General features: G+C 48.4%; 50 protein-coding genes, 1 tRNA gene and 1 rRNA gene. 37 read left to right on the top strand and 15 right to left on the bottom strand.

Features of this window, described 5'->3' with window-relative positions; translation table 11 throughout:
• The 8 genes from CBW46_RS20570 to dnaA form a co-directional block, all read right to left on the bottom strand.
• Window positions 1-80, bottom strand: a 16S ribosomal RNA gene (locus tag CBW46_RS20570); the annotation flags it as partial.
• Between the two features lie 456 nt (window positions 81-536).
• A complete protein-coding gene (gene gyrA / locus CBW46_RS20565) occupies window positions 537-3020 on the bottom strand; it encodes a DNA gyrase subunit A (RefSeq protein WP_089201832.1) in 2484 nt (827 codons plus the stop codon).
• Window positions 3021-3459: 439 nt separating this feature from the next.
• The gene (gyrB, locus tag CBW46_RS20560) at window positions 3460-5373 is read right to left on the bottom strand and encodes a DNA topoisomerase (ATP-hydrolyzing) subunit B (RefSeq protein WP_089201831.1); all 1914 of its coding nucleotides are present in this window, start codon (window positions 5371-5373) and stop codon (window positions 3460-3462) included.
• 30 nt (window positions 5374-5403) lie between these two features.
• Window positions 5404-5652, bottom strand: coding sequence for an extracellular matrix regulator RemB (remB, locus tag CBW46_RS20555; RefSeq protein WP_089201830.1), 249 nt, complete (start codon window positions 5650-5652; stop codon window positions 5404-5406).
• Window positions 5653-5685: 33 nt separating this feature from the next.
• A complete protein-coding gene (recF, locus tag CBW46_RS20550) occupies window positions 5686-6792 on the bottom strand; it encodes a DNA replication/repair protein RecF (RefSeq protein WP_089201829.1) in 1107 nt (368 codons plus the stop codon).
• Between the two features lie 47 nt (window positions 6793-6839).
• Window positions 6840-7055, bottom strand: a complete 216-nt coding sequence (gene yaaA / locus CBW46_RS20545) for a S4 domain-containing protein YaaA (protein WP_089201828.1) — start codon at window positions 7053-7055, stop codon at window positions 6840-6842.
• A gap of 31 nt (window positions 7056-7086) precedes the next feature.
• Entirely contained in the window at window positions 7087-8229 is a 1143-nt protein-coding gene (dnaN, locus tag CBW46_RS20540) for a DNA polymerase III subunit beta (RefSeq protein ID WP_089201827.1), read from the bottom strand.
• A gap of 203 nt (window positions 8230-8432) precedes the next feature.
• On the bottom strand, window positions 8433-9797 hold the full coding sequence (gene dnaA, locus CBW46_RS20535) for a chromosomal replication initiator protein DnaA (protein WP_089201826.1): 1365 nt from the start codon (window positions 9795-9797) through the stop codon (window positions 8433-8435).
• A 499-nt stretch (window positions 9798-10296) separates the two neighbouring features.
• On the opposite strand from dnaA, the gene rpmH reads away from it, so the two are divergent.
• From rpmH to CBW46_RS20475, 12 genes are all read left to right on the top strand, one after another.
• Complete coding sequence (gene rpmH, locus CBW46_RS20530; protein ID WP_089201825.1) at window positions 10297-10431, top strand: 50S ribosomal protein L34; 135 nt, start codon at window positions 10297-10299, stop codon at window positions 10429-10431.
• 229 nt (window positions 10432-10660) lie between these two features.
• Entirely contained in the window at window positions 10661-11005 is a 345-nt protein-coding gene (gene rnpA / locus CBW46_RS20525) for a ribonuclease P protein component (protein WP_089201824.1), read from the top strand.
• A gap of 75 nt (window positions 11006-11080) precedes the next feature.
• A complete protein-coding gene (gene yidC / locus CBW46_RS20520; RefSeq protein WP_089201823.1) occupies window positions 11081-11797 on the top strand; it encodes a membrane protein insertase YidC in 717 nt (238 codons plus the stop codon).
• Window positions 11798-11812: 15 nt separating this feature from the next.
• Window positions 11813-12430 carry an RNA-binding cell elongation regulator Jag/EloR gene (gene jag / locus CBW46_RS20515; protein ID WP_089201822.1) on the top strand — a complete coding sequence of 206 codons (618 nt, stop codon included), beginning with the start codon at window positions 11813-11815 and terminating at the stop codon, window positions 12428-12430.
• Window positions 12431-12518: 88 nt separating this feature from the next.
• Window positions 12519-13895: a tRNA uridine-5-carboxymethylaminomethyl(34) synthesis GTPase MnmE gene (gene mnmE / locus CBW46_RS20510; protein ID WP_089201821.1), complete on the top strand. Its 1377-nt coding sequence runs from the start codon at window positions 12519-12521 to the stop codon at window positions 13893-13895.
• Window positions 13896-13923: 28 nt separating this feature from the next.
• Window positions 13924-15810: a tRNA uridine-5-carboxymethylaminomethyl(34) synthesis enzyme MnmG gene (gene mnmG / locus CBW46_RS20505; protein WP_089201820.1), complete on the top strand. Its 1887-nt coding sequence runs from the start codon at window positions 13924-13926 to the stop codon at window positions 15808-15810.
• 1 nt (window position 15811) lies between these two features.
• On the top strand, window positions 15812-16537 hold the full coding sequence (gene rsmG / locus CBW46_RS20500) for a 16S rRNA (guanine(527)-N(7))-methyltransferase RsmG (protein WP_089201819.1): 726 nt from the start codon (window positions 15812-15814) through the stop codon (window positions 16535-16537).
• Window positions 16538-16745: 208 nt separating this feature from the next.
• A complete protein-coding gene (gene noc, locus CBW46_RS20495; RefSeq protein ID WP_089201818.1) occupies window positions 16746-17561 on the top strand; it encodes a nucleoid occlusion protein in 816 nt (271 codons plus the stop codon).
• 166 nt (window positions 17562-17727) lie between these two features.
• Entirely contained in the window at window positions 17728-18486 is a 759-nt protein-coding gene (locus tag CBW46_RS20490; protein WP_089201817.1) for a ParA family protein, read from the top strand.
• Complete coding sequence (locus CBW46_RS20485; protein ID WP_089201816.1) at window positions 18483-19337, top strand: ParB/RepB/Spo0J family partition protein; 855 nt, start codon at window positions 18483-18485, stop codon at window positions 19335-19337. Before CBW46_RS20490 ends, CBW46_RS20485 begins: the two co-directional genes overlap by 4 nt.
• A 115-nt stretch (window positions 19338-19452) precedes the next feature.
• Window positions 19453-20607, top strand: a complete 1155-nt coding sequence (locus CBW46_RS20480; RefSeq protein WP_089201815.1) for an aminotransferase class V-fold PLP-dependent enzyme — start codon at window positions 19453-19455, stop codon at window positions 20605-20607.
• 69 nt (window positions 20608-20676) lie between these two features.
• The gene (locus tag CBW46_RS20475) at window positions 20677-21171 is read left to right on the top strand and encodes a DUF4446 family protein (protein WP_089201814.1); all 495 of its coding nucleotides are present in this window, start codon (window positions 20677-20679) and stop codon (window positions 21169-21171) included.
• Here CBW46_RS20475 and yyaC read toward each other — a convergent pair.
• Window positions 21146-21763 (bottom strand): spore protease YyaC, encoded by a 618-nt coding sequence (gene yyaC, locus CBW46_RS20470; protein ID WP_089201813.1) that lies wholly within the window; start codon window positions 21761-21763, stop codon window positions 21146-21148. The genes CBW46_RS20475 and yyaC overlap by 26 nt on opposite strands.
• A 108-nt stretch (window positions 21764-21871) precedes the next feature.
• On the opposite strand from yyaC, the gene CBW46_RS20465 reads away from it, so the two are divergent.
• The 4 genes from CBW46_RS20465 (at window position 21872) to CBW46_RS20450 (ending at window position 23416) form a co-directional block, all read left to right on the top strand.
• Complete coding sequence (locus tag CBW46_RS20465; RefSeq protein ID WP_089201812.1) at window positions 21872-22114, top strand: putative Se/S carrier protein; 243 nt, start codon at window positions 21872-21874, stop codon at window positions 22112-22114.
• 12 nt (window positions 22115-22126) lie between these two features.
• Complete coding sequence (locus CBW46_RS20460) at window positions 22127-23029, top strand: mechanosensitive ion channel family protein (RefSeq protein ID WP_243633416.1); 903 nt, start codon at window positions 22127-22129, stop codon at window positions 23027-23029.
• 12 nt (window positions 23030-23041) lie between these two features.
• Window positions 23042-23272, top strand: coding sequence for a DUF951 domain-containing protein (locus CBW46_RS20455; protein ID WP_089201811.1), 231 nt, complete (start codon window positions 23042-23044; stop codon window positions 23270-23272).
• A gap of 53 nt (window positions 23273-23325) precedes the next feature.
• Window positions 23326-23416: transfer RNA gene (locus tag CBW46_RS20450), tRNA-Ser, on the top strand.
• 287 nt (window positions 23417-23703) lie between these two features.
• Here CBW46_RS20450 and CBW46_RS20445 read toward each other — a convergent pair.
• Window positions 23704-23961: a hypothetical protein gene (locus CBW46_RS20445; RefSeq protein WP_243633415.1), complete on the bottom strand. Its 258-nt coding sequence runs from the start codon at window positions 23959-23961 to the stop codon at window positions 23704-23706.
• 684 nt (window positions 23962-24645) lie between these two features.
• Here CBW46_RS20445 and rpsF point away from each other — a divergent pair.
• From rpsF to CBW46_RS20395, 10 genes are all read left to right on the top strand, one after another.
• Window positions 24646-24930, top strand: coding sequence for a 30S ribosomal protein S6 (gene rpsF / locus CBW46_RS20440; protein WP_089201810.1), 285 nt, complete (start codon window positions 24646-24648; stop codon window positions 24928-24930).
• A 43-nt stretch (window positions 24931-24973) separates the two neighbouring features.
• Entirely contained in the window at window positions 24974-25429 is a 456-nt protein-coding gene (gene ssb, locus CBW46_RS20435; protein WP_089201809.1) for a single-stranded DNA-binding protein, read from the top strand.
• A 22-nt stretch (window positions 25430-25451) separates the two neighbouring features.
• Window positions 25452-25739, top strand: coding sequence for a 30S ribosomal protein S18 (gene rpsR / locus CBW46_RS20430; RefSeq protein ID WP_089201808.1), 288 nt, complete (start codon window positions 25452-25454; stop codon window positions 25737-25739).
• 335 nt (window positions 25740-26074) lie between these two features.
• Window positions 26075-26491 carry a CBS domain-containing protein gene (locus tag CBW46_RS20425; protein WP_089201807.1) on the top strand — a complete coding sequence of 139 codons (417 nt, stop codon included), beginning with the start codon at window positions 26075-26077 and terminating at the stop codon, window positions 26489-26491.
• A 56-nt stretch (window positions 26492-26547) separates the two neighbouring features.
• Window positions 26548-26850, top strand: a complete 303-nt coding sequence (locus CBW46_RS20420; protein ID WP_089201806.1) for a MazG-like family protein — start codon at window positions 26548-26550, stop codon at window positions 26848-26850.
• Between the two features lie 2 nt (window positions 26851-26852).
• Window positions 26853-27782, top strand: a complete 930-nt coding sequence (locus CBW46_RS20415) for a DUF2232 domain-containing protein (RefSeq protein WP_089201805.1) — start codon at window positions 26853-26855, stop codon at window positions 27780-27782.
• A 23-nt stretch (window positions 27783-27805) separates the two neighbouring features.
• Window positions 27806-29767 carry a DHH family phosphoesterase gene (locus tag CBW46_RS20410; protein WP_089201804.1) on the top strand — a complete coding sequence of 654 codons (1962 nt, stop codon included), beginning with the start codon at window positions 27806-27808 and terminating at the stop codon, window positions 29765-29767.
• On the top strand, window positions 29764-30210 hold the full coding sequence (gene rplI, locus CBW46_RS20405) for a 50S ribosomal protein L9 (RefSeq protein WP_089201803.1): 447 nt from the start codon (window positions 29764-29766) through the stop codon (window positions 30208-30210). The genes CBW46_RS20410 and rplI overlap by 4 nt, the downstream gene beginning before the upstream one ends.
• Before the next feature lie 47 nt (window positions 30211-30257).
• Window positions 30258-31613 carry a replicative DNA helicase gene (gene dnaB / locus CBW46_RS20400; protein WP_089201802.1) on the top strand — a complete coding sequence of 452 codons (1356 nt, stop codon included), beginning with the start codon at window positions 30258-30260 and terminating at the stop codon, window positions 31611-31613.
• 353 nt (window positions 31614-31966) lie between these two features.
• The gene (locus CBW46_RS20395; protein ID WP_089201801.1) at window positions 31967-33253 is read left to right on the top strand and encodes an adenylosuccinate synthase; all 1287 of its coding nucleotides are present in this window, start codon (window positions 31967-31969) and stop codon (window positions 33251-33253) included.
• A gap of 175 nt (window positions 33254-33428) precedes the next feature.
• On the opposite strand, the gene CBW46_RS20390 is transcribed toward CBW46_RS20395, so the two are convergent.
• Entirely contained in the window at window positions 33429-33671 is a 243-nt protein-coding gene (locus tag CBW46_RS20390) for an ATP-binding protein (RefSeq protein WP_243633417.1), read from the bottom strand.
• A gap of 383 nt (window positions 33672-34054) precedes the next feature.
• Between CBW46_RS20390 and CBW46_RS20385 the strand changes: the two genes are divergently transcribed.
• Window positions 34055-34954, top strand: coding sequence for a hypothetical protein (locus CBW46_RS20385; RefSeq protein ID WP_089201799.1), 900 nt, complete (start codon window positions 34055-34057; stop codon window positions 34952-34954).
• 4 nt (window positions 34955-34958) lie between these two features.
• Here the strand turns inward: CBW46_RS20385 and CBW46_RS20380 are convergent, their stop codons facing one another.
• Window positions 34959-35216, bottom strand: a complete 258-nt coding sequence (locus tag CBW46_RS20380) for a hypothetical protein (RefSeq protein WP_133254024.1) — start codon at window positions 35214-35216, stop codon at window positions 34959-34961.
• 180 nt (window positions 35217-35396) lie between these two features.
• Between CBW46_RS20380 and CBW46_RS20375 the strand changes: the two genes are divergently transcribed.
• The 6 genes from CBW46_RS20375 to CBW46_RS20350 all read left to right on the top strand — a co-directional run bounded on the left by CBW46_RS20375 (window position 35397) and on the right by CBW46_RS20350 (window position 42826).
• Window positions 35397-37178 (top strand): M23 family metallopeptidase, encoded by a 1782-nt coding sequence (locus CBW46_RS20375; RefSeq protein ID WP_089201797.1) that lies wholly within the window; start codon window positions 35397-35399, stop codon window positions 37176-37178.
• A 182-nt stretch (window positions 37179-37360) separates the two neighbouring features.
• On the top strand, window positions 37361-38077 hold the full coding sequence (gene yycF, locus CBW46_RS20370) for a response regulator YycF (protein ID WP_089201796.1): 717 nt from the start codon (window positions 37361-37363) through the stop codon (window positions 38075-38077).
• Window positions 38078-38080: 3 nt separating this feature from the next.
• Window positions 38081-39913, top strand: a complete 1833-nt coding sequence (gene walK, locus CBW46_RS20365) for a cell wall metabolism sensor histidine kinase WalK (RefSeq protein WP_089201795.1) — start codon at window positions 38081-38083, stop codon at window positions 39911-39913.
• Window positions 39910-41214 (top strand): YycH family regulatory protein, encoded by a 1305-nt coding sequence (locus CBW46_RS20360; protein WP_089201794.1) that lies wholly within the window; start codon window positions 39910-39912, stop codon window positions 41212-41214. The genes walK and CBW46_RS20360 overlap by 4 nt, the downstream gene beginning before the upstream one ends.
• Before the next feature lie 30 nt (window positions 41215-41244).
• Window positions 41245-41988, top strand: coding sequence for a two-component system regulatory protein YycI (yycI, locus tag CBW46_RS20355; protein WP_089201793.1), 744 nt, complete (start codon window positions 41245-41247; stop codon window positions 41986-41988).
• Between the two features lie 34 nt (window positions 41989-42022).
• Entirely contained in the window at window positions 42023-42826 is an 804-nt protein-coding gene (locus CBW46_RS20350) for an MBL fold metallo-hydrolase (RefSeq protein ID WP_089201792.1), read from the top strand.
• A gap of 166 nt (window positions 42827-42992) precedes the next feature.
• Here the strand turns inward: CBW46_RS20350 and CBW46_RS20345 are convergent, their stop codons facing one another.
• Window positions 42993-43193: a hypothetical protein gene (locus CBW46_RS20345; RefSeq protein ID WP_089201791.1), complete on the bottom strand. Its 201-nt coding sequence runs from the start codon at window positions 43191-43193 to the stop codon at window positions 42993-42995.
• A 144-nt stretch (window positions 43194-43337) separates the two neighbouring features.
• On the opposite strand from CBW46_RS20345, the gene CBW46_RS20340 reads away from it, so the two are divergent.
• The 3 genes from CBW46_RS20340 to rlmH all read left to right on the top strand — a co-directional run bounded on the left by CBW46_RS20340 (window position 43338) and on the right by rlmH (window position 45792).
• The gene (locus CBW46_RS20340) at window positions 43338-44558 is read left to right on the top strand and encodes a S1C family serine protease (protein ID WP_089201790.1); all 1221 of its coding nucleotides are present in this window, start codon (window positions 43338-43340) and stop codon (window positions 44556-44558) included.
• Window positions 44559-44585: 27 nt separating this feature from the next.
• Window positions 44586-44753: a CxxH/CxxC protein gene (locus CBW46_RS20335; RefSeq protein ID WP_089201789.1), complete on the top strand. Its 168-nt coding sequence runs from the start codon at window positions 44586-44588 to the stop codon at window positions 44751-44753.
• A gap of 559 nt (window positions 44754-45312) precedes the next feature.
• Window positions 45313-45792: a 23S rRNA (pseudouridine(1915)-N(3))-methyltransferase RlmH gene (gene rlmH / locus CBW46_RS20330; protein ID WP_089201833.1), complete on the top strand. Its 480-nt coding sequence runs from the start codon at window positions 45313-45315 to the stop codon at window positions 45790-45792.
• A 120-nt stretch (window positions 45793-45912) separates the two neighbouring features.
• Here the strand turns inward: rlmH and CBW46_RS21555 are convergent, their stop codons facing one another.
• Window positions 45913-46128 (bottom strand): hypothetical protein, encoded by a 216-nt coding sequence (locus tag CBW46_RS21555; protein ID WP_207802348.1) that lies wholly within the window; start codon window positions 46126-46128, stop codon window positions 45913-45915.
• A gap of 140 nt (window positions 46129-46268) precedes the next feature.
• The gene (locus CBW46_RS22390) at window positions 46269-46379 is read right to left on the bottom strand and encodes a transposase (protein ID WP_207802349.1); all 111 of its coding nucleotides are present in this window, start codon (window positions 46377-46379) and stop codon (window positions 46269-46271) included.
• A 942-nt stretch (window positions 46380-47321) separates the two neighbouring features.
• Between CBW46_RS22390 and CBW46_RS20315 the strand changes: the two genes are divergently transcribed.
• Entirely contained in the window at window positions 47322-48593 is a 1272-nt protein-coding gene (locus tag CBW46_RS20315) for an IS110 family RNA-guided transposase (RefSeq protein WP_089201787.1), read from the top strand.
• Window positions 48594-48810 lie beyond the last annotated feature (217 nt).

The following is a 48810-nucleotide window of genomic DNA, read 5'->3' as shown; positions in this document are numbered from 1 at the left end:
GAAGGTGAGATCCGCTCGACTTGCATGTATTAGGCACGCCGCCAGCGTTCGTCCTGAGCCAGGATCAAACTCTCCAATAAAGTGCTGCGTAGCAGCGGTCTATCAGCTAAGCTTGTCTTAAGCTCAAAAGTAATGCTAGCGAGAATTTTTCATTCTCTTTATTTTACACTCACTCGTTGTTCAGTTTTCAAAGGGCAATTCCATTGATCAGCGTCAGCGCTCACTCGCAGACTGTTCTATATGGAAGTTCGCTCTGGTCACAGCGACCTTTATATATTATCATACCGCTCGATGCTATGCAAGATTTTTTTTCATTTAGCGTAACTATTACTTCATTATCTAGCGATAGATGTGAAAGCACTGAGTATTTTACTTTAGCATAAATACATTCATTTCGTCAAGTCTACAAAATGGCGCGTTGCAACTGCATTATTAAAAACTAGCTGTTACAATCCGAAATAGGGTAATACAAACAAAAAAATGGGGACCGCATGCGCGCCCCATTCTCAGTTCAACACACTAAACACACAATGTATTTATTCATCAGCGTCGTCTGGATTCGCCTGATCTTCAGCGTCCAAGTCGTCGTCCGGCTCTTCGCTTTTCTGCACTCGTGCTACGGTAGCCACTTCATCTTCATCACGAATGTTGATGAGTTTGACACCTTGGGTATTGCGGCCCATCATAGAGATTCCGGCCATGCTGGTACGAATGATTGTACCGAGCGCGGTAATAATCATGAGATCTTCGTCGTCATCGACAATCTTAAGTCCTACCACGGGACCGTTCTTAGGCGTGACGTTCAGAGTTTTGATCCCCTTGCCTCCTCTTGTTTGCAAACGGTATTCGGAGACAGGGGTACGTTTACCGAAACCTTTGGACGTGACGATTAGAACGCTGCTGTCTTCTCTAACCACATCCATATCGATCACCGCGTCGTCCTCGCCAATTGTGATACCTTTCACACCTGTGGCCGAACGTCCCATCGCACGCACATCTGTCTCTGGGAAGTGAATGGAGATCCCTTGTTGGGTGCCCATGATAATGGTGCGATTGCCATCCGTTAATCTGACGGCGATCAGATCATCGTCTTCACGCAGCGTAATCGCGATCAAACCGCCCTTGCGAATGTTGGCATAATCATCGAGAGGCGTCTTTTTGACCAAACCGTTTTTGGTAGCAAAAAACAGATGCTGCTCAGGATCGAAACTCTCCACCGGTATCACAGCGTTGATCGTCTCACCCTGCTCGATCTGGATCAGGTTGATGATTGGAGTTCCTCTTGCTGTGCGGCGTAGGTCGGGTACCTCGTAAGCCTTCAGACGATACACCTTCCCTTTGTTCGTGAAGAACAGCAAGAAGTGGTGGGTATTCGTGACAAATAGATGCTCAACAAAATCATTATCCTTCGTATCCATGCCGATAACACCCTTGCCGCCGCGCCGCTGGCTGCGGTAGGTAGTGACTGGCGATCTCTTGACATAGCCGGTATGAGTGATGGTAATAATAACATCTTCTCTTGGAATCAAATCCTCGTCCTCAATGCTATCCTCACCAATGGTGATTTCTGAACGGCGTTCATCGCCGAATTTTTCTTTAATTTCGTGCAGTTCTTCGCTGATGATAGCGAGAACAAGCTGCTCATCAGCGAGAATAGCTTTGTATTCCGCGATCTTTTTCAGAAGCTCTGCGTATTCGTTCTCAATTTTCTCTCGTTCCAACCCAGTTAAACGCTGTAAACGCATGTCCAGAATTGCTTGCGCTTGATCGAAGCTCAGAGAGAACTGTTCCATCAAGCCGTCACGAGCCTCTTCAGTTGTACGGGAGGCGCGGATCAGCGCAATTACCGCATCCAAGTGGTCCAAAGCGATTCTTAAGCCCTCGAGAATATGCGCGCGCGCTTCCGCTTTACGAAGATCGTACTCGGTACGACGGCGGATAACGACCTTCTGGTGTTCAAGATAGTGATACAGCATTTCTTTCAGATTGAGCACCTTGGGCTCACCGTCGACCAACGCGAGCATAATAATGCCGAAATTGGACTGCATAGCGGTGTGTTTGTACAAATTATTCAACACTACGTTTGGATTGATGTCACGCCGTAGTTCAATCACAATACGCATCCCGTTGCGGTCGGACTCATCGCGCAGATCGGTGATGCCGTCTATTCTTTTTTCACGCACAAGCTCCGCGATCTTCTCAATGAGTCTAGCTTTGTTGACTTGATACGGCAGCTCATGAACGATAATGCGTGCCCGACTATTGTTTTCCTCAATGGTTGCTTTAGCACGCATCGTGACCGAACCGCGCCCAGTGCTGTATGCCTGCCTGATGCCTTCGCGCCCCATAATGTAACCGGCGGTCGGGAAGTCAGGGCCTTTGATCGATTCCATCAGTTCCATTGGGGTGACGTCCGGATTGTCAATCAGCTGCTGCACGCCATCGATCACCTCACGCAGATTGTGAGGGGGGATGTTAGTGGCCATACCGACCGCGATACCGGAGCTTCCATTTACCAGTAAGTTCGGAAAGCGGGCTGGGAGAACCGCTGGTTCTTGCTCTTCCCCATCATAGTTTGGTACGAAATCAATGGTCTCTTTGTTAATGTCACGCAGAAGCTCCATGGCTATCTTAGACAAACGCGCTTCCGTGTAACGCATCGCTGCGGCCATATCACCGTCAATGGAACCGAAGTTACCATGACCGTCCACAAGCATGTACCGCAAGGAAAAGTCTTGTGCCATACGCACCATAGTTTCGTACACGGCACTATCACCGTGCGGGTGGTATTTACCGATGACTTCACCGACGATTCTCGCCGATTTTTTATAAGGTTTATCCGGAGACATGCCGAGCTCGGACATAGCATATAAAATACGCCTATGCACGGGCTTGAGTCCGTCCCTAACGTCCGGGAGGGCGCGGCTGACGATGATACTCATCGCGTAATCCATAAAAGAGCTGCGCATCTCCGTACCGATATCAATATCTCTGATCTCTGAGCGCTGTTCTTCCGCCATCTGTAAACCCTCCTTTGTGCTATGCATAAATTCAGGCTGAGTTCGTCAGCTCTGTCGGAAACTTAAACACAATTCATGTCAAATCATTGTCTCAAAGTCCAGGCTTGTTCAGTTTCTTCGAAACCGCATAAGCAATTATATGAAAAACCTTTGTCTGATAACATATAGAGCAATAGTAATTAGGCCTGAGGTTACATCGAATTAAGTTAACACGCAGGACCTGGGACTAAGAACACTTAATTATAACATAAAAGAGCGTGAGCTGCCAGCCCTTGGGACTGTCAGCGGGTGTGTTCTTCCCCGTTGTCCTCCCGTCGTAGGTCCCAGCAAACGTCAACGCTCTGTCTATAAATTAGCGACTTGCAGCAGTTAGGCGAGCACACGCAGCAGCTCAACAAAAAAAGCGTGTGTCGGGCAGCGCACTCACCACCGTGTGTCGTTAAATATCAAGATTTTTCACAAACTTTGCGTGCTGCTGGATGAAATCTCTGCGTGGTTCGACATTCTCACCCATGAGCGTGTCAAAGATGGTGTCGGCATCAATGGCATCTTGTATGCTGACTTGCAGCAGCGTTCTGCTTTCAGGATCCATGGTGGTTTCCCACAACTGCGCCGGATTCATCTCGCCAAGACCTTTGTATCTTTGCACATTGACTTTTGCGCCTTCTCCGAATTCTTGCATGATGACCTCACGCTGCTTCTCATTGTAAGCATAACGGACTGTTTTATTACGTTCCAGCTTGTACAATGGGGGCTGAGCGATGTAAATATATCCGGCGTCGACCAATTTTCTCATGTAGCGGTAGAAGAAAGTAAGCAGCAGTGTGCGGATGTGGGCACCGTCGACATCTGCATCCGTCATAATAATGACCTTATGGTAACGGGCCTTTTCTATATCAAAATCGTCACCGATTCCCGTGCCCAATGCGGTAATGATCGCGCGAATCTCCGTGCTGGATAAGATTTTGTCCAGACGGGCCTTCTCCACGTTCAGGATCTTACCGCGAATAGGAAGAATCGCCTGAAAGTGACGATCCCGGCCCTGCTTGGCCGACCCGCCTGCAGAGTCACCCTCGACAATGTACACTTCACTGATAGCAGCATCTTTCGAAGAGCAATCGGCTAACTTACCGGGCAGTGCGCTCACTTCAAGCGCACTTTTGCGTCGCGTCAATTCCCGCGCTTTACGGGCTGCTTCTCGGGCACGTGCCGCTTGCACACCCTTTTCTACAATTTTCTTCGCAATCGCTGGGTTCTCGTCTAGGAACTCCATTAATTTTTCGGAAAATAAGGACTCGACGATACCGCGAACCTCACTATTACCAAGCTTCGTTTTGGTCTGCCCCTCGAATTGTGGTTCAGGAATTTTAACGGAAATGATCGCGATCAAGCCTTCCCGAACATCATCACCGGAAAGGTTGGAATCGTTATCCTTGAGCGCGTTGTGCTTACGAGCGTAATCGTTCATTATACGTGTTAACGCACTTTTAAAACCGGACTCATGCGTCCCGCCTTCATGTGTGTGTATATTATTGGCGAAGGAGAAGATGCTCTCCGAATAACCATCGTTGTACTGGATTGCGATCTCCACCTGGATGTTATCCTTAGCACCTTCTGTGTAGATGGGCTGATGCACCGGCTCACGATTACGGCTTAAATATTCGACGAATGAAACAATGCCCCCTTCGTACTTAAACGTATTGGATACATCTGTTCGTTCATCCGTCAACGAGATCTCGATGCCTTTATTCAGAAACGCCAGCTCCCGAATACGGGATTGGAGCGTGTCGTAGTCATACTCTGTCGTTTCAGTAAAAATCTCTTCATCCGGCCAAAAAGTGATCTCTGTACCGGTCTCATTCGTTTCCCCAATTACTCTGAGGTCGTACTGTGGCGTCCCGCGGTGATACTCCTGCTCATGGATTTTTCCATCGCGTTTCACCCGCACCAGCAGCTTCTTGGACAGTGCATTGACGACGGATATACCGACACCATGCAAACCGCCGGACACTTTGTAACCGGAATCCTCGCCGCCGAATTTTCCCCCGGCATGCAGCACTGTCAGCACGACCTCCAACGTGGAGCGCTTCATTTTGGCGTGCTCCCCGACCGGAATACCGCGCCCGTTATCAATGACGGTAATGCTGTTATCCTTATGCACACTCACCTGAATGGTGGTACAATAACCGGCCAAAGCCTCGTCGATACTATTATCAACGACTTCCCACACAAGGTGATGAAGGCCTCTCGCGCTCGTGGATCCGATATACATACCCGGACGCTTTCTGACCGCCTCGAGACCTTCGAGCACCTGTATCTGACTTTCATCATATGCGTTTTGATTCACAGACATGTAGAGACACCCACTTTTCCAAGGTAAAATCTAGTTCGTTAATAATTGATGCGCCCGTTTCTTTAAGGTCATAGAAGAGATGGGAGAGTAGTATACCTTTGATTGCGTCACGACCAGCGATTTGCTCTCTTCCTCCCCGATCAGTTCCACCTTTTTATCTCTGATGGCATGCGTTATGAATTGCTTTGAAATCTTTGAGGATTTTTCAATGGATAAGTCAAAAATCGCGATTAGCTCACTCGCGCGAATAATTTTCTCTCCGCCTAAATGGATGAACATAGGGGCCGTCATCTCCTCATAGCAGTGGCATTGCTAATTTAAGCTTCCGTTCCGCACATTAATCACAGAAGCGTTTTCCAACTTTGTCAGATCTATACTTTCAATTCCGGTCGTTGTTATGAACGTTTGCACCTTATTTTGGAACGTCTCTATGAGCTGGGTTTGCCGAGACCGATCGAGCTCTGACAACACGTCGTCGAGCAAAAGAACCGGGTATTCGCCGACTTCCTCCCGCATCAACTCAATTTCCGCCAGCTTCAAAGAAAGCGCCGTCGTTCTTTGCTGCCCCTGCGAGCCGAACGTCTGCACTTCCTTCCCGTTTATGAAAAATAACAAATCATCCCGATGCGGTCCAACGAGGGAAACCCCGCGCCGAAGCTCCTGATCTTTCACCTGTGATAACTTTAACATAAACTGGTCAAATAAAACAGGTTCATCTTGCGGTAGAGGATTCAGCGAAGAGGAATATTGAATTTCAATTTGTTCCTGCCCGGCGGTTACACCTGCATGAATCCTCTCCGCCCATGATTGGAGCTTCTTTATAAAGCTTTGACGTTTTTTGATGATTTTAACACCGAAGCCGGCCAACTGCTCATTCCAAATCTCCATCATCGACGCTTTAGTGTCACGGGTATTAGATAACTGCTTCAAATAGTTATTGCGCTGCATTAGGACTTTTTGGTATTGGGACAGATCGTGCAAATAGGAGGGATACACTTGCCCGATTTCCATATCTAAGAAACGCCGCCGAACAGACGGGGCGCCCTTCACGATTTCCAGATCTTCGGGCGCAAACATAACTACATTCAGGGCCCCGATGAATTTACTCAGTTTCCTTTGTTCAAGGCCGTTGATTTTCGCCTTCTTGCCTTGCTTGGAGATGGTTAGGTCCAACTGGACGGAGCCGTATTTCTTCTCCACATCGGCATGCAGCAGAGTATGGGGGGTGTCCCACTGAATAAGTTCTTTATCTTGGTGCGTCCGGTGGGACTTAGTGAGGGCAAGCACGAAGATAGCCTCCAGCAAATTGGTCTTCCCTTGAGCGTTGGGACCGACAATAATGTTTACCATGCTTCCTGTTTCAAAATGCACCTCATCGTAGTTGCGGTAATGCTGCAATGACAGCTTTTTCAGTTGCAAAACAGTTCCTCCTACAGGCTGTGTGCGCCACAGCCGTGTCCAAGCGCTCAGCTGCGCACGACTTGGAACTCACCACAGCCTTCTACCTGTATCTTGTCGTTGTGAACAAGTTTTTTGCCCCGGCGGTTTTCCGGCTCCCCATTGACCAAAATTTTTGTCTCCTGCAGAAAGCTCTTAGCTTGTCCGCCCGTAGCTATACAATCGGCCAATTTGAGAAACTGCCCCAGTGTAATATAGTCGGTCTGAATGGTTATCGGCTTCATCGGTTCATTTGTTCTCCTTCATTTCATTGGTTTAGTTAGTCGTTCGATAAGGGAGAATCAGCTGTAAAAGATTCGATGATTCCTCGGGCCGGATAATGATCGGCTGCATTGCGCCGGTGAATCCTATATGAATAAATTCGCTGTCGATGACTTTGAGTGCATCCAGCATATATTTGGAATTGAACGAGATGCGGAGTAATTCACCGCTTAATCTGGACACGTCTAACTGCTCTGTCACTTTACCGAGCTCAGATGAACTAGATGAAATTTCGATCGTTTGATCCTCGCGCATGATCAGTTTGACGATGTTGGTTTTCTCCTCTTTGGAAAGCAAATAAGCCCGGTCGATTGCGTCAGCCAGTTGCTGTGCGTTCACGACCATCTCAGTTTGGTACGACTGCGGAATAAGCTTCGATGTGTCAGGATAAGTCCCATCTAAAATTCGTGTATAAAATAAAATCGAGCTCAATTTGAACAACACTTGATTGTCGGCAAATACGACTTCAATCAGCGCGTTTTGGTCCGGCAGGATTTTGGCCAGTTCATTTAAGGTTTTCCCGGATATGGAAATGTTACTCAACTGAAAACCGCCGTCTACTTCGATTTGTGTCTCCCGGCTGCCCAAACGGTGTCGATCACAGGCGGTAAATTTCAATATGCCGTCCTGAATCGTCCAAAGCACCCCGGTAAGGATTGGTGTGGATTCATTCGTCGAGACGGCAAATGAGGTTTGCTTAATCATTGTTTTCAAAACATCGCTGGGCAGCTGAATTTTTCTATTTTCTTCGATGCTAGGCAGTGTCGGATATTCCTCCGGGTCCAGGCCAACTAGTTGAATTTCAGAAGATCCGCTGCGAATGGTGGTATGAAAATGATCCTTGACCTCGATTTCAACCTGAGCGGCCGGCAGCTTGCGTATGATTTCAACGAAAAATTTGGATGACAGGACTACGCTGCCTGGCCGGTCAAGTTGAATGATATTCATGTCATTTTTTTCAACCGGGATGTAGCTTTGAATTGAAATGTCGGTGTCGCTAGCGGTCAGGGTCATTCCGTTGGCGTCGGCATCTATTTTAATCCCGCTCAAAATTGGGATGGTGGTTCGGTTAGAGATCGCTTTAGAGACGTGTTGAATAGATTCGTTCAAGTGGTCTTTCAATATAGTTAATTTCATACTGTCACTCCTAAGGTTTGAAGATGGTGGAGAGGTCCATGTTATCCCCTTATAATACTCTTTTTTTATTAGTAATAGTAGTAGGGGCGGTGGATATGTGGATATGTGCAGGAATGATACAAAACTAAAGCCTATCCACATGTGAATAGTTTGTGCATAGGCTCGCAGTTATTAACCTCAGCCGCTCATCTGCGCAGCCTGGACTACATCGTAACGTTTCTTACTTTTTCCATCAGATTTTGGATTACTTTATATAACTCCTGATCATTCTTTAACGCTACCGAAATTTTCTCATGCGCATGGATGACCGTGGTGTGGTCGCGGCCCCCAAACGCTTCTCCGATCTTCGGCAGAGAGAAGTCCGTCATTTCGCGCGCCAAATACATAGCAATCTGTCGCGGATAGGCAACCATCTTGGTCCGTTTCCGCGCTTTAAAGTCTTCCAGCTTCATTCCATAGAATTCGCCAACCTTCTGCTGAATGTCCTGAATGGTGATAACTTTCGGCCGGCTGCTGGGAATAATATCTTTTAACGCCTCCGCAGCAAGATGTGACGTAATATCCTGATTGATTAACGAAGAATAGGCCACCACACGAATCAGTGCGCCTTCGAGCTCACGAATGTTGGTATCAATCTGATTGGCTATGTACACCATGGCCTCATTCGGTACGTCCAGGTTTTCAGCCTTTGCCTTCTTGCGCAGTATCGCTATGCGTGTCTCCAGATCCGGCGGTTGAATATCGGTGATTAATCCCCACTCAAAACGCGATCTCAAACGTTCTTCCAACGTTGGAATCTCCTTCGGAGGCCGGTCACTGGATATGATGATCTGTTTGCGCTCCTCGTGCAGGGCGTTGAACGTATGGAAAAATTCTTCCTGGGTTTGTTCTTTTCCGGCGAGGAACTGAATATCATCGATTAGGAGTACATCAATATTCCGATACTTATTGCGAAAACTCTCGCCCCGGTTGTCACGTATCGCGTTGATAAACTCATTGGTAAACTTCTCGGATGAGATATAGAGCACACGAGCGCTAGGGTTGTTCTCCAACACATAATGGCCGATCGCATGCATCAAGTGTGTTTTCCCCAATCCTACGCCTCCGTATAAAAACAAGGGATTGTAGGCTTTTGCCGGCGCTTCAGCCACAGCTAGCGACGCCGCATGAGCGAAACGGTTTCCAGAACCTATGACAAATGTGTCAAACGTGTATTTGGGATTCATCATGTGGCTGAAGGTTTCTTCAGGTATGGCGACTGGCGCCTTGGCTGTTTCATTTGTGGGGGGGGAGGACGGTCCCGCGGCTTTCTCTTCTTCGGACTCAATGATGAATTTTATGTCAACGGATTTACCACTGTAGGCGAGGATCGTATCTTTAATGAGTTTCGTATAACGATTCTCAAGCCACTCACGGGCGAAGTTGTTCGGAGCGCATATCATTATTTTTTCTTCGTTGAAAACTACGGCCCTTGTGGACGTAAACCAGGTTTCATAGCTTGGTTTACTCAGCCTTGTCTGAATAATGGAAAGAACGTGCTGCCATTGCTCGTTCGGATGGCTCTCCACAATGTATTCACTCCTTTGAAAAGATAAGCAATGTGGCGTAAGCCAAATAAATGTTACATAAACACGATATATGTCGAAAACTATCCACACTATCAAGGAAATGTTGAAAATGATTTATTCAAGTAGCGGAAAATTGTTCACAAAGATATCCACAGGCTGTTGATAAAATGAACGATTTTGCGCCACTATCCACAGGATTAGCACTATTATGATATCAAAATGCACTATGTTTATCAATGCAATGTTTGTTTTTATCCACATCCTCTACAGGTTGTGTGTAAGTTTTATCAACAGCACTACATATTGTGCACAATATGTTATCAATTCGACAATGTCGTCATTTTTCTCTGTGTTTGTTATACACAGGTGAGTTTTTGGAGATCCCATCGTCTGAAGTGGCAAAAGTTTGTTAGTCTCTGAAGTTGACTTTTGACGTGTAAGATGATTTAATGTTAAGAGGTATTTTGGGAAAGGAATTTCCTCAAGGAGGTGCACATAGATGGGTCCTACGTTTAAACCGAATGTAAGAAAACGCAAGAAGGTACACGGCTTTCGTAAGAGAATGAGTACAAAGAATGGTCGTAAAGTACTCGCTGCTCGTCGTCTAAAAGGAAGAAAAGTATTGAGCGCTTAATACAAGAGGCCACTGAAGTGGTCTTTTTTGTTTATAATTATGCGTGCACCTCGCTTTTGGCTGCGCATGAGAAGAGAGCGATTCAAGTGTGGATCCAAAGCGCTCCGGACCAACCGCGTTTTTACTTCGAAATTACTCACGCCAATTTTCATATGTACTAAAAAAGTAGATTTTTGTATACGATAAATAAATACTGGTCGGGCTAATGATAGGATACGGTGAACAGGCTGTGGAAAAAAAGAATCGATTGACCAAAAGGGAATATTTCGACAGAGTGTATCGCGGCGGCAAGTCGGTGGCCAATCACCAATTTGTTCTCTATTCGCATGCCCGGCCGCAGCTGTCAACCTTTCGTTTAGGAATATCCGTGAGCAAGAAGCTTGGCAATGCCGTGGTACGAAACCGGATCCGACGCATGGTGAAAGAGATCATTAGATTGAATGCGGATCGAATTCCGACTGGTTACGACCTTATCTTGATCGCCAGAACACCCGCCGTGGGTATGGCGTATGCCGATATGGAAAAAAGCATTCTGCATGTGTTTAAAAGAGCCTCTCTATTGCGTCGAAAGTAGGGAGTTTTATTTCTTTTTTTCTAGAAGATATGGTATAGTTGTTTATTGGAAACGATAAATTAGGAGGATTGCATTTTGACCCGTCGACTAGCTAAATATTTGCCGATTATTTTCACTTTTTTGCTGCTCGCAGGCTGTGCCCCGGCAACAACGAAAATCGATCCTGAGAATGGGATATGGGACAAATATTTCGTTGGTCCACTGGCTGATATTCTTGACTGGTTTGCGGCGCTTCTTTGGGGTTCATACGGACTATCGATTTTGGTCGTGACCCTGATTATCCGAATTATTATTTTGCCGCTCACTTTAAAGCAATATAAAAGCTCTAAGCGGATGCAGGATTTACAACCGGAGCTTAAAAAGATAAAAGACAAATACAAGGACGACCCCAAGAAGCAACAGGAAGAAACAATGAGGCTGTTTCAAGCAAACGGTGTCAATCCTTTGGCCGGCTGCTTCCCTTTGCTGGTTCAGATGCCTATCCTGATCGCCTTGTACAGCGCGATTATGCGCAACCAAAATATCGCGGAGCATTCATTTTTGTGGATGGAGCTCGGTGAGAAAGACCCGTATTATATTTTGCCGCTGTTAGCTGCGGTGACGACATACTTCCAGCAAAAAATGATGTCCTCACAGATGAACCCGCAAATGCAAAACCTGATGTTCATTTTCCCGATATTGATTTTTGTTATGGCGATGAATTTCGCTGCAGCACTACCATTATATTGGGTGTTTAGTAACCTTTTCACGATTGTGCAGTCTTATTTTATTTATCGACCTCAAAAAAAATAAGGGTGGCCTGTCCAAATGAAAAAAATTGTGGTTACGGGGAAATCAATTGAGGAGGCCGTGAGCAACGGTCTTCGCCAATGGAATACCACGGAGGAACGGGTAAAAATACACGTGCTGGAACACCCCTCCAAAGGGCTGTTCGGTCTCATCGGCGTGAAGGAGGCAAAAGTTGAATTAGAGCTTCTGCCTGACGCTGAAGAGGAAGCCATCAATTTTTTACAGGACGTTTTTCAAACCATGAATTTGGCAGTGCGCGTGGAGAAGAAGGTTCAGAAGGACGGGGTGGAGCTCCATTTGTTTGGTTCGGAATTAGGCATGCTCATTGGCAGGCGGGGGCAGACGTTGGACGCGCTGCAATATCTGGTTAACATTGTCGCGAATCGTTACTCCAACACGCATGTTCGAATCGGATTAGACGCCGAGCACTTCCGTGAACGGCGGAAGAATACCTTAGAGGATTTAGCGTTACGATTGGCAGAACGAGTGAGTCGCACAAAAAAGGAAGTTGTACTCGAACCGATGTCGCCGGTTGAACGGAAAGTGATCCATGCGAAGCTGCAGGATCATCCCACGGTACGAACATTCAGCAGAGGCGAAGAGCCAAACCGAAGAATTGTAATCGTAAACAGGTAAATGTCGATGCAATGATGTCATGGTTGTTATGACTCATTGCATTTTTTCAATACAACTAGAGATTGTTTCTGAGAGGTGGTGGTAAATTATGATGGAAGATACTATTGCGGCGATTTCCACTCCGCTAGGTGAGGGAGGCATTGCAGTTATACGGATTAGCGGGGACGAGGCTGTCGCAGCTGCGGATCGCATCTTTTTTGGCAAATCTAAGTTAGCGGACGTTGCGAGCCATACCGTCCATTATGGTTTTGTTAAGGATCCGCGAACGTTGGAACGTGTGGACGAGGTATTGGTTACGATTATGAGGGCCCCTCGTTCGTTTACTACAGAGGATGTAGTGGAGATTAGCTGCCATGGCGGCTTTGTTTCTGTGAAAAAGGTGTTGGACTTGTTAATAGAGCAGCAGGTGAGATTGGCTGAACCAGGTGAATTCACGAAACGAGCGTATCTCAACGGCCGCATCGACCTGTCCCAAGCTGAGGCGGTCATCGATCTCATCCGGGCAAAGTCGGACAGAGCGCATACGGTGGCTCTCAAGCAGTCTGAGGGTAGTTTGTCCAAGCGGATTAAGCAACTGCGGCACGCTCTGGTCGAATTGATGGCGCACATCGAAGTAAACATTGATTACCCGGAACATGATGTAGAAGAGATGACGAACGCCTTTATTAAAAATAAATGCTCGGACGCAATGGCACAGATCGATGAATTGTTAAACTCAGCCCGGCAAGGTAAAATTCTGCGTGAAGGAATCGTGACGGCTATCGTAGGGAAGCCAAACGTTGGTAAGTCTTCTCTGTTGAACACGTTGGCACAAGAAAACAGGGCGATTGTCACCGATATACCAGGTACCACACGGGATGTCATCGAGGAGGTTGTTACGGTAAACGGGATACCCCTGAAATTGCTGGATACTGCGGGTATCCGTGAAACGTCAGACATCGTTGAGCAAATCGGGGTTGAAAAATCCAAGAGTGCCTTAGTCGAAGCGGACTTGATATTGCTTGTGTTCAACGGGGCGGAAACGTTGGAACCTGAAGAAGTGCAGCTAATTGAACAGCTGAAGGACAGACAAACCATCGTTATCGTTAATAAGTCGGACTTAGAGCAGCGCATTGACATGGATGTGTTGCGATCCCATTTTCCGGCGGAACGGATTGTGGCGATGTCATTGCTGGCACAGCAGGGCATCACTGACTTGGAAAAAGCTATTGCTAGCATTTTCTTCAGCGGTCAGGTAGAATCTAATGACTTGACGTATGTAAGTAATGTACGTCATATTTCATTGTTGAAAAAATCGAAAGCTGCATTAGAGGAAGCATACACAGCGACTGAGGACTTCGTTCCAATAGATATGGTTCAAATTGATATCAGAAATGCATGGGAGTATTTGGCCGAAATTATCGGAGATTCTGTCGGTGACTCGTTGATTGATCAAATTTTCTCCCAATTTTGTTTGGGTAAATAATATTTTATGAATTGAGGAGGTAGCGATCATGAGCTATACAGCAGGAGAATATGATGTGATCGTGGTCGGAGCCGGTCACGCAGGCGTTGAAGCTGCGTTGGCTTCAGCACGTATGGGCTGTGAAACGCTGATGATTACGATCAACTTGGATATGATTGCTTTTATGCCATGTAATCCGTCCATTGGTGGCCCTGCGAAAGGTCATGTCGTGCGTGAAATTGACGCGCTCGGCGGAGAAATGGGACGTAACATCGATAAGACTTATATCCAAATGCGTATGCTTAACACGGGGAAAGGCCCTGCTGTTCATGCGCTGCGAGCACAAGCTGATAAATTTTTGTATCAGCATACAATGAAACAAACGCTGGAGAATGAGCCGAAGCTCACTCTTCGACAAGGTTTGGTGGAAGAACTGATTGTGGAAGATGGCGTCATTAAAGGTGTTGTCACGAAAACAGGCGCTCGTTACATGGCGAAGGCCGTGGTGGTTACCACCGGGACTTACCTGCGCGGAAAAATCATCATGGGTGAATTGATGTATGAAAGCGGTCCTAACAACCAGCAGCCGGCAGTGAAGTTGTCGCAGTCCTTGCGTGATCTGGGGCTTGAGCTCGTACGGTTTAAAACAGGAACGCCGCCTCGTGTGCACAAAGATACCATCGATTTTAGCAAAACCGAAATTCAACCCGGTGATGAAAAGCCGAAGTTTTTCTCGTACGAGACGACTGACGCAATCCCGAATCAACTGCCTTGTTGGTTGACGTACACATCTGAGGAAACGCACAAAATTATCAATGATAACCTGCATCGTGCGCCGATGTTTTCTGGAGCGATCGAAGGCACCGGTCCGCGCTATTGTCCTTCGATTGAAGACAAGATCGTACGTTTTAGTGATAAGCCGAAACATCAAATCTTTTTGGAACCGGAAGGCCGCAATACATCTGAGTATTATGTGCAAGGTTTGTCGACCAGTATGCCTGAAGACGTGCAACTCGGAATCTTGCGTTCCGTTCCTGGTTTGGAAAAGGTTGAAATGATGCGAACAGGGTATGCTATTGAATATGATGCCGTGGTGCCGACTCAGTTGAAACCTTCGCTTGAAACGAAAGTGGTGGAAGGGCTGTTTACAGCTGGACAAATCAACGGTACGTCCGGGTATGAAGAAGCTGCAGGTCAAGGAATTATGGCGGGAATCAACGCCGCGAGAAAAGTATTGGGGGAAGAAGCACTTGTGCTGGACCGCTCACAAGCTTACATCGGAGTGTTGATCGATGATCTCGTGACAAAGGGGACAAATGAGCCTTACCGTTTGTTGACATCGCGTGCGGAATACCGGCTGCTTCTCAGACACGATAACGCCGATTTGCGTCTCACTCCAATCGGGCATGAGATCGGCTTGATCCAGGAACAGCGGTACGCGCGATTCTTAGACAAAGTTCGCCGTGTCGAAGAAGAAATTGAGCGTTTGAAAACAACGAAAGTAAAGCCGACCGAGGTAAAAGATATGCTCGCCGCGGTGGGTAGTGCAGAGGTTAACAATGCGGTCGATCTCATCTCGCTGCTGCGCCGTCCTGAAGTAACATACGCGCACATACATGCCATCTCTCCAGCACCAAACGAGCTGACTGAGGAAATGATGGAACAGGTGGAGATTCAAGTTAAGTATGCTGGCTACATCGAGAAACAGCTGGCACAAGTAGATCGTCTACGCAAGATGGAGAAAAAGAAGATTCCATATGATATCGTCTACGATGATGTGCATGGAATTGCTACCGAGGCGAAGCAGAAGCTAAGCAAAATCCGTCCAATCTCTATCGGCCAAGCGTCCCGTATCTCAGGCGTGACACCAGCGGATATTTCCATTCTGTTAGTTTACTTGGAACATTACAATAAAGTCGTGGCCGCACGAGGTTAGTATGGATCATATACAAGAACAGTTTGTTCAACAGCTAAGAAACTATAATGTTGCGCTATCTGAGTTGCAACTGGCACAGTTCGAAACATACTTCCAAGAACTTGTGCAATGGAATGAGAAGATGAATTTAACCGGCATAACAGAGAGAGAGCAAGTCTACGTGAAGCATTTTTACGACTCGCTCTCCATCTCTTTTTTTATTGCTATGCACAACATTGACACGATGGCGGACATCGGTTCAGGCGCTGGCTTTCCTAGCATTCCGTTGAAAATAGCTTTTCCTCATTTGAGAGTGACCATAGTAGATTCGTTAAACAAAAGAATTCAGTTTTTAAAGCATGTGGTGAGCGAAGTGGGCCTCGAAGGTGTGAATTGTGTTCACGGGAGGGCGGAGGATGTTGCCCGATTATCTGAGCATCGTGATCATTATGATTTAGTCACAGCACGAGCGGTGGCAAGACTAGCTGTGCTCGGCGAATTCTGTTTACCTTTTACCCAAGCCGGAGGACGGTTTGTTGCTATGAAAGGCAACGAAATCGAGGAGGAACTAAGAGAAGCTGCTCATAGCTTGAAGGAATTAAAGGGAAAATACGAGACTACATATCGATTCCAACTGCCGGATGTGGAGCAGTCAACCAGGCACCTGGTGGTAATCTCAAAGCAAGGTCGAACTCCGTCCAAGTATCCGAGAAAAGCAGGCACGCCGGTGAAATCTCCTCTGGTTTAATTGTTTCACGTGGAACAATTTAGTGCAATACGCCTCCACGTGCATGGTCTCTATTCGCATAGGGCATTAGTTTTAGCGCGTGCAATAAAAGTGTGAATAATAATTAACATTCAAGACAGATAGCCTTGCAGGAAATTGAACGCCTCTATAGAATTATAATTAAATAGAAAGAAATTTTACTTACCGTAGAAGATCGGGTGGTAGATTGATGAAGGAACAGATCTCGAAACTATTTGGGTTCGTGGAAAAAACATCCTCGGATGAAATCAAAAACATCTCTATCGATGATATTATTCCAAGCCCTTATCAACCCAGGACGATTTTTGATGATGAGCGCATTGAAGAACTGTGTCAAACCATCAAAACGCATGGCGTGATACAGCCGATAGTTGTTCGGGTCAGAAACAACATGTTTGAGTTGATCGCCGGCGAACGTAGATGGAGGGCCGTCAAAAAACTCGGCCTCGATACGATACCGGCCATTATTCGTGATTTCAACGACTCCCAAGCGGCCTCAATCGCATTAATTGAGAATCTGCAGCGGGAAGGGTTAACCGCCATTGAGGAAGCCATTGCCTATCAACAATTAATAGATCTACATAATCTTACTCAGGAAAGTTTGGCGCAACGATTGGGCAAGAGCCAATCGACAATTGCGAACAAAATTCGGTTGATTCATTTAAGTGAACCTGTAAAACTAGCTTTGATGGACCGGAAAATCACAGAAAGACATGCGCGCGCATTGTTGGCGTTGGATCAAGAAGAATTACAAGTTAAAGTATTAGAGGATATTATCTCGAAGGAACTGAATGTAAAACAGACGGAGGCTAGGATTCAGTTTCTGAAAGAAGCGGTGAAAATCAAAAAGTCCAAGCGTGTGTCTTTCTCCAAGGATGTGCGTTTGGCGTTGAATACAATCAGGCAGTCCGTGGAGATGGTGACATCTTCAGGTTTACAAATCAATACATCGGAACAGGATTACGCCGATCATTATGAGATCGTAATCAAGATACCAAAAAACTAACAAATGTAGTATGATAGAGAAAAACCACATCCGCATAGCCATGAATTCAGCTCCGTGAAAGGAGCTTTTCTTGACCCTTCGAGTGCTAAGGTCAGCGGGTAGATATTGATGCTAGCTAATCACTTCTGAGGTCGCTATAAGTATGTTTATTGAGGTGAAATGAATATTGTCTAAGATCATTGCAATTACGAATCAAAAGGGCGGTGTCGGTAAGACGACAACATCCGTCAACTTAGGTGCATCTCTGGCAGCTCTAGGCAAAAAGGTGTTGCTAGTTGATATTGATCCCCAGGGAAATACGACCAGCGGCGTGGGGGTGAACAAGGCTGATGTAGTGTACTGCATATACGATGTGCTTATCAATGATATACATCCGAAGGATGCGATGGTTGAGACCGCGATCCCGAACTTAAAGATTATACCTGCCACCATTCAATTGGCTGGTGCGGAAATAGAGCTGGTACCAACGATTTCTCGTGAAGTGAGATTGAAGAAGTCGCTGCAATTAGTCAAACATTTATTTGACTATATTCTGATAGATTGCCCGCCGTCATTGGGTATTTTGACTGTGAATTCCCTCACTGCATCAGATTCGGTTATCATTCCCATCCAATGTGAATATTATGCTTTAGAGGGTTTGAGCCAGCTATTGAATACGGTACGACTAGTGCAAAAACACTTGAACACCACGCTGCAAATCGAGGGTGTGCTGTTAACGATGTTTGATGCCAGGACGAATCTTGGTATGCAAGTGATCGAAGAAGTGAAGAAGTATTTTCAACAAAAAGTGTACCAAACGATTATCCCGCGTAACGTGAGATTGAGTGAAGCTCCCAGTCACGGCCAATCGATTGTCACCTACGACCCGAGATCAAAGGGAGCGGAAGTGTACATGGAGCTCGCGAAGGAAGTGATGGCAATATGAGTAAACGACTAGGTAAAGGCTTGGATGCGTTGCTGCCGGCACTCAGCATCAATGAGGACGACAAGGTGGTCGAAATCCCACTTTCGCAGCTGAGACCGAACCCTTATCAACCGAGACGGACATTCAATGACGACTCCATCAATGAACTAGCTGCTTCTATACAACAGCACGGCATTATTCAACCGATCATTGTGAGAACCGTGTTGAAGGGTTATGAAATTATAGCTGGCGAGCGCCGTTATAGAGCATCACAAGTGTGTGGCATGGCTACGATTTCCGCTGTTGTGAAAAAACTATCGGATCAACAAGTAATGGAGATCGCCTTAATTGAGAATGTACAACGCGAAGATCTTAACGCCATGGAGATCGCGGTGGCATATCAAGCCCTAATTGATCAATTCTCTTTGACTCAGGAAGAACTGTCGGCGAAGGTAGGTAAGAGTCGATCCCACATCGCCAATTTTTTGCGGTTATTGAATTTGCCTGAAGACGTTAAGCAATATGTTTCACGTGGAACATTGTCGATGGGACACGCGAAAGCGATAATTGGCTTAAAGGATCCTAAATCAATTAAGGCGTTAGCCGAACTGGCGATTAAAGAGCAATGGAGCGTACGGGAGCTCGAAGAGGAAGTAAAGAAACTTGAGGATAAGACCGATCAAAAAAAGCCGGTGTTGAAATCCAAAAAGAAGGATCCATATATCAATCAGCTGGAAGAAAGTCTGCGGGAAGTATACAGAACTACCGTGAAAATAAAACACAGCAATAACAAAGGGAAGATTGAGCTTCTTTATTATTCAAAAGATGATTTGGATCGTCTACTGGAATTGCTGCAGGGAAAAATCTCTTAACTTTACGATAGCTCGGAAAGAAGGAAAAACGCTGATAGTTAAAATGTAGCATACCTGATTATTGCCTTTCTTAAGGCAGACCAGGTATGCTACTTTTCGTGGAGGAGGGAAAATGATGGAGACAGCGTACTTTGACCATGCAGCCTCGTCTTGGCCGAAACCGCCAGAGGTTGTATCTGCGATGCAGGATGTGATGCTGCATTATGCTGCAAATCCGGGGAGGGGAAGCCATCGGATGGCTGTGCAGGCCAGCCGAACGTTATTTGAAGCGCGAAGAAATTTGGCTAAGTTGTTTCGGATTAAAAACCCGAATGACATTTCCTTTACGTTAAACACGACTATGGCGTTGAATCAGGCGATCCTGGGATTTGTTAAGCCCGGGGACCATGTCGTCTGCACAGCTGTTGAACACAATTCTGTGAGACGTCCACTTGAGTTTCTCAAACAAACTAGGGGCATACACATAACTTATGTTGCCACTGATTCAACTGGCGCACTTACCGTGGATGAAGTCAGAGATGCGATAAGGCCTGAAACGACTCTTATGGTGTGCTCACACAGCTCAAATCTGTTGGGCAGCATTCTGCCGGTGGCAGAGCTCGGTCAGCTCTGCAGGGACAGGAAAATACGTCTACTGGTGGACGCCGCTCAAACTGCCGGCACATTAGAGGTCGATGTGGTACAAATGGGAATCGATATGCTTGCATTTCCTGGACACAAGGGGCTGTTGGGGCCGCAGGGAACGGGAGGTTTGTACGTGGCGCCAGATCTCGAGCTGACACCGCTGCTTTATGGAGGGACAGGAAGTCAATCGGAAGCGATAGAGCAGCCCACAGTCCGGCCTGATCGATATGAGTCGGGTACTCAGAACACGGTGGGTATTGCCGGCCTCAACGAAGGCGTTAAGTTTGTTCTTCACGAAACCGTGGAACAAATTCACAAAAGAGAATGGAATCATACGCAAAGAATTATGGATGCGCTGATGTCTACCAACGGTGTAACTGTGCTTGGGCCACAACTCGGGCGGGATAAAACCGGTATCGTGTCATTTAACGTCCATCAAGCCGATTCTTCTGAGGTTGCCTTCATATTGGATCAATCTTTTCAAATAGCGGTAAGAGCCGGGTACCATTGTACCCCATTAGCCCACGCAACGGCGGGCACTATGGATCGTGGTGCTGTACGGGCGAGCGTTGGTTATTACACTTCCGACGAAGAGGTGGACCGGTTGATCACAGCTGTTCGGGAAATCGCCAAACATTTGGGATAGGGCTCCGGGCTAGCAAGAAGCGCCACAGTGTAATAATCGCAGAGCAAAGAAAACAGGGGGTACGGAGAGTTGGAGGGCATACTAGAGTTGTTAGATATCCGATTGTTATTGCTTGGAACAACGGCGATTATGGTGATTGTTTTGGTTGTATTGTTCATTGTATGGGGTAAGCTGAATAAACTGAGAAGACAGTATACGGTGATGATGAATGGTAACGGGAATATGAATATAGAGGACGCGCTCATTGAAATCCAGGAAAGAACGGCCTCCTTGGATGAAAAAACGAATCAGGCGTTAGTACAGGTGCGTGCTTTTGCAGAGCGATTGCAGCACATGAAGTCCCACGTGGGGATTCACAGGTACAATGCCTTCGCCGGTAGCGGCAGCGACCTGAGCTTCTCGCTGGCTTTTATTGACGATAATCGGGATGGCATTGTCATAACAGGCATTCACAATCGCGATGAAACGTATGTCTATGCGAAACCTTTGTTGCGTGGAGAGTCTACATACACACTTTCACCTGAGGAGAAAGAAGCTATCAATCAATGTTTGCAAAAGAAGTAGATGCAGCTCTGCGCTGCAAGGTACTGATTGCTACATAAAACGCTCGTGCTATCACTTCAGCCATATTGATGACCAAGCTCAGCCGTGTGTTTTGCAGTACGAAGTATTCCATGAAACCTCCCACATTCACTATGCCTGTGATGTGAATGTCCCCGACAGGTGGAAGCTCTTTATTCACACCGGCGCCGGGTCTCACCGGCCCGCTGCCTATTTGAATGCAGCCAACGCTTGTCAGCTGGCCGAGGCATGCGTCCACTGCAACAATAAATGGGTTCTTATAAGTGTCATTAATTATGGTGATCGTTTCTTTAAGATTCATGGCATGTACCGGGTTGTCCAATGTGCCGTATAAATTTAATGAATCCAAGCTGTATTTTTTGAGATGGGAGCCAACGAGAGGCCCAAGGGCGTCGCCGGTGGAGCGGTCGGTGCCGACGCAAACGATGATTATCGGTCGGTCGTTGTTAATGCAGCCCAATATTTTCAGGAGCCTATCGGCCAGTAAACCAACAATGTTGTTGTCGGTATGAGGAACCTTCAAAGCTTCGAAATCTCTCGTGTTTTTTGCGTCTCTTTGAAAGGAAAGATTCATATAATTGCCCCCGTATACTTAATGTGCTAAAAACAATTTCTACTAGTATACGGAAACAAAGGTTGATTTATACGTGAACTTTCAAATATAAGAGGGGGCTTGGGCGGCATGCTGTTAATGGCATTTGACTCCACACAACAGGCGATCAGGGCTGAAATGCTACTCGATTATGCAGAAATTGAGAATGATATCTGCCCGACACCGAAAGAGGTGACTGCAGGCTGTGCGCTCTCGCTTCAATTTCCCAGAGAAGATTATGAACGTGTGAAAGAAATCGTGGCAGAAGAAAAAATAGAGATCCGGGGCATATATTTCAAAAAGGACAACGAATATGTTACGATGGAAGCGTAAGGTGGTCACAACATGGATAGCAGCTGGGAAACTTTAATTTTAGGGGAAAAGGTAGACATGGAATCAATCTCAATGGCTTGGGCTCAAATGCAGCAAAGCATCGTGGATTATTTTTCAGATCCGGCGGTATGGAGCAATTATTTGTTTACAGCAATAAAGGTTATTCTGATTTTTTTGGCCGCGCGTCTTATTATTAAGGCAGGCACTAAGGCGTTAGACCATGTGCTGGTGTCCCGACAAAAAGGCAGATTGCAGCTGGATGTTCGCCGCACGACAACGATAGGTAAATTATTAGGAAATATTATGTCCTATGTGGTAAACTTCATCATGATTTTGATGATCCTGAACCAATTCGGTATCCGACTGGAGCCGATTTTAGCGGGAGCAGGTGTTGTCGGTCTTGCCATTGGTTTTGGAGCACAGAGCTTGGTGAAGGATGTTATCACGGGCTTTTTCATTATATTTGAAGATCAATTTGCGGTAGGAGACGTTGTTCAGATAGGGACGTTCAAAGGAACCGTAGAAGAAATAGGGCTGCGAGTGACTAAGCTGAAAAGCTGGACAGGGGAAGTGCATTTCATTCCGAACGGTACGATCGCGCAGGTCACGAATTTCTCTCTCAACAACTCGATAGCCATCGTGGATGTCAACATAGCGTACGAGTCCGATATTGATGAGGCGATGGAAATTTTACGTGAGACCGTGATGCGAATCTATGAAACCAACGTCAGCATGGTGAAGCCGCCTGAGGTTTTGGGTGTGCAGACGCTAGGGACATCCGAGATAACGATCAGGACGATCGTCGAGTGCCAGCCCAATACACAAGCAGCCGTGACCCGGGAATTATACGCTGAGGTCAAAAAGGCACTGGATGCACGCAGTATCGAAGGCGTAAAACTGGCTGAGAACAGATAGGGGAGGATAGGCATGGAACGGAAGCAGTATCAGTTAGGTGATATTGTGCAGATGAAAAAACCTCATCCCTGTGGCACTAATGAGATGGAAATCATCAGGCTGGGGATGGATATTCGGATTAAGTGTGTTGGTTGTAAGCACAGCGTATTAGTGCCGAGAGCGAAGTTTGAGAGCAAATTGAAGAAGGTGCTGCGTTCTAATCCGGAGGCAAACACAGCGAACCAAAATTCGGCATTAGAATAGGGTTGCCTAACACGCTCGGCTGTGTTATAGTATTTCTTGTCCCTTTTTTATGCGGAAAGGTACCCAAGAGGCCCAAGGGGGCTGACTCGAAATCAGCTAGGCGGCGCAAGCCGTGCGTGGGTTCGAATCCCACTCTTTCCGCCACGTACATACGAATTTTCACATACGGGTTAAATAGACAGGGCTACCAATCTACTTCGAATGCGTTTGATAAAAATTTCTGCTATGCAGGCGGCCAGTAGACCCGACCAATCAAAAATACACCTCCGATTGCGGATGCCGCATTCGGAGGTGTTTTATTATGGTGCGTCCGGCAAACGCAGTTGGAAGCGGAAGCCACTGCACGTACGCACATAGTGCTGTGCTGCCCGCGTACAATGAGCTAATTTAACGCGCAATTTCATTACTTTGGGCTAAGAGCAGAGCAGCCCTTAACTGGCGCGTGTGTTCCGGGCCGCGGAATAACGGTCAATGATGTACCCGATCAGTGCCCAAACTAACGTAGTCAGGATATATAGAACGACCGGATGGGGGTAGCTATCGTCAATCAAAGGAATGAACCAAGCGGGAATGCTTAAAGCGAAAAACAGCAGATATATCGCTTCCAGTTCATGACCGACATAATGTGCGACAGACAGAAAGGCAGCGATTAGGGCGAAAATGATGGTACACGTGTATCGCATTCGCATAGGATGAACTCCTTTTTGCATAATTTCAAGGCGTGCAAGTTCGTTTAGTTTAGCCTGGTGGCGGAGCGGATATGCTTATGGCGTGTGTGGCGTTGTCTATCGCGCATCATCGAAGCGGTGGTGCGCAAGAAAACAAAAGCTGCGCGATGCCGGTGGAGGTCATCCCAGGCGTTGTCTATCGTGCATCAGCCAAGCGGTGGTGCAGAGCGATAACAGCTGTACGATGGCGGTGGAGGTCATCCCAGGCGTTATCTATCGTGCATCAGCCAAGCGGTGGTGCAAGCGAAAATAACACCGACCCGGCACGGTAGGGTCATGGCGGTGATGGCGGCGATGGCGCCGATCGCGGGCTCGGTGCGCAGCCATGGTGGTCATGGTGTTGGTGTTGAGAGAGAACACTGGCACGCGAGGTCAAGCCGGTGCTACAACAGAGGCACCGACTGTGCCGGTGACCGTAGCCTGTCTCCCCCTGTCCAGGGCGAAGCCGCGGTAGCAAGCACTGCAGGACTGAATTACCAGGTACCAGTATTAGACACTTGCATGAGAAAAAAACTTGTTATTGTTCTTCCATTTTGATATAGTATTATGGTGCGAGTTTTGGAGAACCAAGTATTACTCGCTCCTTGCTCCGAGCGGCGGTATAGCTGCGTAGTGGAGCCGTTTAGTCCAAAAGGAGGTGAAACCATGCGCAAATATGAAGTTATGTACATCATTCGTCCGGACATCGAGCAAGAAGCTGTCCAAGCTACGGTTGAGAAATTTCAAAACATCATCAACAATGGTGGAGAAATTACAAAACATGACGTGATGGGTAAGCGCCGTCTTGCGTATGAGATCAACAAGTTCCGCGATGGTCATTATGTGTTGGTAAACTTCGACGCTAATAATGATGTAGTTGCTGAGCTTGACCGTGTGATGAAGATTTCCGACGAAATCATTCGTTACATGATCGTCAAAGACGTGGCTTAAGGCATCCGAAGTGCTGTAATTGACATGCTGGGAGGGTTTAAGATTGTTAAATCGTGTCATACTCATCGGCAGACTCACTCGTGATCCCGAATTGCGCTATACTCCGTCAGGCGTTGCCGTGACTACGTTTACGTTAGCTGTAGATCGGCCTTTTACGAACCAGCAGCGGGAACGGGAAGCGGACTTTATTAATATTGTTACATGGCGGCAGCTTGCTGAAACGTGTGCCAATTATTTGCGTAAAGGCCGTTTGACTGCAGTAGAAGGCAGAATTCAAGTGCGTAACTATGATAACAACGAAGGTCGCCGGGTGTATGTGACTGAAGTTGTTGCGGATAACGTGCGCTTCTTGGAATCTCCGAACAGCGGTGCAAATCGTGACGACGGAATGGGTGGCGGCGGTAGACAAGAACGCAACAGCGGACTACGTGACAATCAAGATCCATTCCAGGATGATGGGAAACCGATTGATATTTCTGATGATGATTTGCCATTTTAACGTAGAAAGGACGTGAGCATCGATGGGTTTTCAAAGACGGGAAAACAGCGGCGAAGAGCGCAGCGAGCGCAAATTCGGCGGCCGTAAAGGCGGTAAAGGCGGAAAACGCCGTAAAGTATGTTATTTCACTGTGAACAAAATCACTCACATTGACTATAAAGACATCGATACCCTGAAGAAGTTCATCAGCGAGCGCGGCAAGATTCTTCCTCGCCGTGTGACCGGAACTTCTGCTAAGTACCAACGTGCACTGACAATCGCAATCAAACGCGCTCGTCAGATCGCATTGCTGCCTTACACAACTGAATAATTGTCGTGAGCAGCGAGAGGAGACAGTTTGGAGATCAATCCAAACTGTCTCTTTTTACTTGTCAGTTAGAAGCGAGGCGTTGGGAATTGTAGCGCGACATGACATTGTTCCGCCCGGAGCACGGCTGGATAGACACGCACGGACGGGATAAGCATGATACAGAGGCCATAAGATCATACAGGTTGAGGTGGTTCCGTATGGCAGATGAAGTGGTCGACGTTATTTGTTAAAATAGTAGAGGTGTGTGTGTCGTATATCCTCCCGGGTCATCATAGTGTATTATGAAGCAGGGAAAAGAAAATCCGCAAGTCAGATAGCTAGAAAGGGTGGCATCAGTGAATATCGCTTTTTTTCTCGTTCCCAAAGACGAGGTTGTATATTTATCCCCGGAATCGACGATGCGCCAGGCGCTGGAACGTATGGAGTATCACCGTTACTCCGCCGTGCCCCTCATTGACGACAATGGGAAATACGCAGGTACGATCACTGAAGGTGACTTGTTATGGAAGCTAAAACATTCCCCCGCTATCGGCTTCGAAAATGCACATAAGGTTTATCTCAAGGATGTGGCTCAGCATATGACGATAAAGCCAGTGCGCATAGATCAGCAGATGCAGGATTTGATAACTTTGGCAACTAATCAGAACTTTGTACCGGTAGTGGATGACAACGATGTGTTCATTGGCATCATCCGCAGAAGGGAGATCATCGATTACTGCTTCAAGCTATGGCTCGCCGAACAAAAGGCATAATATTGTGGTATAATTGACTAAAGTCTCGATTGGGGAAGAGGGGCGGCAAGTCAGGCATGGAAAAAGACATAGATTTAGCTAAGCGTGCTAAAATCATTGAGTGGTTAAAAACAGAGCTCGTAGATCAAATGGCACACCTCCTGAAGGGTATATGGGAGGGCAGCCAGATTAAGATCATCGACGGTCTAGCAAGTCTTGTAGCGTGCTGTTATATACTTGGCAGACGGCTAAACATCTCCTATCGCAGTTTAGATGAAGCGGTTTTGGAAAAAATGAAGAGGCATAGAGCTGAAGGACATCAACTGGAAGAATGGTACGGCGACATATCCGCTTTGGAAGAACATTTGCGTAAGAGGTGAACGTGTTGGGGAAAGGTTTGGCAAAGGGACTGGGCTGGAGCGTAATCACGGTTATACTGCTCCTGTCAGTGATCACACCGCTCAATATAATCACAATGAATTTATTGATGGTGCCTGTATTAATACAGTTTGTGCGGTACGACGTAAAGCGGTTTTTGCTCGTTTATGGAATCAGCTTGGCAGCAGTGTATGTGCTGACCTCGATGCTGATGATCGGCTGGGTAGGTCTGCTGTTGATCTCGGTCTCATTATTTTTACTGCCGCCCGTCATTCAAATGGGAAATTTGTACAGGAGGCGGGCCGCGGCACGAACGGTTGTTACGGTCGGAACACTGACACTGCTCGCCGAAATGCTGCTTAGCATATTGGTGGCTTACATGTTCGGATTTAATCTCATTGCGAAAATGAGGCAATTCATGTTGGAAAGCTTGAACACGCTGCCGGACCAACTGAAAGGTCTGCTTGCGATGGACCCGGCGGATGTGGTTCGCGTCATAAGCCAGATGCTTCCGATGATGATGATCGGATTTTCCATCGTGCTTGTCGTAATCACACACTGGATATCAAGACGGATTCTAAACCGTGGCGGTGCGGATATTCCGGGATTTAAGCCGGTCCATGAATGGAGGCTGCCGCGATCGTTTCTATGGTACTACATGATCGCACTGCTCATGGAGCTGTTCGTGCAGGATCCGGACTCAGGCGTGTATATGGTGCTATTGAATTTACTTCCGCTGTTGACAATGGCTTTCGCTGTACAGGCGATTGCATTTTTATTTTTCGTGGCTCATGCAAATCGTTGGAATCGGCTGCTGCCGGTTACGGGAATCGTGCTGTTGGTGCTCTTTTTTCCGCTTACGTACTTCTTGTTTAGTTTGCTCGGCGTCTTTGACGTAGCGTTCCCGATCCGTGAGCGGATGGCCCGAAAATAATGAATGGATTAGGGGCGAAATCAATGCCAAAGTTCCTATTGAAGCGTTGGCACGGCTTGCATATCCTATGGATATTTACGGTGTTGACGGTTTTGATTTTTACTCTGATGTTGTACGAATGGGTGCTCGGTGTGATCGCCTTGATTGTGTGCGGGGTCTTAGCGTATTACACGTTAAAGGCCGAACAGGCGTTTCGCCACGATTTTAATGTGTACGTCGGCACACTGTCGCACCGTATAAAAAAGGCGGGCAGTGAGGTCATACACGAACTTCCTATTGGAATTCTTCTCTACAACGAGGAGAAAGTGATCGAATGGCACAATCCCTATGTCGCCAAGATGGCGGGCAAGGAATCGCTTATTGGCGAGCCGCTGGCCGAGGTATTTCCTGAGTTCAAAGGACGGAAGGATAAGGACCACAAGCTGGAAGTGACGGTAGGGAAAGACATCTATATGGTGCAAATACGCCCGGATGAACGGCTGCTGTACTTCACAGAAATTACGGCGCTGAAGACTTTGACTGCGCGGTTTGAAGAGGAACGGCTTGCGCTGGGCATCGTCACCATGGATAATTTGGACGAAGCTACTCAAGGGATGGACGACCAAACACGAAGTATTATGATGGCCAAGGTAACGGGAGAAATCACCGAGTGGGCTCAGCGGAACAATATCTATTTGCGCCGGACATCTTCAGACCGTTACTTGATTCTCATGAACCAAAAGGGTTTAAAAGCTTTAGAGCAGTCGCGGTTTGAAATATTGGACGAGGTCAGGGATCTTACGATAGACAACAAATTGCCGCTGACATTGAGCATCGGGATCGCCTCCGGCACCGATTCCTTAACGGAGTTGGGGCAGTTGGCGCAGACGAGCTTGGACATGGCTTTGGGCCGCGGCGGCGATCAGGCAGCTGTGAAGATAGGTGAGAGGCTTTCCTTCTACGGGGGCCGCTCGAATGCGATTGAAAAACGAACGCGTGTGCGGGCGAGAGTCATCTCCCATGCGCTGCGGGATTTAATCAAAGAATGCGACAAGGTCATTATTATGGGCCATCGCAATCCCGATATGGATGCCATTGGCGCGGCGATTGGTGTGTTAAAGGCCGCGCATGTCGGTAATAAAGAGGGATATATCGTCTTGGAGGGAGTTAATCCGTCCATCCGTAAGCTGATGGAGGCGATATACGAAGACGAGGACTTGAATCGTTGGTTTATCACACCGGAGCAGGCGATGCAGATCACTAACCAACGTTCGCTCGCCGTGGTGGTAGACACGCACAAGGCAACGATGGTGGCGGAACCAAAGCTGCTGCAGTTAACTTCGCGTAAGTTTATTGTCGATCATCATCGCCGCGGTGAGGATTTTATCCAGGACGCCACACTTGTGTACATGGAGCCGTACGCTTCATCGACTTGCGAATTGGTGACGGAGCTTCTGCAATATTTCAACGAGAACATGTCGATGGGAGTACTGGAAGCCACAGCGCTGCTGGCGGGTATTGTAGTGGATACGAAGAGCTTCAGCCTTCGCACGGGGGCGAGGACGTTCGAAGCGGCGTCCTTCCTGCGGCGTAATGGTGCGGATTCGGCGCTAATCCAGAAATTACTTAAGGAGGATCTGGAGGACTATATCCAACGGTCGGAAATCATCAAGAATGCGGTAGTAATTCATGACCATATTGCTCTGGCCGTGACGGAACCGGATCGTAAGTATCCTCAGTTGCTCATTGCACAAGTTGCTGATACATTGTTAACTATGACGGGCGTGATGGCTTCTTTTGTCATAAGCGAACGACCGGACGGATTGATCGGCATCAGCGCGCGCTCACTCGGGCAAATCAACGTGCAAGTCATAATGGAACGCATGGGTGGCGGAGGTCACCTGACCAATGCTGCCACCCAGTTGGAAGGCACAGTTGCCGAGGCTGAAGCACAGTTACGGCAAATATTAAGTGAAATGGATGCAGAGGAGGGTCTTTTCGAATGAAAGTCATCTTTTTGAAGGATGTTAAAGGACAGGGGAAAAAGGGCCAGATTAAGGACGTATCTGAAGGCTATGCTACGAATTTCTTGTTCCCTAAGCAGCTGGCGGCGGCCGCTAACGAGTCTTCGGTGAAGATGCTGGAGCAGCAGAAGAAGGCGGAGGAGCGCAAAAAGGATGAAGAAAAGGCGGAGGCTGCCGCGCTTGGACAACAGCTCGAGACTTTGACCGTGCAGCTGAAAGCTAAATCCGGTAAAGACGGCCGCCTGTTCGGGGCGATCCCAAGCAAGCAGATTGCCGAGGAGCTGCAGAAACAGTACCAAGTGAAGCTGGACAAACGTAAAATTTTGATGGATGAGCCAATTCGCACACTCGGTGTTACCGAGATCGGCGTGAAGCTGCATCCGGAGGTTTCTTCGAAATTCAAGGTGCATGTAACGGAGGAATAAATAGATACGATAGGTTTCGCTAAGAGCAAATCTAGGAGGAAACGAACTTGAACGAAGGTATGTTTTTGGATCGCATCCCTCCGCAAAATCTGGAAGCCGAGCAGGCAGTGCTCGGCGCTATTTTGCTTGACAGTGATTCACTGGTTACCGCGATGGAACGTATCTCTCACGATGACTTCTACCGCACTTCACACCAGCTCATCTTCGAAGCGATGATCGAGTTGGCGGAAGAGAATGAGCCGATAGATTTGATCACGCTGACCGCACGTCTGCAGAACAAGCAGCAGTTGGAAGAGATAGGCGGGATCAAGTATTTGTCCGAGTTGGCAAATGCAGTGCCGACAGCGGCTAACATCGACTATTACTCGCAGATCGTCGAGGAGAAGTCGATGCTGCGGCGGTTGATTCGGGCCGCTACGAACATTGTTACGGAGGGGTATGCTAGCACTGACGACGTCGGTGACCTGCTGAGTGACGCGGAGAAGCGTATTCTCGAAATCTCGCAGCGCCGTTCCAACAGTGGTTTCATAGCTATCAGGGATGTATTGATGGAGGTTTTCGACAAGGTTGAATTCCTCTACAACAATAAAGGCGGCACAACCGGGGTCAAATCCGGTTTTCTCGATCTCGATAAAATGACTTCCGGGTTCCAGCGCTCTGATTTGATTATCGTGGCTGCCCGTCCTTCCGTGGGTAAGACGGCCTTTGCGCTTAACATCGCACAGAACGTCGGCGTTCGCGAAAAGGAGACTGTCGCCATATTCAGCCTTGAGATGGGTGCGGCACAGCTGGTGCAGCGGATGATTTGCGCGGAGGCCAATGTGGATGCGGGTCGGATGCGGACAGGCTTCCTGGAACAGGATGATTGGGAGAAGCTTACGATGGCGATCGGTGCATTGTCCGAGGCGAACATTTATATCGATGACTCACCGTCGGTAACAGTGGCCGATATCCGTGCCAAATGCCGCAGGCTGAAGCAGGAGAAGGGGTTAGGTATGATTCTTATCGATTACCTTCAATTGATTCATGGCCGGGGTAAAGGCGATAACCGACAGCAGGAGGTATCCGAGATATCACGTACGCTGAAGCAGATTGCGCGTGAGCTGGATGTGCCTGTCATCGCGCTGTCACAGCTCAGCCGGGGCGTTGAGCAGCGGCAGGACAAGCGCCCTATGATGTCTGACTTACGTGAGTCAGGCTCCATCGAGCAGGATGCGGACATAGTAGCCTTCTTATACCGGGATGACTACTATGATAAGGAATCGGAAAAGAAGAATATCATCGAGATCATCATCGCCAAACAGCGGAACGGCCCAGTGGGCACGGTCGAGCTGGCGTTCTTAAAAAATTTCAATAAATTCGTCGGTTTGGATCGCACCCACCAAGAGATGGGTGCCGGTTGAGCCGGACATACGATGGCCCTACACGTTTGCGCAGACGTTGTAGGGCTTTTTGTCGTGCTGAAAGGCACTTAAGTGCAATGCTGTGGTGTTCTCCCTCTGTGGCATGGATTTGTACGTTATAGCTGAAGCGGATTGTGTGATGCATTTGCGGTGGAGCGGGCTCACACCTGAGCAGCGCAAATCGACAGGAAGTACTATTGCTCTACCAGTCGAAATTCCGAACAATGATAGAATGGAGCATATAATTGTTCGTTTTTATTGACTTTGAATTATGGCACTGCTATAATATTTATGGTGCTCTGAGGCCTTTTGACTAATTATAGGTGATACTCACCTAATGGGGGTTATTGAACATGTCAACGGTTGTGGTTGTCGGTACCCAGTGGGGCGATGAAGGCAAAGGGAAGATTACTGATTTTCTCGCTGAATCTGCCGAAGTGGTGGCGCGTTACCAAGGCGGTAACAATGCGGGCCATACAATTTTAATTAACGATAAAAAATACAAGCTGACAATGATTCCATCTGGTATTTTCTACAAGGATAAAATTTGCGTCATCGGTAACGGTATGGTTATCAATCCCGCGGCGCTGCTGGAAGAGATACAATATATTCATGACAACGGATTTTCTACAGACAACTTGCGTATCAGCGACCGTGCGCACGTCATTATGCCGTATCACTTGCTGTTGGATGGTCTGGAAGAAGATCGCAAGGGTGAGAGCAAGATCGGCACCACGCGCAAAGGTATCGGTCCGTGCTATATGGACAAAGCGGCGAGAAACGGAATCCGCATTGCGGATTTGATGGATGCGGAAGAGTTCGAACGTAAGGTGCGACATATGGTTGCTGAGAAGAACTTACTCATCGAACAGGTTTATAGCTCCAAAGGATTGGATGCCGAGGCGATCATCGAGGAGTACCTGGGCTACGCTGAACGTCTCCGCAATTATGTGACTGATACATCTGTAGTGCTCAACGATTTGATCGACGAAGGAAAAAAGGTACTGTTTGAAGGCGCGCAGGGCGTGATGCTCGATATCGATCAAGGAACATATCCGTACGTGACCTCATCTAACCCGTCTGCAGGCGGTGTCTGCATCGGCTCCGGGGTGGGCCCATCCAAAATTGAGCAGATCATAGGAGTCGCGAAGGCTTATACGACACGCGTCGGTGATGGCCCATTTCCCACTGAGCTGCTGGACGAAACAGGGAACTGGATTCGCGAAAAGGGCCATGAGTACGGCACTGTGACCGGCAGACCGCGTCGTGTGGGCTGGTTCGACAGTGTGGTCGTACGCCATGCCCGTCGAGTGAGCGGGATCACCGGGTTGTCTTTGAACTCGCTGGACGTGCTAGCGGGACTGGAAACGGTGAAAATTTGCACGGCCTACAGGGTGCGTGGTGAAGTGATTGAACACTATCCGGCGAGCCTCAAGCTGTTGGCCGACTGCGAGGCGGTGTACGAGGAGCTGCCAGGCTGGAGTGAGGATATTACGGGCGTACGCAAGCTGGAAGACCTTCCTGTTAATGCGCGGCGTTATGTGGAACGTGTGTCCGAGCTGACAGGTATTCCAATTGCAATCTTCTCTGTCGGCCGTAACCGGGAACAGACGAACTTGCTGCAACCCATTTACAGTTGAGTACGCAAAACGCAGTCATTCATAATCCTTTATAGGAATAAATGTGATATTGTACTGATTGTCCTCCAATATACATGTCAACACCTCCGCTAAATCGTGAAACGATTCAGGGAGGTGTTTTTTTTTGTCTATCCTGCGTTAGTTTATTCGTCGGAGTATTTGTTGAAAATGACCGTTACTTGAAGTAATAGCTGGCGAGTTCGATGTGGAGTTGGCCCCCGTGCAGGACAACAATACTTTTTGCGATGGCGAGCCGCAGCCCCGACCCTTCGGTATGTCGGGATTGATCAGCCCGCTTGAGCCGTTCCAGCAGATCCTCAACCGTGTAATCGATATCGCAGGCGGAGACATTTTTGATTGTAAACATGAGTTGGTGTGCATTCTCACCGAGTGCGAGATGAACACGCGTGTCAGGCATCGCATATTTGAGGGCATTGCCAATCAGTTTTCGAAGACCCTCCAAGTTTTTTACCGTCGAGCTTGCGGTAGAACAATTTTGTGGTCCGGAAGGGATATTTTGAACTTGTATGTGGATGCCTCACTTGAATTTCCGTTTCGTGATCTACGATAAGAATATTGAAACTTCTCAAGTTTCCGGTCCACCCTGCCTATTGAGTCAGCACTTTCGCCAACCGCCTAAGTCTACACTACAAAGAAACTTTTAACAAAAAACTAGAGAAATGACTTACAAACTTAAGAAGGTTCTGAATTTTCCAGGTTATGGTTTGGTTCCGGCAAAGACGTTAATACTGTAGGGAAGGAATGCTGACAAACGTTCAAAAGACGGGAGATGGTTGGTAAATGAAACCACTGTACTGGGCGGCTAAGTTGGTTATAACGGCGTGTGTGACATCGATAATTTGTGTGACTTCTACGTTTTGGGTGATACAGACGTACGTCGACATGATACTGGAGCAATATAAACTAAAAAATGTAGTGAACGACATGCCGAATTGGTCAAAATTCACCGCACATGTGAGCGAGACATTGACGGGGCAACAGCCGGGTGAGGGACGAAGCTCGAGCACCGTGGGCGCGGCCGCGCGAACCGGTCAGGCGCCGGAAGCGCACTCGGTCACTGGGCAAGTGGACGCCGGAACCCAGGGTGCGAACGGTAACTCTGACTCGGCAGCCGGTGACGCAGGGCAGATATCTTCTCCGACACAGAGCACCGGTGCGGATAACGTGACAGAGGAGAAGGTACCGGATGATGCGGTGGCTGTGTTCGGCCATCAGAGTGGTTCAGCAGCGGCAGCGTCATCGCAACAGGAGAGCAATTCTAGCTCCGGCGAGCATAACAAGGCATCGGGCACTGAAGCGGGGAGCAGAGACGGCACCGGAGGACGGGCCACAGTGTCGGGTACTGCAAGGGACAGTGGGCAAGAGTCTACTGAAAGCGGACTTGCGCAGGATGGCTCAGCGGGTTCCGCCGCGGGCGCTGAGTCAGACGTGGGAGGCAGGGTAGTGGTGTCAGGCGAGGAGTTTGCCAGGAAGAAGGAGCTGCTATCTACGGGCGACCGGAATAAAATTTTCAATATGATGTTATCGAGGGTACCTCAGACGGAAATACAAAGTATTTCACAAATGATGGAAGAGGGCATTACGGCCAGTGAGCTCAAGCAAATTGAGCAAACACTTCAACAGTATTTGAAGCCGGAAGAATACTCCCAGCTTCTCGGTATGATCAAGACAAAACAGTGAAACGTCACTGGCACGAACCGCCATACTTCGACGCCACATCTGCGGCAGACCCGCTTAGACCCGGCTCGACCGAGATTTCCAATACAAAATCACTAATTGTACTTCGGGTGTGCTCGGTTGCATCTGGGATGAGGGAATCCGCATCCCGGCCCAGCTCGTATTCGGGCGGTAAAGTAATGTCGATCACACCCAGATCTCGCAGAGCTTCCGCCGCCCGAACCATGTCGGACCAACGGGCAAAAGCCATCCTAATATTCTCCATTTATTTACTTCACACTCCTGCTATGGACGTCGATTCCCGCACTGGTAGACACTGTGTTGTGTTGAAAGAAGCGATAGAATTGTGGTAAATTGTTTAAGGAGTCTTTTAACGCACGTTATTATCCCTATTTTTAGGAGTTTTTATGTAGCCTGCGAAAACCCGTTTCAAAAGGAGTAAAACATGACAGTTTTGAAAGGAATACGTTGGGTCAAGCAGAAGCTGGGCAAGTCCTGGCGGAAGCTCACCGACATTCGACTACAAAACCTAACAGCCCAGAGCAACGCCAAGCAACAGCAACTGGAACAAGAGCAAAATAACGTAAGTTCACATATCGATGGCAATCGGAGCGTTCAACATATAAGTACGACAGTAACAAATAACGACAATGGCGGTGGACGTAATAAACAGAAGAATTCGCCTAGACGTAGTGCTACAGCGAGCTCAACCAAGAGTGACACAGGTGAACAGAGCTTAGCTCAACATAGCAAAGCCAAGAAGAAACCGAATAAAAACCACACTGCAGTCGGTCGCAAGCCAGACAATGATGGAAAAAACATCCTGATACATAGATTGGGCTTGGTGAAAACCGCAACCGTGCTAGGCGCGGTCACGGCGATTGTATGGGGCGGCCACGCTTATGTGAAAGCGAACCTCGTTGATGTGGTCGAGGTTGCGCTCGATGGAGAAGATATTGGAATCGTACAGGACAAGACGGTCGTTGAACAATTCGTAGCTATCAAAACAGCGGAATTACAAAACACCGGTGCAGATGTACATGTGGATGTTGAGATGCCTGAGCTGAGTTTCAAAGAGGAAAAGGCTTTCGTGCCTCAGATTAGCGAGCAGGAAGTGTTTAGCCGCCTATCGTCTTCCATGACAGCTACGCCTATGGGCGTTCAGCTCTTGGTGGATGGGAAACCCATGGGGATCTTGAAGGATCAGGCGACGGCGGATCACATGCTGGAAGCGATCAAAGCTGACATCACTGTGAACAAGAAAGAGCCGGGCAAGGTGCAGGTGCTGTCAGCATCACCATCTGAGCCCGCAACCCAGGTCGAGATACAACAGGTGGATTTCGTACAAAAGGTTGAGTTAAAAGAGATTCCGATACAACCGCAGGACGTAATCAAGCCGGACGAGCTGCGCAAGAAGCTGGAAACCGGCGACGTGCAGCCGACCAAATACACGGTGCAAGAGGGTGATTGCGTGTCTTGCATCGCCAAGAAGCTCAACGTGCCGAAGCAGGCCATTTATGAAAACAATCCTTGGATCGCAGATGATATGATCAAGGCTGGCGAGGAGCTCGATCTTACGGTATCGCAGCCTGCGTTGGCCGTACGCTCGGTGGAAAAAGTGACGGAGACACATGAACTCCACTTTGATACCGAATATCAGCAGGATCCGAATACGCGGGTAGGCACGGATCAAACGATTAGGCAAGGGCAGAATGGCGTCAAGAAAGTTACGATTCAAGTGACCAAGGTGAACGGCATGATGGTAGAAGAAACGGTGCAGAATGAAGAAATCGTTCAGCAGCCGGTGTCAGCCATCATCCGCAAAGGTGCCAAGGTTGTCAAAGGAGAAGGCTCCGGCAAGTTCGCATGGCCGGTTATATCCTCCTCCATCAGCAGCACATACGGGACACGCTGGGGGAGGATGCACAAAGGGATCGATCTGGTCTCATCCAATAAAAATATCCTGGCGGCGGACAATGGTAAAGTGATTTACGCGGGTAACAAACAAGACGGTTATGGCAATTGCGTCATCATAGATCATCTAAACGGGTACAAAACTTTATATGGACATTTGAGCAAAATTGACGTCGTAGCCGGCGAAATCGTGGAAAAAGGTGAAAAGATCGGTGACATGGGCAGTACCGGAGACTCCACCGGAGTACACCTGCACTTTGAAATTCAGAAAAATAACACACCTGAGAATCCATCGAAATATTTAAATAGATAAGCACTGATTAAAATCATATATTATTTACCGGAATAATTGCTCGGACAGAGGCACCGTAACGCAGGACACTGCGCTCCGTGTCTCTTTTTTATTTGGTTTGTGGTAAAATGAAAACATGTTGTTGAATAGATAAACGTGCGGGCAAACCACGAGAAGTTATTTTACAGGCGGTGATCGTAAGGATGGCGAAAATACTCGTTGTCGATGATGAACAACCGATTGCGGATATATTGAAATTCAATCTGGAAAAGGAAGGCCATCAGGTCATCTGTGCTTACGACGGCGGGAATGCGGTGGAGCTGGCTTACCGGGAGGAGCCGGATCTGATCCTGCTCGATCTGATGCTGCCCGTGAAAGATGGAATGGACGTGTGTCGTGAGGTGCGCGTGAAACTAAATACGCCGATAATTATGCTGACAGCAAAGGACAATGAGATCGATAAGGTGCTGGGGCTCGAGCTGGGCGCAGACGATTACGTGACCAAGCCTTTCGGCACCCGTGAGCTATTAGCGAGAGTGAAGGCACATCTGCGCCGCCAGACCAAGGTAAGCAGCGTTCCGGCAGTGGAGATCGGAACCCGACAAGGCATAAGGCTGCAATCGCTATTCATAGACAGCGACACGTATATGGTGTACAAGGATGACGAGCCGCTCGACTTGACACACCGGGAGTTTGAATTGCTGCAGTATATGGCCAAAAACAGCGGCAAGGTGATGACCCGGGAGCATCTGCTGCAAGCAGTGTGGGGGTTCGAATATTTCGGCGACGTACGCACGGTGGATGTGACCATTCGCCGATTGCGGGAAAAGATTGAGGATGATCCAAGCCGGCCGGAATATATTTTGACGCGTCGCGGTCTCGGTTACATGATGCGAAGTGCCAAAACCGGGGGCTTCTAAACGATGAAAGGCATTCGTTTCTTTCAGTCGATTCAGGCAAAATTGATAGTGATTTATGTGCTGCTGGTCTTAATAGCGATGCAGTTTATTGGCGTCTACTTCATCAGAACGCTGGAGAGTTATTTTAAGACGGATTTCATCGATTCGCAAAATAAGCAGGCACAGCTGCTGGCTCAGTTCGTAGAGCCCTACTTGGCCGCAAACAGCGCAGAGACTAAGGATGACGCGGGCAAATCTTATGCTGATTTGAATGATGTGGTCAACAACCTGTTTGCCATAAGTAACGCGGAAATCCAGATTATCGATGCCAACGGCTTCGTGCGCTCGACATCGATAGCGAGCCATCAGTCCATTGTCGGGCAAAAGAACACCCAAACCGAGGTTAACCGGGCGCTGCAAGGAATCAAGGACAATCAACGGATGTTCATAGACATACAAGGCAACCGAAATATGATTATAGCCAAGCCGATCGGCTCGGGAGTTAAAGTTCTGGGTGCTGTGTATATCATCGCTTCTATGGAGGGATTGTACACCACAATGAACCGGATCAATCAATTTCTCATTTCCGGAACATTGATCGCCCTCGCACTGACCGCAGTTCTCGGGGTGATGCTGTCGGCGACGATCACTAACCCGATCAAAGCGATCACGCGTCAAGCCACGGCTGTAGCGGAAGGGCGCTTCGAGTCTCAAGTACCGGTTGTGGGGACGGATGAGATCGGACAGTTGGGCCACGCATTCAATTACATGATGGAACGATTGCAGGAAGCACTGGCGTTGAATGAGGAAGAAAAGGAGAGGCTCGCTTCCATTTTGATAAACATGAACGACGGGTTGATTGCTGCAGGTGATGACGGCCGCGTCATGGTAATTAACCGGCGGGCTAAGGACATTTTGCAGGTGAGCGAAGAGACGACGCTGGGCAGACCGCTGCTCGAAGTGTTAGGCATCTCAAGTGAGGCGGCAAGGAAGCTCGAACGTGACGAGGATCCGACCATGATGCTTCAGTTTGAGCATGGGGAAGAAGAGAAATTATCCGTGAAGCTCACTTTCACAACGATATACACCAAAGGAAAGGGCTCGGCCGGAACAATCGCCGTGCTGCAGGATGTCACGGGTCAGGAGAAGCTGGAGGAGTCGCGCCGTGAGTTTGTCGCCAATGTGTCCCATGAGTTGAGAACACCTCTCACGACGATCAAAAGCTACTTGGAAGCGTTGGAAGATGGAGCGCTGGAGGATCCCGAGTTGGCGGGCAAGTTCGTCAGTGTCACGCGCAACGAAACAGAACGAATGATTCGGCTGGTGACGGATTTGCTGCAGCTTTCCCGTCTGGATTCCGAGCAGGCGATCATCAATAAGCAATTGACAAGTGCCAGGGCTATGTTGGAGGACGCCGCCGACCGGTTTTCATTTCAACTGGAGGAGCAATCGATTGAAATTTTCATTCAAGTAGAGTCTACAGCCGGTGAAATTGCGGTGGACCGTGACCGCATTGATCAGGTGTTAGATAACCTTGTGTCGAACGCTATAAAATACACGCCCGATGGCGGTCAAATTTCTCTCCGGGCACGTCGAGTAGAGCCACAGCTGCTGGAAGTTACGGTGCAGGACAACGGTATTGGTATACCTAAGAAGGACTTAAACCGTATTTTCGACCGGTTTTACCGCGTGGATAAAGCCCGCTCTCGCAGCATGGGGGGGACAGGGCTAGGCTTGTCTATTGCCCGGGAAATAGTGAAAGCGCATGGCGGGTCCATTGTTTTGGAGTCGGAATTGGGGGAAGGGACTAAGGTCTCTTTTACCCTGCCATACCTCCAGGAGGAGGCTGCCGTATGATTGAGAAGCTGAAATCAGCCGCACTTGTGATACTCGTCGGCCTCAGCCTGCTGCAGAGCTACTATATTAATTACAGCGCACCAAGCTTCGATCCGTTGGTGCAGGACGAATATGTGGAGAGTGAACCGCTCGGCTCTCAAGCGGCAGTTGAGGATCTGCTGTTCCCGGATCAGATGGTGATGCACCTGGGCAACCAGCAGCACACGGTGCTGTATCCTGAAACAGAAGCCTACACGAGGATCTTCGATAATGTGCGGCAGCGATCCTTGGAAGGATTTCGTAAAACAAGCCCGGAAGCGCTAAACGTGAATTGGGAAGAAATTCGGAGCACCCGGCAAGGCTTTGAAGTCCGCTTTCGCGACGGATTGCCGTTCGATGTGCTGCAGCGCGAGCAGGTGCTGCAGATCAAAGGTTCGCTGCCACCGGAAAATGACGTCATCACGCGGATTTGGTTTTTCGCCGACCCGATGAAATTCGAGGTAAGAACTATCTTTTTCACGGATACTGCGAATACGATGTATGAGGTAGAGAGTGCCGATATCTCAACGAAGGACATTGAACGATTTGTTACGTTGGAAGGAATTGTGGCACGGGAGCAAATAGTAGATTACGAAAAGGGAGACGGGGATTACTATCTGCCTGTACAGCCGATTTGGTTCGAAGCGGTAAAGCTGCCGGTAACGCAGTACGCGGTGGAGCAGCTGAAGCAGAATTTTTTCGTAGACCCTGCCATAACCCGCAATTTGTCGGAACGGGACGGATCGGAGATCTATACCGATACGAAGCGGGGCTTGAAGTTGCAGAACGACCAACGCTGGATGACCTACACAGATCCTGTGGCGACGATGGATGGCAAGGACGACATGCGTGAAAATCTGCTCTCAGCCGTACAGTTTATCAACCAGCACGGCGGATGGAATGGCAAATATTCACTGTACAAGGTGCCCCAGCGTCTGCTGCCAAACAATCAGGCGTTCGTTTTCAGGCAGTATCACAAATCCCTTCCAGTCATTAACCAAGGGTCTGAAAATGCTGGTTTTATCAAAATTGTCATGCAAAAAGGAATTGCTGCAAGCTACGAGCGCTCCATGATGATTCCGGACGTGCAAAACGCGGTGGAGAGCCAGCATTCTTTGGTTGGAGGCGAAGCGTTGGCCGAAAAGCTGAGTCAATATGGCAAAAGGTCTTCTATACTTTCGGTATTTCCCGCATACAAACCGATCGTACATGATCAAACGCTTGAGTTAGTGCCTGCCTGGACGGTCGAACTGCGGGATGGGACATACGAGTTTTTGGAATAAATTGCCTGAGCGCCGCTAGGGGGGATGCACATGGATTGGAGCCGGGCGAAAACGATCTTAATACTTTCTTTCCTGCTGCTGAACTTGGTGCTGGGCTACCAGCTCTGGACAACGCGCTCGGGTCTACTCGAGTTCGATGCGAATACGGCGAGTGCGGCGGAGGAAATCCAAAGGCTAATGAAAAGTAAAAACATCCAGGTGTCGGCGGAAATGCCGAAGGAAGTCGCTCGATTAAATGAAATTGAAGTTCGGTTCGACGAGCAGCTCAAGCCGGATAAGGAGATACCGCTGAAAAATCCCTTCAAGTTCAGTCCGTTGATGAGTCGAGGATCAACTAGAAATGCTGCCGCCAAGGCATCAATTCCTAATATCGATGCTTATCAATACGATCCGGTGCTTAGTGCCAACGGAGTGTATGTGTTTCATCAGCTGTACCGATCGCTGCCGATGTTTGAGGTCCGGTTGGAGCTGATAGAACAGAACGGAATGATTACAGCCTACCGCCAAGGCTATGTGGAGGTCAAATCGGAAGGAGATCAGCAGGATCAGAAGGTAATCTCACCCTACACGGTGCTGCGCAGTCTTATCGAGAACTATTTTCCGAGCGGAACGGTAGTCAGCAGCATCGAGTTGGGGTATCATGGACAGGTGTTCGATTCGCAGACGATGTTCATGGTTCCATATTGGCGCGTGGCGCTTGGCAACGGTGAAGATATATATTATGTGCATGCATTGAATGGGGCAGTAGAGCCGCCACAAAAAGTAAAACGTTAATATGATTCATTGCGTGGTCAGATGGGAGAGACAGATGGGAATACGTTTTAGTGTACTCGCCAGCGGTTCCACGGGGAACGCGATGGTTGTAGCAACGGAAGACACCAAGGTGTTAGTCGACGCAGGCTTGAGTGCCAAGAAGGTGGACTCCCTTTTAAAGGAGAAGGACATCTCCGCTGCAGATTTAGACGCGATACTGGTAACACATGAGCATGCCGACCATATCAAAGGGCTCGGGGCGATCGCACGAAAGTACGATCTTCCCGTGTATGCCAATGAGAAGACGTGGGACGCCCTGGACAAACAGATCGGGGATATCGCGGAGGACAAACGCTGTGTGATGCAAACCGGTGAGGCTCGCGACTTCGGCACACTTAGAGTCGAGTCGTACGGAATTTCACATGATGCGGCCGAACCGGTCGGCTATTGTTTTTATAACGAGGATCAGAAGCTGAGTCTGGCAACCGATCTGGGTTACATGAGCGAGAAGGTAAAGGAACAGATCCGTGACAGTGACGTGATGGTACTGGAATCCAACCATGACATCGAGATGCTTCGGGTCGGCAGATATCCGTGGAATATTAAACGGCGCATATTGAGCGATTTGGGCCATCTGTCCAATGAGGCAGCAGGCATCGGCCTATGTGATGTGATGACCTCACGGACGAAGCGGGTATATTTGGCGCATTTGAGCCGTGACCACAACATGATGGATTTGGCCAGGCTTACCGTGAATAATATGGTGGAAGAGCGTTTATGTGAAGACGACCATCGGGCTGAACTCATGGACACCTATTACGACCGTGCCACGGCATGGGATCGGTTGGATGAGGAGTAGCGGTACCGCCGGTTGGCACGGCTTGAGCCGTTGACTGGGATAGTGCTTCGTGCGCATCGGAATGCACCGCCGGATCGCTGTGAGCGTGGCGACGGTGCAAGAGAAGAGTTGTGGGATGGCGTGGTCATTAGGTCGGTGACTCCGGAAAGGCCGAGGCTGGGAAGGGCTAGCCATCGTGCTGCGGCGTGTAGGATGCATCGAGTTTGGCCGATACGGACGCAATATCCTGCGCGGTAATGATGCCTTTTTCCACTAAAAGTTCGATGATTGTGCTCACTAGTAGGGCGGATTGGTAATGTGCATGTTTGAGATCAGCGAGCTTGCCGATAAGATCGATTTGCTGCAAATGGGTAGGAATAGGATTCATGGTTTAACGGCCTTCTTTCGTTTAAATTGTTATACTCTTATTCTAGTCTTGCAGCATGTAAAACATTCCTACGTTTTTAAAAGTTTTTGAGATTGATAGACGCCGTAGAAGCTGCACCGAGCGCACAAAAAGGGAGCGGAAACAATGAGTCTGTTCGATGATGATTTTTATTCCACTAAAGTATCCCGATGGAACAATTGGTCAGTCCGGGGGAAACGACTGAGCCGCAAAGGTTGGAGACAGCTGCCGCCATGGCTGCTGCCTGCTGCTGGCGGAGCCTCCGCGATGTTGGTTTTGCTGCTGCTGTTCGGTGCAAGCGGTGAAGAGGAGGCCTTGCCTGCCTCATACGGCGCCGGGGCGGCAGCGGTGGTTTCCGACGCTCAAATGTTGAACAGCGATTCGGTGGTACGTGCTGCAGCGGTGGTCGGCCCAACGGTGATCAGCATTATTGGTTCCGCGGCCGACGGTGGCGATGCAGAGTCTCATGGCGCAGTAGGTTTGGGATCCGGTGTCATGTTCCAGAAAAGCGGGGATAAAATCCGGATTGTCACCAACAACCATGTGGTGGAAGGCTTCACACAGCTGGATGTGGTGACGGCACAGGGAGAGCGCAAAAAGGCAGAACTGCTCGGACGGGATCAAATGACCGATTTAGCGGTATTGGAGATCGATGCGGATGGCATCAATATTGTCGCTGAATTTGGTGATTCCGATGCGCTGCATGCCGGTGAGACCGCTATAGCGGTTGGTAATCCTCTCGGGCTGGGGTTTGCGCCTACGGTGACGAAGGGTATCATCAGCTGGCCTAAGCGTACGATACCTGTGTCTTTGGGACAGCAGGGGAGCTACGATTGGGAGATGGATGTGATCCAGACCGATGCGGCAATCAACCAAGGCAACAGCGGCGGGGCGTTGGTCAATCTTCAAGGCAAAGTGGTTGGGATTAACACACTCAAGGTTGCAGATATGGGAGTGGAAGGACTTGGGTTTGCCATTCCGATTAATTCCGCCAAGCAAATTATTGATGCGCTGATAACCGATCATAAAGTAAAAAGGCCATATATCGGCGTGGTGACTCAGGATTTACAATCTTTCCAAGGTACGGAAGTATTAAAGCTGCCTTCAGATGTGAAAACTGGTAGTATTGTGATTGATGCAATCGGCCCAGCGAAGGACGCGGGTTTAAAAACAAATGACGTCATTGTGGAACTGGATGGTCAGGCTGTAGACGGAACACTGGCTCTGCGGAAATACATTTATAGCAAAAAGCGTATCGGGGATGAGTTGGAGGTCACCTATTACCGGGGTGAGAACAAAGCAACGGCGACGGTAACATTGGATGAATTGCAGGACGATAATAAATAGAGCCAAACAGCGGAGTGGAGTCAAATTATGCATGTTGTATGTAAGGATCATTTGGAGCTTGCGATCGATGAATTTGTCGACGAATATGAAGAAGCACCGGACGTTGTTGATTTAGAAAAAGTCCGTTTTCGGGCTTGGGAGCCGCCGGCACACTGCGAGCGGTGCCTGCAGCAGGGGCGTTTTTTGGTAGTGTAGCAGCAGGAATTATACGAAGGCTTGTGCGCGATGGCGGGCCTTCTTTTTTTGTTGGTGCGGAGGTGTTGGTTAGGCGTGTGATGGAAGGTGTGTGCGCCCATTGTGGTGGAATATACCGTGAGTGTCACGCTGGAAGGACCAGAGCGGAAGGACCAGAGCGGGCAAGAGGGCTGGCTCAACGCGGGCTGATGCCTGCCGGTGCTGGAAGGTTAAGGGGAGTGTTAGCCGCAAGGCGAATCTATGCATGGCCTGACAGGATGTTGGCTGGTGTGCATTGGGCGAGGGAGTGCCAGTGAGTGAGGCCGAGTTTGGCTGCATGCGTATGTGTATCACGGTGGAGAAATGACGTGGGGAAAGTGTTGGCTTGGCAGACGGGGTCATGGGAGATAGACGAACTGTGGACATGCAGTGGTAAGTACGAGGGGAACCTAGCGTGGCCTCGGGTAAACTCGACCTGTATTGCCGTGTGGCCAGCATGAATGAACGGCCGTGGTGTCAGTCCACGGGTGAGACCCAGTTGTGCCGGCATAGCTGCAGAGAGATGAGAGGCGGGAGTGTAGTGCAGATTCAGATTGTAGCCGTAGGGAAATTAAAAGAGAAGTATCTGATACAGGGGATCGCCGAGTATGTCAAACGCCTTGGGCCTTATGCCAGGGTGCAGATCGTCGAGGTGCCCGATGAGAGGGCACCGGAATCTATGAGCGCCGCGGAGGAGGCGCTCGTACGGCAGCGCGAGGGTGAACGCATCCTCGCGCAGATTAAGGGCGACGCATATGTCGTCGCCCTAGCCCTCGACGGCAAGCCGCTATCGAGCGAAGAGCTCGCGCGGCACGTCGAGGAGTTGGCCACGTATGGGCGCAGCCACGTGGCGTTTGCTATCGGGGGCTCGCTAGGGCTCGCCCCCGAGGTGTTGGCGCGCGCCGAGCTGAAGCTCGCGTTCGGACGCATGACTCTGCCACACCAGCTCATGCGGCTGGTGCTGGTGGAGCAGGTGTACCGCGCGTTTAAGATCATGCGCGGTGAACCGTATCACAAGTAATGGCTAGATTTTTTTGGCGGGTAAGCTTGGAGGAGTATCTGCTTTACTAAAGGGCTGCAAGTTAAAATGGAGAACGTAGCCCAAGCGAATGAATGGTAGCGTTCTTCATTTTCTGTTGAACTACCATGAAAATTCACTTCCATAACACGGCAACAAGGCATCGCCCAAAGAAGACGCAGCTGATTCATTTTTTACAGGCAGAGCACCTAAATGATCAAGTATTAGCGAGCCAATGGATGGGACAAAGAGGCCGGTACTGTTATCAAGACGTTGTAACCCATCCCGCAAGTCTTCGTACAGCGTGCCGAACAATAAACTGTTGTCTCCGTTTATCAAAGCAGTCTTCACCTAAGTAGACATACATTTCTTTTCGCGTTAAGAGATAATAAGCGATCCACCGCATGGCGGTGTGCGACCACAATCCCTGCTCGTTTTCTGCCTTTACGTTTGTACACCCTCGCACTGAATAAGCTGCTTCAGTCAACCGCTGATCTTAAATATTTGTTGCCTTTCTTGGTTTTAGATGGTTCCCGTTTGCCAGCACTTTTATTATGCCCAGGAACAAGTTCCGCCCATGAGCCACATATGCGCTGCTGTGGGGACTTGCCTTTTCACATCCGTACCGATTTCAGTTAAAATCTGTTCGGCCGTTCGTGTCGATATGCCGGTAAAGCAGCACCCGGACGGAAAACCGATGCGAAAGATGCGGCCGCTATAAACGTGGCATGGATGGCTAACGGTCAGGATCGTCCAACATTCATTCTAATCGAGCTCTCTGATGTAATTAGAAATCACAAAGACGATAAATCCAATGAACACAAACAGTACCAGATATAAAATGCCTGATTGATTAAAAGCGATGAAGAACCCAGCAATTGAATTCGCCACTAGGAATATCAACGTGAAAATTAATGATTTGTCGCTTAGACGCGGGGATCGCGAGATTTCCAGTGATGTGAATCCAAGTCTCTTTTGATAAAGACAAAGGGCGATGACCAAATGAATTCCAACAAAATACCATGATTCCATCGAATAATCATTTGCGAGCATAACTAAGGTAACGCTAATGTCGAAACGATGGAACAGATAAGTAGTTCCAAACTCTAAGAGACCGCTAACCGTGACGCCGACCATTATGATAATCATAGTATAGATCCATCGTATCCCTGTAAGAAGGGTGAAAAATAGAATTGCTAATACAGGGGGAAGAAATGTAATTAGTATAATCATATTAAGATATTGAATAATGCTAGAAACGCTTGAGCAGAAAATGCAAATGATTAGAATTTCCTTCCAGTAATTGAATGGCTTAAAACGAAAAACCACTAGCCCATTTATCAAAATGGCTAGCCATGCAAAAAATGAGATTAAATAGGAATTGGCAACGTTCATCCTCATGCACCTCGAATCAATCTACAATTAAGAAACCGCTCCTCATAATACTATGGAGTGTGGGCTTCGGCTAGCGATTGGAGTGCGAAACGGGTCATAGCCCTTTTAAATTCCATCATCCAGGAGGACGCTCTACTATGAAGTTTAAATCGCAAGCTAGACAAAATCAACTTATTGAAAAGATTACCTCTCATCATTTGGTTATCGGGATTGACATCGCGCAGCAACTGCATGTCGCACGCGCCGTAAACTTTCGCGGTATCGTGATCGGCAATCCCTTGTCGTTTTCTAATGACGAGGAAGGTTTTCAGCAACTCCTGCMATGGATCCAGCGGTTGCAGACCGATCACAAATTAACTGCAGCGATCGTAGGTATGGAACCGACCGGACACTACTGGCTCAATATARCCAKATGGCTTGCAGAACGACAGCTTGAAGTTGTCTTGGTGAATCCGCATCTAGTGAAAAAGAATAAAGAAAACCGTGACAACACACCCTCAAAGAGTGACAAAAAGGATGCTCTTGTCATTGCCGACATGGTGAAAAACGGCTATTACTCATTCGTACGTACCACACCTGAAGCGTTTGAAGAGCTCCGTGTTTTAGTCTCCAACCGGGACTTTGTCGTTAAGCGAATCGTAAGTGCGAAAAACCAAATTCATCGGTGGGTTGACGTTGTTTTTCCTGAGCTGCGTSAAGTGTTTAAGAAATTGATGTGTGCCGGTTCCTTGGCCACGCTTCGTCTCTTTCCTACACCGGAAGAGCTTAGCAAATTACAGCCCAAGGAGTTGATTCAAGGATGGAAGTCGCTTATGAAGCGGCACTGCGGTGAGCGAAAAGCTCGGGCCCTGATCTCGCTGGCTGGAAGCTCTGTCGGTTCCAAACAAGCTGCGCATGCCTACAAGCTGCACTTGAAGCAATTACTCGCAGAGTACGATCTTGCTTGGAGCCAGCTACAGGATGTCGAGCAMGAGATTGTTTCCGTACTAGAACGCATTCCCTTCGCAAAGTCTATGCTTGCCATCAAAGGAGTTAGCGCTATTTCTCTAGCCGGTATTATTGGTGAGGCCGGGGATTTGAGTGGTTTTACTCACGGTAATGCCCTGCTGCGTCATGCCGGTCTCAATCTAGCGGAAGCAAGTTCAGGTAAATGGGTTGGACAAATGAAAATAAGCAAACGTGGACGGTCTCGCCTTCGTCGCTTCATATTCATGATGACCATGAGTCTCGTGAGGAACAATCCAGAGTTTAAGGCGATTCATGCACRCAATGTACAGGTAAAGAAGATGAAGAAAATGAGGTCCATCATGAAGTTATGTGGCAAACTGGCTCGAATCTTGGTCGGCATGGCACGCACTGGTCAAGCTTACATTCCACATAAAGCTCTGCCCTTTCAGCAAGCAGCTTAACCGTAATACCCGTTTCGTTGCACGTAGATTGGCATATTCGCAGGATTTTGAAAGAAAGCACGGAGTACCGGGTGTATTGAACCAAAGGGCACCGACCCGTAACGATAGCAAGACCGGCCTCCACCCCTTGGAAAGGCGTAACGAAGGAATGAGAGGGCAAAGACCCGTTGAGACATGGGAGTGAAAACCTCCAGGGGCGGCGTGGAGAATGCGTGCA

This window comes from Paenibacillus xerothermodurans, assembly GCF_002220865.2.
Lineage (GTDB): Bacteria > Bacillota > Bacilli > Paenibacillales > NBRC-103111 > Paenibacillus_S > Paenibacillus_S xerothermodurans.
Note: the sequence above shows the minus strand (reverse complement) of the source record. Positions and strands in the feature narration are given on the sequence as shown.

Bases quoted from the DNA above. Each gene is read 5' to 3' on its own strand.
- CBW46_RS20395 (WP_089201801.1), top strand. From the start codon at position 31,967: ATGTCAACGGTTGTGGTTGTCGGTACCCAGTGGGGCGATGAAGGCAAA.
- rpsF (WP_089201810.1), top strand. From the start codon at position 24,646: ATGCGCAAATATGAAGTTATGTACATCATTCGTCCGGACATCGAGCAA.
- CBW46_RS20385 (WP_089201799.1), top strand. From the start codon at position 34,055: ATGAAACCACTGTACTGGGCGGCTAAGTTGGTTATAACGGCGTGTGTG.
- rpsR (WP_089201808.1), top strand. From the start codon at position 25,452: ATGGGTTTTCAAAGACGGGAAAACAGCGGCGAAGAGCGCAGCGAGCGC.
- CBW46_RS20380 (WP_133254024.1), bottom strand. From the start codon at position 35,216: ATGGAGAATATTAGGATGGCTTTTGCCCGTTGGTCCGACATGGTTCGG.
- CBW46_RS20410 (WP_089201804.1), top strand. From the start codon at position 27,806: ATGCCAAAGTTCCTATTGAAGCGTTGGCACGGCTTGCATATCCTATGG.
- CBW46_RS20350 (WP_089201792.1), top strand. From the start codon at position 42,023: ATGGGAATACGTTTTAGTGTACTCGCCAGCGGTTCCACGGGGAACGCG.
- CBW46_RS20485 (WP_089201816.1), top strand. From the start codon at position 18,483: ATGAGTAAACGACTAGGTAAAGGCTTGGATGCGTTGCTGCCGGCACTC.
- rsmG (WP_089201819.1), top strand. From the start codon at position 15,812: ATGGATCATATACAAGAACAGTTTGTTCAACAGCTAAGAAACTATAAT.
- yyaC (WP_089201813.1), bottom strand. From the start codon at position 21,763: ATGAATCTTTCCTTTCAAAGAGACGCAAAAAACACGAGAGATTTCGAA.
- CBW46_RS20390 (WP_243633417.1), bottom strand. From the start codon at position 33,671: ATGCCTGACACGCGTGTTCATCTCGCACTCGGTGAGAATGCACACCAA.
- rplI (WP_089201803.1), top strand. From the start codon at position 29,764: ATGAAAGTCATCTTTTTGAAGGATGTTAAAGGACAGGGGAAAAAGGGC.
- CBW46_RS20375 (WP_089201797.1), top strand. From the start codon at position 35,397: ATGACAGTTTTGAAAGGAATACGTTGGGTCAAGCAGAAGCTGGGCAAG.
- walK (WP_089201795.1), top strand. From the start codon at position 38,081: ATGAAAGGCATTCGTTTCTTTCAGTCGATTCAGGCAAAATTGATAGTG.
- CBW46_RS20420 (WP_089201806.1), top strand. From the start codon at position 26,548: ATGGAAAAAGACATAGATTTAGCTAAGCGTGCTAAAATCATTGAGTGG.
- gyrB (WP_089201831.1), bottom strand. From the start codon at position 5,373: ATGTCTGTGAATCAAAACGCATATGATGAAAGTCAGATACAGGTGCTC.
- CBW46_RS20480 (WP_089201815.1), top strand. From the start codon at position 19,453: ATGGAGACAGCGTACTTTGACCATGCAGCCTCGTCTTGGCCGAAACCG.
- noc (WP_089201818.1), top strand. From the start codon at position 16,746: ATGAAGGAACAGATCTCGAAACTATTTGGGTTCGTGGAAAAAACATCC.
- yycF (WP_089201796.1), top strand. From the start codon at position 37,361: ATGGCGAAAATACTCGTTGTCGATGATGAACAACCGATTGCGGATATA.
- rpmH (WP_089201825.1), top strand. From the start codon at position 10,297: ATGGGTCCTACGTTTAAACCGAATGTAAGAAAACGCAAGAAGGTACAC.
- CBW46_RS20335 (WP_089201789.1), top strand. From the start codon at position 44,586: ATGCATGTTGTATGTAAGGATCATTTGGAGCTTGCGATCGATGAATTT.
- jag (WP_089201822.1), top strand. From the start codon at position 11,813: ATGAAAAAAATTGTGGTTACGGGGAAATCAATTGAGGAGGCCGTGAGC.
- CBW46_RS20340 (WP_089201790.1), top strand. From the start codon at position 43,338: ATGAGTCTGTTCGATGATGATTTTTATTCCACTAAAGTATCCCGATGG.
- CBW46_RS20455 (WP_089201811.1), top strand. From the start codon at position 23,042: ATGGAACGGAAGCAGTATCAGTTAGGTGATATTGTGCAGATGAAAAAA.
- CBW46_RS20445 (WP_243633415.1), bottom strand. From the start codon at position 23,961: ATGCGAATGCGATACACGTGTACCATCATTTTCGCCCTAATCGCTGCC.
- CBW46_RS20360 (WP_089201794.1), top strand. From the start codon at position 39,910: ATGATTGAGAAGCTGAAATCAGCCGCACTTGTGATACTCGTCGGCCTC.
- yaaA (WP_089201828.1), bottom strand. From the start codon at position 7,055: ATGAAGCCGATAACCATTCAGACCGACTATATTACACTGGGGCAGTTT.
- dnaN (WP_089201827.1), bottom strand. From the start codon at position 8,229: ATGAAATTAACTATATTGAAAGACCACTTGAACGAATCTATTCAACAC.
- gyrA (WP_089201832.1), bottom strand. From the start codon at position 3,020: ATGGCGGAAGAACAGCGCTCAGAGATCAGAGATATTGATATCGGTACG.
- CBW46_RS20460 (WP_243633416.1), top strand. From the start codon at position 22,127: ATGGATAGCAGCTGGGAAACTTTAATTTTAGGGGAAAAGGTAGACATG.
- CBW46_RS20465 (WP_089201812.1), top strand. From the start codon at position 21,872: ATGCTGTTAATGGCATTTGACTCCACACAACAGGCGATCAGGGCTGAA.
- mnmG (WP_089201820.1), top strand. From the start codon at position 13,924: ATGAGCTATACAGCAGGAGAATATGATGTGATCGTGGTCGGAGCCGGT.
- yycI (WP_089201793.1), top strand. From the start codon at position 41,245: ATGGATTGGAGCCGGGCGAAAACGATCTTAATACTTTCTTTCCTGCTG.
- mnmE (WP_089201821.1), top strand. From the start codon at position 12,519: ATGATGGAAGATACTATTGCGGCGATTTCCACTCCGCTAGGTGAGGGA.
- remB (WP_089201830.1), bottom strand. From the start codon at position 5,652: ATGTTCATCCATTTAGGCGGAGAGAAAATTATTCGCGCGAGTGAGCTA.
- CBW46_RS20345 (WP_089201791.1), bottom strand. From the start codon at position 43,193: ATGAATCCTATTCCTACCCATTTGCAGCAAATCGATCTTATCGGCAAG.